Genomic DNA, 57,671 nt, shown 5'->3' on the forward strand with positions numbered 1-57,671 from the left:
ACTGCCCGGAGCAAACAGAAGACTTTCTGTCACGCTGGGGTGACAAAATTAAGGTGAGCGAAGAAATGTTCCGCCAGGCTAACGTGACCGTTCACTGGCTACCGCTGGCGGAGCTTGAAGAGTAAAGCTGTGCGCAAACACAGCCTTTGATACTACTCGGTAATGGTGCGAACACCCTTTACAGCCTTAAGCCAGCCGCTGTAAAGGCGCTCCACGGTTTCATCACTGAGCGACGGCGCAAACTCCTTTTCCTGCGTCCAGATACCACGGATTTCATCGATATCCTTATAGACACCCAGCTGCAACCCGGCAAAGAAGGCGACGCCCAAAGCCGTTGTTTCAGTGATCATCGGCCGGTCAACCGGAACCTGCAGAATATCCGCAAGGAACTGAACGGCCCACTCATTCACAACCATGCCACCATCAACCCGCAGCCCTTTCAGGTTGGTTACGCCATCTCGCTTCATCGCCTCGACAAGGTCACGGGTTTGATAGCCAATCGCCTGCAAGCCGGCGGTAACAATCTCAGCCGGGCCAGTATCACGCGTCATGCCCACAATAGCGCCGCGGGCATCTGCGTTCCAATAGGGCGCACCCAGGCCAGTAAAGGCCGGCACCATATAAACGCTTTGATCTTTGCCGGTTTTCTCTGCCAACGCGACAGAATCGGACGCTTTTTCAATAAAGCCCGCGCCATCCCGCAACCACTGAATGGTCGCTCCAGCCATGAAGATACTGCCCTCCAGTGCGAAAACCGGTTTGCCATCCAGGCGGTAGGCAACGGTTGAAAGCAGCTTGTTACGCGACTTCAGTTGCTCATCACCGGTATTTACCATCATAAAACAGCCGGTGCCGTAGGTACTTTTGATCATGCCCGGCTCGAAGCAGGCCTGACCAAACATGGCGGCATGCTGATCGCCCGCCATACCACCGATAGGCAAACTTTTGCCAAACCAGTGCTCGGCTGTTTCACCAAAATCATCTGCGCTGTTCAAAACCTCGGGCAACATAGATTCGGGGATACCGAACAAATTCAGCAGCTGGTTATCCCAGCACTGTTCCTGAATGTTGAACAACAGGGTGCGGGAGGCATTGGTCGCATCGGTCGCATGACGCTTACCATCGGTGAGCCGCCACAGCAGATAAGAATCAACAGTACCAAAGCGCAAATGGCCCTGCTCTGCCGCTTCGCGCGCGCCGTCGACGTTGTTGAGAATCCAGCGCACCTTAGTACCGGAAAAGTACGGGTCGAGCAGCAAGCCGGTTTTGTAAGAAACCATAGCTTCCAGGCCATCGTGCTGCAGCCCCCGGCAATAATCGGCTGTGCGCCGGTCCTGCCAGACAATGGCGTTGTAGACCGTCTTACCGGTGCGGGCATCCCATACCAGTGTGGTTTCACGCTGGTTGGTAACACCCAGGCCAATAACCTCGTTCACATCGATGTCTTTCAGCGCCTGCTGACAGACTTCTAACGTTGAAGACCAGAGATCTTCGGGGTCATGCTCTACCCAGCCGTTCTGCGGATAGATCTGGGGGAATTCCTGCTGTGCGCTTTGTACGATATTGCCTTTCGTATCAAAAAGTATGGCGCGCGAGCTGGTCGTACCCTGGTCAATGGCCAGTAAATACTTAGACATGAGTGTCTCCTGTTATTTTTTATTCTTGTCAGCTGCCGGCAATGCCAGCGATAACATTTGCCGTTCATTTTAGACTTTTTACTCTATCAGACCAGGTTTGTTCTGCGAGAATACTTAAGGATGATTGATTGGATAAAGAAATTTAATTTATTCTTGAAAACGTTACCAAGCAGTTCCATAATGCTTACAGCCTAAACACAAATCAAACAAAAAAGGGCGGAAAAGTGGACGCAAAATACTCCAAATCCTGGTCTGAAAGGCTTACGCCATGGCTCTTCATGGCTCCGGCAATATTTTTCTTTCTGGTCTATGTGATCTATCCGATATTCCAGTCTATCTCGATGAGTTTTTATCAGTGGGACGGCATTGGTGATAAGGTTTTCATAGGTTTTCAAAACTATATCGATCTCGGTTACGACCCGCAATTCTGGACAAGCCTGTGGAACAACGTGCTCTGGCTGGTCTTCTTTATGCTGGCTGTGCCATTCGGGCTCGGTATTGCACTGTTTCTGAATCAGCAGGTACTGGGCATTCGCGCAGTAAAATCGCTGTTCTTCTTCCCGTTCGTTATTTCTCAGGTGATTATCGGTATCGTCTTCGCCTGGTTTTACGATCCGTCTTACGGCCTGTTGCAGGACATATTGGGGATATTCGGCATTGACCCGATTCCGATTCTGGCCAATGAACATCTGGTTACCTACGGCATCATTGCAGCCGGTTTATGGCCACAAATTGCATACACCATGATTCTGTACCTGACAGGCCTGAACAACATCAGCCCTGATCAGATCGAAGCGGCCCGCATGGACGGAGCCAAAGGCTGGTCAATGCTGATACACATCATCATTCCACAGCTGCGGCCTGCCACCTTCATTGCGGTCGTGGTCACGGTCATTGGCGCACTGCGCTCATTCGACCTGGTAGCATCCATGACGGCGGGCGGCCCTTACGGCTCCTCCTCTGTATTAGCCTTCTTTATGTATGAGCAATCGATATTCAACTATCGAATGGGCTATGGCGCTGCTATTGCCACCGTATTGTTCCTGATCATGTTGATTTACATCGCCTTCTTCCTGTGGCGAATGCTGAAAGACGAAAGAGGGTAAGCCGTTATGTTTCCAGTACCTATTGAAAAAACACGTCCATTTACTCAAATAAGCTACAAGATTGCCTTGCCTATTTCGGTAATCCTTTGGTTGCTGCCATTAGCGGCCATCATGCTGACTTCTGTTCGCTCTATGGGCGATATCAACGCCGGTAACTACTGGGGCTTGCCTACAGAGTGGAACATCGTTGAAAACTACACCGCTGTGTTCCAGAACACGGCTATGGGCCAGTATCTGTTTAACAGCATTATCATCACCGTACCGGTGGCGTTCTTCTCTGTTTTGCTGGCGACACTGGCTGGTTTTGCTCTGGCGAAATTCAAGTTCAAAGGCAATCTGGCTGTTCTGGCGATGTTCATCGGCGGTAACTTTGTACCCTTCCAGATTCTGATGATCCCGGTTCGCGATCTAACCATTCAACTGGGCATGTACGATACCATCTGGGCGCTGATCATTTTCCATGTCGCCTTCCAGACCGGCTTCTGCACCCTGTTCATGCGTAACTTTATTGTCGGCATTCCGGATGAACTGCTGGAAAGCTGTCGCCTCGATGGTGCCAGTGAATGGAAGATTTTCCGCTCCATTATCATTCCTCTGGTACGCCCTGCGCTTGCCGCACTTGCGGTACTGATCTTCACCTTCGTCTGGAACGACTACTTCTGGGCACTGGTGTTGGTGCAATCCGATGAGGTTCGCCCGATTACCGCCGGTATCAGCGCATTGCGCGGCCAGTGGCTGGCTTCATGGAACCTGCTGTCTGCCGGTTCAATTGTGGCGGCACTGCCTCCGGTGATCATGTTCTTTGTGATGCAGAAGCACTTCATTGCCGGCCTGACGCTCGGCGCGACCAAGGGGTAACCGCTTATGCCGATACTGCACAGCAAAAACTGCTCTATCGCCATCATAGATCGCTCAGGCACACCTTCTATTTGCTATATAGGAGAGCGCCTGAGTGATGCAACAACGATAGACGCGCTGGAACTCATGACCACGCCGCCGGTACCACAAGGCGGCCTGGATACCAGCCCGATACTAACCATTGCACCGACCTATGCCGACCACAGCTTTATGACCCCCGCCGTTGCCTTTCACAGCAACGGCAAACACTGGGCAACGCAGTGGAAGATTCAGGAATCTGAATCAACGGATTCATCGGTAATCTATAAGCTGCTGGATGAAAAAACCGGTGTGGTTTTATCCTGGTCGCTGGATGTGTGCGAACAAACCAACGTATTCACCATCCGCAGCGAGCTGATCAACAAAGGTGACTCTACACTGGAGCTCAGCCAATGCCTGGCAACGGTACCGCTGCCTGCGCGCATGAACGAAGTGACCTCCTTTACCGGCCGCTGGGTGCATGAGTTCCAACCGGTGGACACTAAAATCCCGTTCGGCTGTCTGGAATTTACCAACCGCAAAGGCAGAACCTCACACGATCACTTCCCCGGCCTGTTGGTAACCGATGATCGAGTTACCGAAGCCAGCGGCGAATGCTTTGCCTTTCATTTGGGTTGGAGCGGTAATCACTGCCAGCGCGTTGAGCGCAGCCAGAACGGACTGACTCAGTACCAGGCCGGCATTGAACTGGTGCCCGGTGAAGTCACCCTGCACCCGGGCGATAAGTTCGAAGCAGCGCCGCTCTACTTTACCTATTCCAGGAAAGGCCTGGCGGGCGTTGCCGAAAGCTTACAGCCATTTGTGCGCCAGAATATTCTTGATATTCCGGGTAACAAGCCGCGCCCTGTTCACATCAACACCTGGGAGGCCATCTACTTTGATCACCGCCAGCAAGAGCTCGATTCCCTGGCAGCAGCCGGAGAGCTGTGTGGTGCTGAGCGCTTTGTACTGGATGACGGCTGGTTCCCTGCGCGGCGTGATGACAGCGCCGGCCTGGGTGACTGGACCGTAGATAAAACCGTTTACCCGAAAGGCCTGCACCCACTTAAAGCGACACTGCAAAAGCATAACCTTGGCTTCGGCATCTGGTTTGAGCCGGAAATGGTCAACAAAGATTCGGAGCTTTACCGCAACCACCCTGAGTGGCTCTTGCAGGTAAACGGCCTTAAACAAACAGCCGGGCGCAACCAATGGGTTCTGGATATTACCCGCCCCGAGGTACGCGATTATCTGTACAAGGCCATTACCAACATTCTGAACGAGTACCCCATTGAATACATTAAATGGGATATGAACCGCGATTTATCTCAATCCGGCAATCCGGATGGCAAACCCGCCTATTACCGCTACGTTCGCAGCCTGTACGAGTTGATCGACAGAATTCGCAGCAGCCACCCGGCGGTGGAAATTGAGAGCTGTGCCTCCGGTGGCGGTCGAATAGACTACGGAATTCTGAAGCGCACCCACCGGTTCTGGCTGAGTGACTGCAACGATGCCAACGAACGTCAGACGATGCAGCAATGGGCAAGCCTGTTCTTCCCTGCAGAGGTATTAGGCAGCCATGTTGGACCTGTTATCAGCCATACCACATCGCGGGCACACAGTACGGCGGTCAGAGCCGGTACCGCGCTCTTTGGCCATATGGGCATTGAATGGGATGTTCGCAAGCTGAACGAAGATGAATTGAATGAACTGAGCAGTTACATTCAACTCTATAAAGACCTTCGCACACACATTCACAGTGGCATTCGCATTCCACTCGCAGCGCCGGATAAAAACCAGCTGGCGTTCATGGTGTCCGATGCAGATGTACACCTGGTCAGCCTGTACCAACGAAATATGCCAAATAGCGGTGTACCGGGTAACCTTTTATTGCCTATGCTTGAAGCTGAGAAAAAGTATCGGATAAAGGTTCTGTCGCAACCGGCAGCCACCCACCATCTGATGAAAGTTAAAACAGCATGGCAGCAGCTGGAAGATACGGTAGTTTCCGGTGAGGTGCTTGCAAAAGTGGGAATACCGTTACCGGTAATGGACCCTGAAACTGTGTTAATTTTGCAGTTCAATAGACTGTAAATGAAAGAATGTTCAGAGGAGTAGCACTACTCTTTTGACTGTATGGTTGATCTTTCAGTTTTGATCGATCGGTTTGGCTTCAGAAAATTAAATTAATTTTCTGAACTTAAAAAAGCCGGGCACTGGATAAGAATAATAACGCCAGCGCACCGGTTAAATAGTGGCTTGTTCGTCACCCAACAAGAAGAAGGACGATAAAATGACCCTTAAAAAACTGTTAACCACCGGTATTGTTAGTGCCGCTATGGTTACTCAAGCAATCGCGGGCACTCTGGTAATTAACTCCAACCAATCAGACCCGGCACCGAAGCAGGCGTGGACAGACATCGTAGACGCTTTCCAGGCAGAAAACCCGGATATCACCGTTAAGTTCAACGAGTATGACCATGAAGGTTACAAGAGCGCGATCCGTAACTGGCTGGTCACATCACCACCGGATGTCGTTTTCTGGTTTGCCGGCAACCGCATGAAGTACTTCGTAGACCGCGGTCTGTTTGAAGATGTTTCCGATGTTTGGGAAAGCGAAGGCCTTTCAGACAGCATGTCTTCAACCAAAGCGTCCTTAACCGTTGACGGCAAACAGTATGGTCTGCCATTTACTTATTACCAGTGGGGCATGTACTACAACAAAGATCTGTTCGATATGTACGGCCTTGAAGAACCAACAACCTGGGAAGAATTCCTCAAGGTTTGTGAAACCCTGAAGGCGAATGGCAAGGCTCCTATCGCCATCGGCACTAAGTTTCTGTGGACTGCAGGCGGTTGGTTTGACTACATGAACCTGCGTACCAACGGTCTGGATTACCACATCGACCTGATGGACGGTAAAATTCCTTACACCGACGACGGCGTTCGCAAAACCTTCGCAAACTGGCGTACTCTGGTCGATAACGACTACTTCCTGAAAAACCACGCTTCTTACAGCTGGCAGGAAGCTCAGGCACCACTGATTAATGGTGATGCAGCCATGTACCTGATCGGCAACTTCATTACGCCATTCTTCCCGGAAGGCTCTAACTTCGGCTTCTTCCAGTTCCCGGTAATCGACCCAAGCGTTGGCATCTATGAAGATGCACCAACCGATACCATTCATATTCCGGCTCGTGCGAAGAACAAAGAAGATGCTCGCAAGTTTATGGCCTTTATAGCCAAGCCTGAGAACATTGCCAAGATCAACACCGTGATCAATCAGCTGCCACCGAACAAGTATGCGGAAACAGCTGATAACGCCTTCCTGGTTGAAGGTGGCGCAATGCTGAGCGCTGCAGACGGTACTGCACAGTTCTACGACCGTGATACCGACCCTGCAATGGCCTCTGAAGGCATGAAGGGCTTCCAGGAGTTCATGGTGAACCCCGATCGTCTGGATAAAATCCTTGAGAACCTGGAACGTGTTCGCCAACGCGTATTCCGCTAAGTGTAAGTACAAATAATCATGTACTAAGACCAGCCAACGGCTGGTCTTTTTTTACCTTCAAAAAACGCAAAGCCTTCAGTTACACTTGTGCGATCATTCAAGGTGCTAACAATGACTCAACCACAGGCTCTGCTGCTCTCCGGCTATCACGCACTCAGTCAAAAACACTGGGCAGATTTTGTAACACAGAACACGCCCTATCACTGGCAGCAAATTGCACTGCCACCGCGGTATTTTTCCTGGCGTATGCGCGGCGCACCACTTTCTGTGGCCGCACTGAGCAACGAGAAAATGTCAGCAAACTATGAGTTATTACTGGCGACCTCCAGCATCGATTTATCAGTGGTCCAAAGCCTTTACCCCAACCTTCGTAACACGCCCAGCATTCTTTATTTCCACGAGAATCAGTTCGCTTACCCGAAGCAAAACACGCCGGGCTCTGTTGTCGACTGGCAAATGGTGAATCTTTATTCCGCGTTGCGCGCAGATAAATTATTGTTCAATACTGAATTTAATCGCAGCTCTTTTCTGGGCGGTGTTGAAGCGCTGTTAAAGAAAATGCCGGATCTGGTACCAAAACATCTTGTTGAAAGCCTGAGCAACAAATCAGCCCTTCTGCCCGTTCCGATCCCCGCGCCGGCAAGCACCAGAACGCGACGGGCAGAACAGACCAAAGCGCTGAAAATAATTTGGAATCACCGCTGGGAATGGGATAAAAACCCTGAGCTGCTGCTATGCATCTTCAAGCAGATTGAGGCACTAAAGCTGCCGGTAACGTTTATTTTAACCGGTCAAAAATTCAGAACCATCCCTGATGCACTGCTCGAAATATGCAATAGCTATGAAAGCCGAATTGAACAGGCGGACTTCATCGAAAGCGTTGAAGAATACCGGCAAGCACTGGCGCAGGCCGATATCGTGCTGTCTACGGCTGATCATGAGTTTCAGGGTATCGCGGTCATGGAGGCGGTCAGTGAAGGCTGCATTCCACTGCTGCCCAACCGGCTAAGTTACCCGAATATTTTCACCGCGGACTACCTTTATGCTGGCACTGGCTCCAATGAAAAGCAGGCGCTAGCGGCGGTTAAAAAGCTGAGTCACTGGCTGAAGCATGGCCTGCCAGATGCACCGGATTTAACCGGCTATTATGAACAAAGCCTCATAGCAACATACCGTGAGGCTTTAGAGTTTTAATCAGCAAACGACCAAACTGCAGTTACTTTTTCTTCTTACTGCTCGGTTTTGGTTTTGGCTTGGCGTGGAATTTTTTCTTCACAGGCGCCGCCCGGTTAAAGCCTTTGGCTCTGTGTTTTTGCCCGCCAGTGCTTCGCCCCTGTCCTTTTTGTTCGGCCGGTACAAGCTGATTGTCACGATCACCAATCAGATTCTGCAAGCCCATTTTTAGCAGCGCAGCACGAATATCCTTCCAGTTGTTTTTATCGTGATAACGCAACAGCGCCTTGTGCAGTTGGCGCTGTTCAATCTGCTTAACAATACTGACGCGGCCGGTCTTATAATTCACCTTCTTCAGCGGATTACGACCCGAATAATACATCGCCGTTGCCAAGCTCATGGGTGAGGGGTAAAAGGTTTGTACCTGATCCACCTTCATGCGCTGGCTCTTCAGCCACAGTGCCAGGTTCACCATATCTTCGTCTTCACAACCGGGGTGTGCGGCAATGAAATAAGGAATTAAGTACTGCTTTTTACCCGCCTGCTTAGAGAACTTTTCAAACATATCTTTGAAGCGATCGTACGTACCCATACCCGGCTTCATCATCATTTTCAGCGGGCGGTCTTCGGTATGTTCCGGTGCAATCTTCAGGTAACCGCCAACATGGTGAGTCACCAGCTCTTTCACATATTCCGGGTCTTCCACGGCCAGGTCGTAACGCAGACCCGAGGCAATGGCGACGGTATGAATACCCTTAACCTTGCGAACCTTACGGTACAACTCGGTCGTTTCAGAGTGGTCTGTTTTGAGATTCACACAGATGGTTGGGTAAACACAGCTTAACCGGCGGCAGCTGGCCTGAATTTCTTTATCTTTGCAGTTCAGGTGATACATGTTGGCCGTAGGGCCACCTAAGTCTGAAATGCTGCCACTGAACCCCGGCACCTTGGTCTTCATCTCTTCCACTTCATGCAAAACCGATTCGTGCGAGCGCGACTGAATCACCCGCCCCTCATGCTCGGTAATGGAACAGAAGGTACAGCCACCAAAACAGCCACGCATGATGTTGATCGAGGTCTTAATCATGTCGTAAGCCGGGATCTTCGCTTTGCCATAGCTGGGGTGCGGTACGCGCGCGTAGGGCAAATCGAATACACCATCCATCTCGTGTGTCAGCAACGGAATTGGCGGTGGGTTCACCCACACTTCCTGATTACCGTGCTTCTGCACCAGTACATGAGCGTTATGCGGGTTGGCCTCCATGTGCAGAATCCGGCTGGCATGGGCGTACAGAGCCGGGTCTGAGCTGACCTTTTCAAAGGATGGCAGACGAATACAGGTGTGCTCGCCATCGAGCTCTGCCTTGCGCTGCAAAGGCATAGGAATGATACGCACCGCCTGAACATCATCCTTCTCGGATTCCGGTTCAGAATCACATTCCGGTTTCATTTCAGCGTAGGGGTTCTCACGCTCAAACTCGGCGATTTCACCGATATTTGCCGGCCAGTCAATACGGGTGGAATCGATCACCGTCCATCGTTCGGGGATATCCTTGAGCATCACAACGGTACCACGCACATCGGTGATCTGCTCAATCGGCACATCATTGGCCAGCCTATGGGTCACCTCGACCAGCGCTCGTTCTGCATTGCCGTACAGCAACAAATCGGCGTTCGCATCGAACAACACCGAGTGACGCACCTTGTTGCTCCAGTAATCGTACTGGGCAATGCGCCGCAAACTGGCCTCTATACCGCCGATAATCACCGGCACATCGGCGTAGGCTTCCTTACAGCGCTGGCTGTATACCAGAACCGCTCTGTCCGGACGTTTTCCGCCTTCGTTATTCGGTGTATAGGCATCATCATTACGGACTTTCAGATCGGCCGTGTAGCGGTTAATCAGTGAGTCCATATTGCCGGCCGTTACCCCAAAATAGAGGTTTGGCTTGCCCAGTGCTTTGAATGGATCGGCGGATTTCCAGTCTGGCTGGGCAATAATACCCACGCGATAGCCCTGAGCTTCCAGCAAACGGCCAATCACCGCCATGCCGAAGCTGGGATGATCCACATAGGCATCGCCAGTGACCAGAATGATGTCGCAACTGTCCCAGCCCAGCTTATCCATCTCGGCCCGGGTCATCGGTAAAAAGGGCGCCGGATCAAAGCAGGAAGCCCAGTATTTGGGGTATTTGAACAGGTCGGGAGCAGTTTTATGCATAATCAAGGAGTATCTGAATTTGGCCGCGCATGTTAGCAGAAGCCGCAGGCAGAGTCGCCTGCACAATTGGTCGGGTAGCCGGCCAACTCAGAAGCTTCGCCGGTCGACAAACGGTCTCTGATCAGCACTTCCCTTCAGGCCATTGTGCATGGCTATTCTCTGGTTTTTTCGGCCGAGCAGCTTAAGTTGTACCCAGCGCTCCCAAAACAGCGCAGTACGCTCGCTGCGGTTCCAGGTTTTCCGGTACAGGTACTTTGCGGCGGCGATCGCATCCGGGCTGTTTTGTGCAATCTGACCGGCCATATCACAGGCCTCTTCAAGCGCATTAGCGGCCAGCCGACTGATCAGGCCATACTCTTTGGCCTCCTGCGCGCTAAATACCCTGCCGGTCATGGTGAGTTCCTGAGCGATATCCAGGCTGGTCAGCCGTGGCAGCGTGACCGTTGCGCTCATATCGGGAATGATGCCCCACTTCATCTCCATAATGGAAAATCGCGCATCCGGCTGTGCAATCCGGTAATCACACGCCAGAGCGATCTGCAGGGCACCCCCAAAACAATTACCATGCAGTGCCGCAATTACCGGAACCGGTACCTTGCGCCAGATGTTGGCAACACGCTGAAAGCCATTGTCTTTCGCCCATGGCCACTTAATAAAGAATCTGGGCACCATACCCGGGTTTTTAGATACGTAAGAAAAATCCAGGCCGGAACAGAAAGAAGGCCCATTACCCGTGAGAACCACGACCCGAACACTGCGATTGCGGGCAACAGACTTCGCCGCCTGAATCAGCCCTGTCATCATTTGCTGGTCGAGGCCATTATGTTTATCCGGCCGGTTAAGACTCACCCTGGCTATACCGCCTTCCACCGAAACCAGTACCCTATTACTCTCATCCATGCTGCAGCCCTTTATTATTTTCTTTCAAGATAGCCGCTCACCCTGAAAGCGCCTTATAACTTTTAGCTAAGGCGAAACGGACAGGCTGAATGAACAGATTAAAACGGGTGAACATGGCACTTAAATAGGAACGGCTCTGGCTTAATTCTGCATTACACTGAAAACCATGCTCACCCTTTAGAGACCAGGATATGAATAATCAGGAGTACGGCTATAACGAACCGGTCATCATGACCATGCTGATCACCCCGGATATGGCTAACTTTTCCGGCAACATGCACGGCGGCAACCTGTTAAAACTATTAGACCAGGTGGCCTATACCTGTGCAGCCCGCTATTGCGGCCAGTATGCGGTGACACTTTCAGTTGATCATGCGCACTTCAAAGAAGCGATAAAGATCGGTGAGCTGGTCACCTTTTTTGCTTCTGTCAATTACGTTGGCAACACCTCGATGGAAGTGGGCGTAAAGGTGGTGGCAGAAGATATTCAAACCCACGAAAAGCGACACACCAACAGCTGTTACTTCACCATGGTCGCCGTTGATAAAAGCGGTAAGCCGACCAAGGTTCCACTATTGAAACTGACCGACAATATCCAGAAGGGGCGTTTCATTTCAGCGAAGCTGCGCAGAGAACTGCGCATGGAGCACAATGCTCGCTTACAGGCACTGCATCAGGAATGGAAAAAAAACCTGGAAACACTCAGCGACGAAGAGATAAATCAGCAGTTTGAGAAATACTTCGAGCCCCGTTAAATCCGACGGGGCTCAATGTTAGCTTTTAGTGCTGACAGCAACGATGCTTGCCATGGGCAGGCGCCTGGCTTTCCCCCTTACCCTGACAACAATGGCCACGCGGCTCATCAGAGGCGTCATTCTGATGTTCATGATCGTGATGGTGTTCGTGCCCGCAACACCCGCCTTCAGCCATTTTCTTGGTGTGATTAACCGATTCCCTGCCCTGCTCTGCTTTAGTCAACGGCAACATACCGAATGCTTCCGGCCGGGAAAGTGCCTCGTTCACAAAGCGAGGGCCGTTGGTCTGGAAAACCAGCATGTTGCTTTGCAGCAGCTTACCCAGCATCTGTTCACCGATATGGCGCACCACCACCCGTTCAACTTTTTTTTCGGCAAGTATTTCCAGCAGTTTCTCTTTGCCGGAACAGCCGGACTCTAATGCCGGATTGGCAAATCGCTCCAGCATATGCCCGCTACCATCCAGCAGGATCATTTCGGGAGCTTTGGTAAAATGACCGGAGATTCGGTCGCTTTTCATTGGAATAGCAGTAATCATGATTTAAGCCTCGTCAGTTATCTATAAAGAGCGCTTTGCCATCCAGAAGGCATTCCACCAGCTTGTACCGGCCCGACTTCAGAATATTGGCCAGAGTCTGTCGCGAAACCACCATATGCTTGGCTGCAACCTGCTGCTGCATGCCGTGAAAATCAACCAGCCGCACAGCTTCAAATTCATCGGCCGCCAGATTCACCCTTTCCAGCTGTGCCAGCGAAATGCCGCTTGGCTTAAAGCTGCAGGAACAAGGCTTTCCGCACACCCTTCTTGGAATCTTTGGTCTTGGCATATCGCCCCCTTAATCAGGTATAAAATATATACTCTTAATTTATGGCATATGCAAATTACTATTTTTGTTTTTTGTAAGTCAGGCCAGCCTGTACAATCCCGAAGGGTCATCAACCGGGGCGCATTTTCTGCCTGCAAATACAGCCGGCACTGAGCTCTTTATAAGCAACATTCCACCCGCAATCTGCCCTGCAAAATAAATAACGTTAAGAGACAACTTATGAAACTGGAATCCATCGCACTTCATCACGGTTACACCTCTGAAGAAACCACTAAGGCAGCTGCCGTGCCTATTTACCAGACCACGTCTTACACCTTTGACAACACCCAGCACGGTGCAGACCTGTTTGATCTGAAGGTAGAAGGCAATATCTACACACGCATTATGAACCCGACAACCGCCGTACTGGAGCAGCGCGTTGCCGCAATGGAAGGTGGCATTGGCGCACTGGCCGTGGCTTCCGGTATGACCGCCATTACCTACGCGCTGCAGTGCATCTGCCGAGCCGGTGATAACATCGTTAGCACCAGCCAACTGTATGGCGGCACCTACAACCTGTTTGCCCACAGCTTTCCGACGCAGGGTATTGAGGTACGCATGGCGGCGTACGATGATTACGCCACGCTGGAATCCCACATTGATGATAAAACCAAAGCACTGTTCTGCGAATCTATCGGCAACCCGGCCGGCAACGTGGTTGACCTGCAAAAGCTTGCGGATATCGCCCATAAATACGGCGTGCCACTGATTGTCGATAACACCGTAGCAACCCCTTACCTGTGCAAACCGTTTGAGCACGGTGCTGATATCGTGGTGCACTCACTGACCAAATATATTGGTGGTCACGGCACCTCGATTGGTGGTGCGATTGTTGATTCCGGTAAATTTGACTGGGCGGCGAACAAAGACCGTTTCCCAATGCTGAACGAACCAGACCCGGCCTACCACGGCGTGGTTTACACCGAAGCGTTAGGCCCAGCCGCTTACATTGGGCGCTGCCGCGTTATTCCTCTGCGCAACACCGGTGCTGCTATCTCACCCATGAATGCCTTTATGATCATGCAGGGACTGGAAACACTCGGCCTGCGCATGGAACGCCACTGCGAAAACGCCGAGGCTCTGGCCAATTACCTGCAGAATCATGAGAAAGTGAACTGGGTGAACTACGCCGCCCTGCCCGACAGCCCATACAATACAACCTGCCAGAAAATTTGTGGCGGCAAAGCATCCGGCATTTTGAGCTTTGGCATTAAAGGTGGAAAAGAAGCTGGCGCGCAGTTCATTGATGCACTGCAAATGATCTTACGCCTGGTCAACATTGGTGATGCTAAATCACTGGCTTGCCACCCGGCTACCACAACTCACCGCCAGCTCAAGGAAGAAGAACTGGCGAAAGCCGGGGTCTCTGAAGACCTGGTGCGTATCTCGGTGGGCATTGAGCACATTGACGATATTATTGCGGATATTGAGCAGGCGCTGGCGGCTGTAAAGTAAGTCTGCTCTCTCATTAGCCGTATGATGCCTGCCTCACCGAAGGCGGGCATGCTCTAAAACTTCCAGCTTGATTCAGGTACATAAAATTTATATCTTCATACAAAATAGCAGTGAAAGATCCTATTGTGGCGAGCACATTCTCAAACATTAAATGGGATGATCTTAAGATAGTCCTATCAGTTGCAGAGCAAGGCTCGCTAACCGGTGCTGCTGCCTATCTAGACACAACTGAAAGCACTGTATCGAGAAGACTCTCCAGCATCGAAAACCAATTAGGGCTTCGTCTGTTTGAACGTATGCCAACCGGCATGAATCCAACAACTGCCTGCAGCACGATGTTAAAGCACCTTTCATTAGCTGAAAGCGAGATCGAGAGAAGCATTAATGCGGCCAGAGAATCAACGCTATCCGTTAGTGGAGTTGTTCATTTAACGTCTGTTCCGATAGTAGCCAATCACATCATTATTCCGAACCTAAACATACTCACTTCAGCTTTCCCTGATGTCAGCCTGGATTTAATATCAACACAAGATGACATTAGCGTTCTGAATCGTGAATGCGATATTGCTGTTCGGATATCTCGCCCCAACAAAGAGCTGGATGCGATGACTAAGCAGATTGGAAAGATTAAATACGCTGCTTATATCCATGAATTGCTCTTACCTAATGAGAAGCAAGTCCCTTGGCTTAGCTATGAAAGGAACAGCAGTAAACGAGTTCAGGCCAGGTGGATTATTAATCGAGTTGAGCAATTCCATGAGGCACGTACTCAGCTATCAATTAATGATAACGAAGCTGCTGTAGAGGCCATCAAAAGTAAGCTAGGAAAATCGCTACTGCCCACCTGCATTGGAAATAAAGTAGCGGGTTTAGTTCAGGTACCTTATCCCAACCTACCTGAAAGAGAAGTCTGGATTTTATTCCACCCAGATTTAAAAGATGCCAAGCGCATTCGTGCGGTCATTGATTGGCTCGTCGATACATTTTCAAAAATTTGAAACCAGTAAAATATAAACGAATAGGGCCTTTGCATTTCTGTCGGTTCAAATAGGCCGAGCACCGGTTAGTCTTCGCGTACCTTTTTCAACGAAGACTCATTATGGCCTCAGCTCCCCTTCTTTATGTTTTACTGCCGTCACTTATCATCATACTGATTGGAAAGCTCGTTAGCCTACGCTGGTTAAGAGACCCAAAGATCTGGAACTCAATCGATCAATTAAATTTCAGACTACTCATTCCTTGCTTAATCGTATCGATCTTAGCCAAGAGCAATTTAGACTCATACGAAGTTGACCAAATTGCTGCGGTGATACTTTTAACACTGGGCCTAATTGCGATTGGCCTTTTCGCGCTCTATCGATTAAATCTAATTAAAGATCTCAGCGCTGCGTCGTTCTCCAGTGTTTTCCAAACATCAACTCGCTGGAATACCACTATTGCCATCGTATTGATCAGCCAATTGTTTGGAGATAGCTACTTGGCGATCATTGCCGTCATCATGGTTATGTTTATGCCGCTGGCAAATGTTCTGAATATAACAATGCTCATCTACTTACTGAACAACGATCAAAACTCACTAGTCAGCTATATTTCAAAAATCCTAAAAAACCCGATCATAGTATCTTGTTTAGTAGGAATAGCGTTGAGTTACAGTCCTATCCAACTGTCTAATGCTCTGTTAACAGGGCTCAATCGACTTGGGCAAGCATCAGTCGCCACTGCACTTCTAAGCTTAGGTGCCGGAATTTCATTCAATATGAGTAGAACGGGGTTAATGGCCATCACGACGTCTTGCATCTTCAAGCTCGTCGTAATGCCAGTTCTGGTAATGATCTTAGCGCTACTAATTGGCATTGAGCACAAGTTGGCTTGCGTTATGGCCCTATCACTTGCCGCACCTACGGCGATGAATGGTTATGTAGTGGCCAAAGAAATGGGCGGCGATGCACCTCTATATGCAAACATCAGCTCAATTCAAACCCTGTTCTCATTCATTACGTTACCTGCCTGGGTTGCATCAATGAAATACTGGGTTACCTAAATTATCAATAAAGGACAAAGACTTACTGCTAGCCGGTACAGCCGAGAACCCCTTGTGATTAACTAGCCCCATCTTAAGCAGCCTATTGATTGTTTGGAGCCCACTTTTCAAAGTCGGCTCCCGCTAAAAAACACTAAACGCCAGAACTCTGTGGCTCAACGCAAGGTTCACCCCTTTGAGGATCATGTATCTCGCAAACCTGATTCACCTTGTAGTTAAAATAAACTGCGCCGAAGATGAACGACCAAGCGCCTTCAAACCACTCATCATCGTCTCTGTCTATTTGAAAAATGGTGTTAATCCGATTCTTAGCCTCAAATGCCCACAAAAGAGAAAAAGCCCATCTCAGTTGATCTGCGATCTTCAATAGATTCTCTACCGGTGAACTGATTTCTAAAAAGTGCCTACCAATCATTATTGCAATAGAGAGGTAAGAAAACAGGATTATCATTGATATAAGCAGATCGGGTATTTTCTGATTTTTATCAAGATAAAGGTTAAGCCTCTTCGATTGGCGCTTTATGTAAAAGGCGTTATAAACCCCTAGAGTTATCAGGTTTAAAACTACCAGACGAAATGTGGCTTGATCTTTAAATTCCTTCATCCAGGTTTGGTTTTGCATGTGTTCTCCTTGTTTTTATTCTGCGCAAAATTAGGTTTTCTGCTGCTTAATAAAGCAGCTGCATCCATCGTTCATCGTTCTGATACACCTTCAGCCTGCTCGAATACCTGACTCCGCCCGCTTCACCGCAACCTATGAGCAGACCACGGACAGTTTTGTCTAAACAGACCAAAAGTGCATTAAAAACACCTTTTTAGGCGGGAGCATTAATCGCGTAAAAATCAAACAGATGCAAGAAAATTATTCAGCCCAAATGAAAAGTGCTATTTATTTGCTACGTGAGTTGCTGCAGTTCATTGACTCAAGCGTTACAGCTTCTGACTTAAATAGCAGGCAATGAAACCGGGCGACTTTGGAAATTAAACCAAACCCAAGCATCTGCAGCACTCAATAGAACCCGTTGGCGCCTATAGGATTCGCGTTACCTAGCTCAGCGGTTTTTCACGTTTATAAACGAAAAAAGCAGCCATAAGGCTGCTTCTTAAAATTCGGAACGGGAAAGAAGGATGAACTGATCCGCATCCGGCGGCTGGCGCTCCAGTTCGGACCCCTTAGGGTCGCAGGCATAAAAAATCCGAGTACTAAGACTCGGCTTCTTTGGAATTTGGAGCGGGAAAGGAGGCTCGAACTCCCGACCCCAACCTTGGCAAGGTTGTGCTCTACCACTGAGCTATTCCCGCATATGAACCAACGCTTTCACTCATTGATTCTGTTCTTTCAGTAAACTCAACCCGAAGGTTGAAGTGGCATCCCGTAGGGGACTCGAACCCCTGTTACCGCCGTGAAAGGGCGGTGTCCTAGGCCACTAGACGAACGGGACACTGTGTACCTCAAGAACGAGCGCTATAATACCGAAATATTTCTGCGATGCAACTTTTTTTCTTATATAAATCAATGAATTATGAGTCTTTTTTTATACTGCGAGATAATTCCAGCTCATAGCTGGAATATATCGTTTCCCACGCTTCACACTGCGGGCAGTGCCAAAGCATTTTGTCGGACTCATAGCCGCAGTGGGTACATATTTGAATATCGTGAGCATCGAGATTGTTATTGCTCAACACGGACTTTATTACCGTAGTCACCTGAGCAGGCAACTCTGGAAACTGCTCCAGCCAATAGTCAACAACTATGACTGATTCACCCAGGCGCACCTTTTCTTCAATTGCAGATGTCCAGTGCGCTTCAAGTGGTTCGCCCGAAAGCTGGTGCAGTTCGATGACGACTTCCAGAATTCTCACCGATGGATGGCGCAAATAAAGCTGCTTGAGAAAATCAAGCATCCCATCGGCACTGTTGCCAGCCACCGCCAACAATTTGAGCGGCTTGATGGCGAGGTTTGTTCTGAGCGGGTCTTTTTCCAGTACATCGCGATAGTAGTAAGTGGCCTCCCCTACCCTTTGCTTTTCTACCGCCAGTACAGCAGACATATAGGCCGCGCGAGTTCCGACGTTCAGCTTTCTGGCTTTCTTCAATACCCTGGCAACATCAGCGATATCATTACTTTCTTGCAGGTCTTCAGCGTATTCGCAATAAAGATTGGCAAGCCGCAGACCACCGGAACCAGGAATGCCATATTTTTCAATAAGCTCTACAGCCTGCTTCCAGCCTTTTTCTTTTTCCAGTATGGAAAGCCACAGACGAAAAGCATTCTTGGAAGTTTCGTCATCCGCCTCTTCCAGCGCCCTTAACAACACGCTTTCAGCATGGCTCAACACACCCGCGGAGTAATAATCGCGTGCAATCTCAATTTCCAGCTTGAAGGGCTCATGACCTTGCAAGCTGGCGGAAGAAATTGCTTCATGAATGGAAATAGCCTTATCAAACTCCCCCCTGCGTCGGAACAATTCGGCCAGCGCATAGTAAATTTCGACGTTTTCAAGGTTAATGGGGTAACGATTAAGCCAACGGGTTACATCACTTTCCATGATCTTCAGGTCGTAGTGGTATTCGCCCATAGGAAAGCGGCGCGACCGAAAGCGCTCAGGAAGGAGCTTTTCAAAATAAAGAAGCAGATTTTTCATACGTAATATTCAGGATGATCGTACGAATCGCCCAAGAATGATGCCCAATAACAGACCAAGGGCAAGGAAGGTGAGGTAAACAATGTAAGCAGGTATATCCGGAGAGGTCCAGGACAGGAACTGAAAGTTAACAATCGTGCTGTTAGACCAGCCAACCAGCCAGCCGACCACGAGCAAAACGACAATAAAAATCCATTTCAGTATGCGCAAGTTAAATCTCCACTAAAGAATGCGGGGAGCTGATTATATCAGTCGTCGATGCTGTCGTTCACTGATTCACGCAGTTCTTTTCCCGGCTTGAAATGCGGAACGTATTTACCCTCCAGCTCAACTGATTCGCCGGTTTTAGGGTTACGGCCCACCCGTGGCGAGCGATAGTGCAGTGAAAAGCTGCCAAAGCCACGAATTTCAATACGCTCACCCTCAGCAAGCGCTTGTGCCATATGGTCTAACATGGTTTTAATTGCCAACTCTACGTCGCGAACTGACAACTGTCCTTGCCGGTCAACTATTCGTTCTATGAGTTCGGACTTAGTCACAGTGAAATCCTCCGGTCGGTTTCAACTAAGTGCTTAATAATTAGACTAATTCAGCTTCAGAAATAACACAAGTATTTATTTTTAAACGACTTTTTTGACATTTTGAAGTCATTCGCCCAGCCGGGATTTACACAGATACAGTTTGATCAAAAGATTGTGACCAACCACCAATAATTAACAGGCATAAAAAAAGCCAGCATTCAGCTGGCTTTTTCATCAGAAAACAACGCTTAGCTGTTGCCTTCTTCCAGTTTAGCTTTGATCAGGTCACCAATAGTGGTTGGGCCTGCAGCTTCAACAGCTTTGTCTTTCAGCTCTTTAACCGCTGCTTTCTCGTCGTCTACGTCTTTCGCCTTGATAGACAGGCTGATTACGCGGTTCTTACGATCAATGCTAACGATCTTAGCTTCAACTTCATCGCCTTCGTTCAGTACGTTGCGAGCATCTTCAACACGGTCACGTGAGATTTCAGAAGCCTTCAGAGTACCTTCGATGTCGTCTTCCAGAGTGATGATCGCTGCTTTAGCGTCAACTTCTTTCACAGTACCTTTAACGATGGTGCCTTTGTCGTTTTCAGCAGCGTATGCAGCGAATGGATCCATATCCAGTTGCTTGATACCCAGAGAAATACGCTCACGCTCAGGATCGATAGACAGAATAGTGGTTTCCAGCTCTTCACCTTTCTTGTACTTACGTACAGCTTCTTCACCAGACTCATTCCAGCTGATGTCAGACAGGTGAACCAGGCCGTCAATGCCGCCTTCCAGACCAATGAAGATACCGAAGTCAGTGATAGACTTGATCTTACCAGATACTTTGTCGCCCTTGTTGAAGCGGTTACCGAAGTCTTCCCATGGGTTAACAACAGTTTGCTTGATACCCAGAGAAATACGACGACGCTCTTCGTCGATGTCCAGAACCATTACGTCGATGTCATCACCAACCTGAACAACCTTGGATGGGTGGATGTTCTTGTTAGTCCAGTCCATTTCAGAAACGTGTACCAGACCTTCAACGCCTTCTTCCAGCTCAGCAAAACAGCCGTAGTCAGTCAGGTTAGTAACTTTAGCAGTCACTTTAGCGTCTTCTGGGTAACGCGCTTTGATATCTACCCATGGATCTTCACCCAGCTGTTTCAGGCCAAGAGATACACGGTTACGCTCACGATCAAACTTCAATACTTTAACGTCGATCTCATCACCAACCTGTACGATTTCGCTTGGGTGCTTGATACGCTTCCAAGCCATGTCAGTGATGTGCAACAGGCCGTCAACACCGCCCAGATCTACGAACGCACCGTAGTCTGTCAGGTTCTTAACGATACCCTTAACTTCTTGACCTTCTTGCAGGTTAGCCAGCAACTCTTCACGCTCAGCGCTGTTAGAAGCTTCTAGAACCGCACGGCGAGATACAACAACGTTGTTACGCTTTTGGTCAAGCTTGATAACTTTAAACTCTAACTCTTTGCCTTCAAGGTGCAGAGTGTCACGTACTGGACGAATATCTACCAAAGAACCCGGCAAGAACGCTCGTACGGAGCTAACGTCAACGGTGAAACCACCCTTAACTTTGCCATTGATAACACCAATAACAACTTCTTTCGCTTCGTAAGCTTTTTCAAGTTCTGCCCATGCTTCAGCACGTTTAGCTTTTTCACGAGAAAGACGAGTTTCACCAAAGCCATCTTCAACAGCTTCCAGAGCAACTTTAACTTCGTCGCCAACAGCAACTTCAATTTCGCCTGCGTCGTTCAGGAATTGAACGCGAGGAATAACACCTTCAGACTTAAGGCCTGCGTGCACAGTTACCCAGTCAGAATCGATGTCAACAACAAGGCCAGTTACGATGGAGCCTGGCGCCATTTCAATTGTTTTTAAGCTTTCTTCAAATAAATCAGCGAAAGATTCAGTCATTTAATTTAAGTTCCTAAGAGATAAACGTCGCAAATTATTCAATTCACGACACGGCCGTAATCCAGCTGTTACGGGTCTGTCATTATTCCCTAAATGATCGACGCTGCTGGTCAAGTGATCATTCAAGGCCCAGTTCGAATAGCGTTTAACACGTTAATTCGTCTGAAATCAGGGTGGCGTATTATACGGATGGCAGACAAAAACCCAAGTGTTTTAACGGTTTTTCGCATACAAAAAGAACAAAACCCCAACACTCTTGCCAAGTACCGGGGTTAAGCAGGGGTCTCACCAGCGATTCTGCAATCAAATAATCTGTCGGCTGGCAGCCTCATCTAAGATGGCATTCATGACTTCATCAATGGAAAGACAGGTCGTATCCAGCAGAACTGCATCATCTGCAGGCTTTAATGGCGCGGTTGCGCGGTTCTGATCGCGCTCATCGCGGGCGACAATATCTGCCAGAACGGTGTCGTAATCCGCAGTTGCGCCCTTTTCCTGTAACTGCCTAACCCGCCGGGTTGCACGCTCTTCAGCAGAGGCATTCATAAAGATCTTTAACGGCGCATCGGTGAAAACAACCGTACCCATGTCCCGGCCGTCGGCTATAAGCCCCGGTTCAACGGCAAAAGCCCGCTGACGCTTCAGCAGCGCATCGCGAACACGGCTGTATGCTGCAACGATTGAGGCATTGGTACCGACCTCTTCGGTACGGATCGCCTCGGTTACCTTTTCATTTTCCAGGATTATCTGGCTGCCAGAGGCATCGTTGGCAAACTGTACATCCAGATGCTCCGCCACCAGAGCAACGGCCTGCTCATCTTTGAGGGATATGCCATGATTGCTTGCTGCAAGCGCCGTTAAACGATACAACGCACCCGAATCAAGAAAGTGCCAACCCAGCTTCTCAGCCAACAGAGTGCTGATTGTGCCTTTACCAACACCGCCTGGGCCATCCAATGTAATAACGGGTGCATGCTTGTTCATTTAGATTCCTGTCTTCCTGCTATGCTTTTCGGCGGGCATTTTCACTACTTCAGCGCGAATATCAACCTAACTTTGTAAAAATATTCCAGCTAAGCACAAAAAACTGACCCGTGCCGGCTTATTGCCAGTTATTCCAGGCAGATACAAAATGTCACCTTTCAGATGATTCTCATTTCTTATTCTTTCTGGCTTCCAGAATGTCTGAGAAATGATCCCTAGATGCCTTGGCACGCTCGAAGACCACCTTCAGGTAATCACCATCACCACGCTCAATGGCCCCTTCCAGCTGCGACAGATCAGCCTGAAAGCGCCGTAATACGGCCAGCAAGGCATCCTGATTAGTCAGGAAAATATCGTGCCACATGGTTGGGTCTGAAGCGGCAATCCGGGAAAAATCCCTGAAGCCACCGGCCGCATACTTAAAAATTTCCCGGTTTTCTGATTCGCGAGACAGGGTATCGACCAGCGAAAACGCCAGCAAATGCGGTAAATGGCTTGTTGCGGCCAATACTTCATCGTGGCGGGCAACCGGCATGGAAACCACTTCTGCCCCACAAGCACTCCAAAGGCGGCTGACAAGCGTGGTTGCCTCAGCAGAGGTTTCTTCCAGCGGCGTCACAATGAGCATGTGATTTTCAAACAACTGATCATTAGCCGCCATCAGGCCACTCTTCTCAGCTCCGGCAATTGGGTGTCCGGGCACAAAACTCGCTGGCACGTAACCCAGCTGCTGACGCACGATATTGACAACCTCGCCCTTAACGCTGCCAACATCGGTGATTGCCTTTACCTTATCCAGAGCAGGCTTAATGGCTTCGATCACAGCGGCAATCGCCAGAACCGGCACACCAATGACGATGCAATCCACGTCGGGAAGCTCGCTCAGGTTATCGACAACCTCATCAATAACACCCAGCTCTTTTGCCTGAGCAGCCACACCCTCGCGCCGGTTGTAACCATAAACATAGGCCTCGCCGCGGGTTTTAAGCGCCTTGGCGAAAGAAGCCCCAATAAGACCAAGGCCTATAACAAGCACCTTCGGCTGATCATTCATAACTGCTGTTGCTCCAACCTAAATTTATACACTGAGACAGACCGGTTACTTATGACTGCCAGCAAAGTTTCCAAACACATAAAGCTTAAAGTACACCCTTCGGATAGGAGCCCAGCACCTTCACTTCCACCGCAGTTTCTTTAATCGCGGCCAGTGCATCCTGAACATTTTTCTCATCGATGTGGCCGACAAAATCAATGAAGAAGACGTACGTCCAGTTACCGGAAGGTGAAGGCCGGGATTCCAAACGGGTCATATCGACACCGAAATCCTTAAACGGCTTCAGCAGGTTATACAATGCACCCGGCTCGTTGCGCATAGAAACGACCAGCGAGGTTTTATCGCCACCGGAAGCACCCACCTCTTCACGACCAATAATCAGGAAGCGAGTGGAGTTATCCGGGTTGTCTTCGATCTTGGTTTCAACGATTTCCAGCCCGTAAAGCTCACTGGCCAGCTCACCGGCAATGGCGGCAGAGTTCCATTCACCCTGCACACGGCGGGCGGCCTCAGCATTGCTGTTCACCGCGATTCGCTCAGCCTGAGGCATATGCGCATCAAGCCATTTACGACATTGAGCCAAAGACTGCTGATGGCTGTATATACGGGTAATTTTATCTCGGCGGGTATTTGGCCCGGTCATCAGATGCTGATGAATGCGCAGCTCCACCTCACCACAAATATGAATATTGGAACTGATAAAGGTATCCAGCGTGTGGTTTACAACACCTTCGGTCGAGTTTTCGATTGGCACCACACCATATTGCACCGCACCGGCCTCAACCTCGCGGAAAACTTCATCAATAGCAGGCATCGGCTTGCTCTTCACCCACTGGCCGAAGTGCTTCTTGGCAGCCTGCTGGGTAAAGGTGCCTTCCGGCCCCAAATAGGCGACTTCCAGAGGCTTTTCCAGCGCCAGGCAGGCCGACATAATCTCGCGGAACAGTCGCGCCATATCTTCGTTACCCAGTGGCCCCGGGTTACGTTCCATAATACGGTTGAGAACCTGTGCTTCACGCTCCGGGCGATAAAACACAGCATTCTCCGGGTCGGCAGCCAATTTCACTTCGGCAACGCGCATCGCGCATTGAGCACGCTGAGAAATCAGATTCAGGATTTCAGTATCCAGACGATCAATCTCGTTGCGAAGCCCTTTCAGCTCTTCTTCATCTTTGAAGTTTTGTTCCTGGTTTTGATCAGACATATTGGCTCTCAAATTTCTGCATAAAGTTGACCAATGCCTCGACACCTGAATAAGGCATGGCGTTATAGATACTGGCCCGCATACCACCCCGACTGCGATGCCCTTTCAAATTCATTAATCCAGCCTGTTCAGCCTGCCTTACAAACCGCTCATTCAGCTCCGCGCTGGCACAGGAGAACGGCACATTCATAGCGGAACGAGATCCTTGCTCGACAGCATTGGTAAACAAACTGCTGGAGTCTATCGCATTGTAAAGCAACTCAGCCTTGCGTTGGTTCTGCTTTTCTATTTGCGGTATGCCGCCGTTTTCCAACAACCACTCAAACACCAGATTAGCCATGTAAATCGCAAAGGTTGGCGGTGTATTCGCCATCGAGTTTTGGCTGGCCAGAGTCGCATAGTTCATTAACCGGGGCACACGATCACCGCAGCGCTCCAGCAAATCATCGCGGATAATAACCAGCGTTAAGCCTGCCGGGCCGATGTTCTTTTGCGCGCCGGCATAGATCACACCAAAATCAGCCACATTAAGTGGCGCCGACAAAATGCAGGACGACATATCGGCAACCAGTGGCACCTGACCACTTTGAGGAACATCTGGAAATGCGACACCATCGATGGTTTCGTTCGGCGTGTAGTGAAGGTAAGAAAGCTTAGCACCGACCGAATACTCACCGTTCAGCAATGCCCGGGAATAGTTGCTTTCAGCAGCGGAGGCCACAACCTTCACCGGTCCATAACGCTCTGCTTCTGCTATGGCCTTTTGCGCCCAATAGCCGGAGTCGAGATAGCCGCCAGGCTTTCCCGGCTGCATTAGATTCAGAGGAATGGACGCAAACTGAGCACTGGCACCGCCCTGCGTAAACAGCACGTGATAGTGATCAGGAATATTCAGTAATGAACGAAGCCGGTTTTCAGCCTGCGAAAGAATAGAGAGAAACGCATCTGAACGATGCGATAAAGACATTACCGACATGCCACAACCCTGATAGCTTAATAGCTCAGATTGGGCTTTTAATAGAACCTCTTCCGGCAGCATGGCCGGGCCAGAGCAAAAATTATAAGTTCTGTTTGCACCGGCCATCAGCCTTCAGTGTTCCTTATTCTTCGGTATCTTGATTTTCTTGTGCGTCAGCCTCATCAGAAGCTTCCGCATCGCCTTCATCCGCGAGCAGGCCTTCAACTTCTTCCGGCTCTTCAATGCGGGCAATACTGACCAGCGTCTCGTCTTCAGCAACACGGATCAGCGTAACACCCTGGGTATTCCGGCCGAGGGTCGAAATCTCTTCAACACGGGTACGGACCAGCGTGCCCTGATCGGAGATCAGCATCACCTCGTCGCCATCGAACACCTGCACTGCGCCAACCAGCTTGCCGTTACGCTCGCTGCACACCATAGCAATAACACCCTTGGTTCCGCGCCCTTTGGTCGGGAACTCGGTAACCTCTGTGCGCTTACCAAAGCCTCGTTCAGAGGCCGTCAGAATGGTGGAGTCATTCTCAGGCACAATCAGTGAAATGACCGACTGACCATCGTCCAGCTGAATACCACGAACACCGCGCGCCGTTCGACCCATGGCACGAACGTGCTCTTCTTTAAAGCGCACTACCTTGCCGGCATCGGAAAGCAACATCACTTCGCGCTCACCGTCTGTCAGCGCAACACCAACCAGGTGGTCACCCTCATCCAGAGACAAAGCAATCAGGCCATTGCTGCGCGGGCGAGAGAAGGCATCCAGAGATGTTTTCTTCACTGTACCGTTCGAGGTAGCCATGAAAATAAAGTGATCGGCATCGTATTCACGAATCGGCAGAATTGCGGTAACCCGCTCATTCGCATCCAGATTCAACAGATTCACCATCGGGCGGCCCTTCGCCGCACGGCTGGCCTGCGGTATTTCAAAGACACGCAGCCAGTAAACCTTGCCAAAATTCGAGAAGCACAGGATTGTATCGTGGGTATTCGCCACCAGCATGTGCTCAATAAAGTCTTCATCTTTCAGCGAGGACGCAGAACGACCCTTACCGCCACGCTTCTGCGCCTCGTAATCGGTCAGCGGCTGCGTTTTAGCATAACCGGCGTGAGAAATGGTCACTACCATGTCTTCTTCGGTGATCAGGTCTTCCATGGAAAGATCCTGACGGCTGGCGATAATTTCAGTTTTACGCTCATCACCGAATTCATCTTTCACCTGCTCCAGCTCTTCACGAATGACTTCCATCAGGCGTTCATAGCTGTTCAGAATGCGCAGCAACTCACCAATATCGTTGATGATCTGCTTGTATTCGCCAATGAGTTTTTCGTGCTCCAGGCCAGTCAGCTTCTGTAAGCGCATATCCAGAATCTGCTGAGCCTGATCGGCTGACAGGTAGTAGCGCTCATCACGCACACCAAATTCATCGCCCAGATCTTCCGGCCGGCATACATCGGCACCGGCACGTTCCAGCATGGCAGAAACATCACCCAGCGCCCAACTGCGGGCCAGAATGCGTTCTTTGGCTTCCGCTCCGGTTGACGAGGAGCGAATCAACTCAATCATTTCATCGATATTTGCCAGCGCTATCGCCAGACCTTCAAGGATATGACCACGCTGACGCGCTTTGCGTAATTCGAAAACAGTACGGCGGGTTACCACTTCACGGCGGTGACGAATAAAGGCTTCCAGCAGCTCTTTCAGGTTAAGAACCTTTGGCTGACCGTCGACAAGAGCCACGGTATTGATACCGAATACGGTTTCCAGCTGGGTTTGTGCATACAGGTTATTCAGCAGTACATCGCCGGATTCACCCCGTTTCAGATCGATCGCAATACGCAGACCGTCTTTATCAGACTCATCACGCAGCTCAGAAATACCTTCAATCTTCTTCTCTTTAACCAGCTCTGCGATCTTTTCAATCAGGCGGGCTTTGTTCACCTGATACGGGATCTCATGAACAATAATGCTTTCACGACCGGTCTTTTCATTGACCAGCACTTCGGCCTTACCGCGAACATAAATGCGGCCGCGACCCGTACGGTACGCTTCCAGAATGCCTTTGCGGCCATTGATGTAGGCTCCGGTCGGGAAATCCGGCCCGGGAATGTATTGCATTAGGCCATCAACATCTAAATCCGGGTTTTCAATCAGCGCAAGAACGCCATTAATCACCTCATTCAGGTTGTGCGGCGGAATGTTGGTCGCCATACCAACGGCAATGCCGGACGATCCATTAACCAGCAGGTTAGGTATGCGAGTAGGCAGCACTTCCGGAATTAATTCAGAGCCGTCGTAGTTTTCGACGTAATCAACGGTCTCTTTTTCCAGATCAGCCAGCATGGAGTGCGACAGCTTCTCCATACGGATTTCGGTGTATCGCATTGCAGCAGCTGAGTCACCGTCGATAGAACCGAAGTTACCCTGACCGTCGACCAGCGTGTAACGCATGGCAAAGGGCTGAGCCATACGGACGATGGTGTCGTATACCGCTGAGTCACCGTGCGGGTGGTACTTACCGATTACATCACCAACAACACGTGCAGATTTCTTATATGCTTTGTTCCAATCGTTGCCCAAAACATTCATGGCAAAAAGGACACGTCGATGCACCGGTTTCAGGCCGTCGCGCACGTCTGGCAGTGCACGACCGACAATAACGCTCATCGCATAATCTAAATAGGATTGTTTCAGCTCTTCTTCGATATTGACCTGAAAAATCTCTTTGGCTAATTCACCCATGAGGTATCACTATCCTTTTTTATTTGGCCGGCCCGTATTACTGACCTGCCTTGTTACCGGGCAACGTTATTCGCGCCCAACAAAGAGCGAAATAATACCACAAATCAATAAGATAGACAGGTAAAGGAAAGTCATTTTCACTTCGAGTCTGGCTATGCTGCAGGCTTTTTACTAGCATACGCCTTTTACACAAATAGAAAGGACCGCGCTATGCAACCGATCGACACCCTGATTAACGCCCGTTGGGTTATTCCGGTTAACAAAGAACGCGACATATTAGAAAATCACAGCGTTGCCATAGCTGACGGCAAAATTGTCGACATTCTGGCAACCAATGAAGCTGCCGATAAGTATACCGCTAAAGAAACCATTTCCCTGCAAGACCAGGCATTGATCCCCGGCTTTGTAAACACGCACGGCCATGCCGCTATGGCCCTGTTCCGTGGTATGGCTGACGACCTGGAGCTGATGACCTGGCTGAACGACCACGTCTGGCCGGCCGAAGGTAAATGGGTCAGCGCTGAATTCGTTAAAGACGGCACCCTGTTTGCCGCGGCCGAAATGATCCGCTCCGGCACCACCACCTTCTCTGACAACTATTTCTTCGCCGGCGAAGCGGCCAAGAGCGTGATTGAAAGTGGCATGCGCGCTCAGCTTTGCCCACCTGTTCTCGACTTTCCGACGAACTGGGCTCAAACCCCGGATGAACACATCGACCTGATTACCGAAGTTATGGGTGAGTACAAGAACCACAGCCATGTTCGTGTTGTGTTTGGTCCTCACGCGCCTTACACCTGCTCTGACGAGCCGCTGATCCGCATTAAAGAGCTGGCCGATGAACTGAACGTGCCGGTACAAATGCACGTACACGAAACTCAGGTTGAGGTAGACGGCCAGATTGAGCAGCGGGGCAACCGCCCTATCCGCCGTCTGAAAGAGCTGGGTCTTCTGAACAGCAAGTTTCAGGCAGTGCACATGACCGCACTGAGCGATGAAGACATCGACGATATCGCCGAAGCCGGCGCGCATGTTCTGCACTGCCCGGAATCCAACCTGAAGCTGGCCAGTGGCTTTTGCCCGGTCGATAAACTGCAGAAGCGCGGCATCAATGTCGCCCTGGGTACCGATGGCGCTGCCAGCAATAACGATCTGGACATGCTCGGCGAGATGCGTACAGCTGCGATGCTGGCCAAGGCCGTAGGCCAGAACGCGGTAGCCCTGCCAGCCTATGAGGCACTGGCAATGGCAACCATCAACGGCGCTAAAGCACTGGGTTGGGATGCTGAAATCGGCAGCCTGGAAGTGGGTAAGTGCGCGGATATCACCGCCATTGCTCTGGATGACCTGGAATCACAGCCTTTGTACGACCCGGTATCACACATTGTGTATGCCAGCACCCGTGATCAGGTGAAGCACGTTTGGGTTAACGGTAAGCACCTTCTGGACGACCGCAACCTGACAACTCTGGATAAAAACGCCATCGTTGAAAACGCAAAACAGTGGCAAGCCAAAATCAAAGGCTGATACTGACCACAGCCCGGCACTCCCAATGCCGGGCTGAAACCCCACGCAAATCCATAATCCAAACCTGGCCGTATAACAGGTTAAATAACAATTCCGGAATCGCCCATGCAGAGCAACGTAGACCCCGCTGAAATCGCCAAATTTGAAGCACTCGCCAGCCGATGGTGGGACCCAGAATCAGACTTCAAACCTCTACACGATCTTAACCCTGTTCGCATGGGGTATATCGACAGCTATATTAACGTTGCCGGTTTGAAGGTACTGGATATTGGCTGTGGCGGCGGCATTCTCAGCGAAACACTGGCCAGACGAGGCGCCAATGTCACCGGTATTGATATGACCGATGCCCCGCTGCAGGTCGCCAAGCTGCATGCGCTCGACGCCGGTGTTGAAAACATTGAATACCGCCAGATGACAGCGGAAGACTTGGCCGCAGAAGCACCTGCCAGCTTTGATGTCATCACCTGCATGGAAATGCTCGAACATGTCCCCAAGCCGGGTGACATCCTCAAGGCCTGCCACACCCTGTTGAAGCCGGGCGGTAAAGCCTTCTTCTCGACCATCAACCGAAATCCAAAATCATGGTTGTTTGCGATAGCCGGTGCAGAATACGTGCTGCAATTGCTGCCGAAAGGCACACACAGCTACGAAAAATTCATTAAACCTTCAGAGCTGACCCGCTACGCACGTCGCGCAGAACTTAGCATCACCAACCTGCGTGGCATCAACTACAACCCGATTACCAAGGGCTTCAAGCTTACCGACGATGTATCTGTAAACTACCTGATGGCGACCGAGAAGGATAAGCAACAATGAGCACACCCGCGAAGGAAATCATCGAGCAATTCAACCCGGATAACTGCCTGCAAGATCGCGTTATTCTGATTACCGGTGCCAGCGCCGGTATCGGCAAAGAAGCCGCTCTGGAATTCGCCCGCAGGGGTGCGCATGTTGTGCTGATTGCCCGCAATCAGGAAAACCTCGAAGCGGTTTACGACGAAATTGAATCCACCACACAAACCCGACCGATAATCTTTCCGTACGACCTGAACACACTGAACCCCGATATTGCCCGGGAAATGGCTTACGCCATCGAACAGGAATACGGCCGCCTGGATGGCGTTTTATTTAACGCGTCAGCACTGGGCAGCAAGATGTCGATAGCTCAGTACCCGGAACAGCAATGGCTGGATGTCATCAACACCAACGTCAACAGTGCGTTTTACCTGACCAAAGCCATGCTTCCTCTGCTGGAAGCTGCACCCGCCGGGCGCATGCTGTTTACCACCTCCAGCGTTGGCCGCAAAGGCCGTGCTTACTGGGGTGCCTATGCCGTGTCAAAATTTGCGACCGAAGGCCTGATGGAAACACTGGCAGACGAGCTTAAAGCCACCAGCAACGTCAGAGTCTTTGCAGTCAACCCGGGCGGTACACGCACCGCCATGCGCGCCAGCGCCTACCCGGGCGAGAACCCGGAAACCGTGCCGGCACCGTCGGAACACATGCCGCTTTACTGCTACTTAATGTCCGATGCATCCGGCGATTACCACGGCGCATCTATCGACGCCTACGACTACCTTTAGATTGCCTGCGTTAACGCCCGCACCACCGGCGTGGAGAGTTTGACACTTCAAACTCCCCACCATCAACACCGCCATTGAACGACAAAAAACCGGCAGTTTTTTGCCGCTTTTTTGTCAGACATTCCGATAAAAACCCCTAAACACCTGTAACAGACTGATTTAAAAGGAATTTTTAGCTAATGGCACAGTTATCGCTTAGTCAGACTAAGTCTGAAAATGCGGTATATAAAAAATGGCGAATAGCTTCACTCAAATCAGTTTTGGTACCAACAAAGCACTTCCACAAACTCTCGTCGACGCAACACCGGTCTCGGTTGAATCGTTGACGCCAGAGAAAGTGGTCGATTTCAGACTTCAGCTATCCAGCCAGTTACAAACCACCCTGGAAATTGAACAGCTTATTACTATTCTTTACCGGCAACTAAAGAAGATCATGCCGGTTTCCGGCATCGAATATATGTGTGAAAAGCCACACGCCAAGGCAATAGCCGGCCGGCTGCATAAGCACCGCTGCTGCTATCAGCTCTCCATGGATAAAATGAACTTCGGGGAAATCATCTTCACGCGCAATAAAAGGTTCAGTGAAAAAGAGCTGGCTACCATTGAATCGATGATGGACCTGGTTATCTTTCCGATCCGCAACGCCCTGAAACACCTCGAAGCGCTGGCATGCGCGATGATCGACCCACTGACCGGGCTCTATAATCGTACCGCCATGTCGATCTCGCTTACGCGGGAAATTGAGCGAGCCCGCCGCCATGAAGACCAGTCCATCAGCATCCTGGCTGTCGACATTGATCATTTTAAGTCGATTAACGATCGTTACGGTCACCTCACCGGCGATAACGTATTGCGCCAGGTGGCTCAAATCGTCCAGTCATCCATTCGCGGCTGCGATGCCAGCTTCCGCTGGGGTGGCGAAGAATTTTTGATCTGCCTGTCGAATTCCAACGCTTCTCTGGCTCATATGGTGGCTGAACGTATTCGCGAAGCCATTGCTGACAGCACCCTGCTGCCCGATAAAGAACGCCAGGTTACAGCCAGCTTCGGCATTGCCAACTACAGCAATGAATCAGACTGGCCAGCACTGGTGGATCGTGCCGACAAAGCCCTTTATAGCGCCAAAGCACAGGGCCGCAACCGCACTGTCACATCGCTGAGCCCGCAGGTGAACTCCCAGTTTGCCTGAACCGGGCAAACCTGGCTGCCTGCAATTGTGACTTACGCCCATATCCTGCCCGGCCACTCATCCTAATTAATCATCAATAGCGCTGTTTTTTCGGGTATGGTAACCGGGACTAACTTGCTGTTATCACAGACATGAACCCAATGAACATTCTTGTAATCGACCAAATTGCTAAACGCGCCGAAACCCTGGAGCAGGCGCTGGTTAAACTTGGCCACAATGTAATGGTTCGCCCTCCGGGTAAATACGCCATTTACCAGATGGTTGAGTCGTTTCAGCCAGACGTCGTTATTGTTGATGCGGACTCACCCGACCGGGACACACTCGAAGACGTTTCAGTCACCTCTGACCGCTGCCCCCGGCCCATTATCTTTTTCGCCAACGATGAAGATGACGAGGTTATACGCCAATCCATTCAGGCAGGCGTCAGCGCTTATATCGTCGATGGCTTGCAGCCAAACCGGGTTAAGAGCCTGCTCAATGTCGCCATCAGCCGCTTTGAGCAGCATCAGCAGCTGAAAGGCGAGCTGAAGAAAACCCGCGATGAACTGGCCGACAGAAAAGTCATCGATAAAGCCAAAGGCCTGCTCATGAAGCACAAAGTGTGTGACGAGGAAGCCGCCTTTGCAGCCATGCGTAAAATGGCGATGAACAAGAACGTCCGCCTTGCCGAGATTGCGCAAGACGTTATTGATTTATTTGGTTAACGCCCATACGGATTATTTATGCAAAAGACTTCAGCCCCTACTCAGCAAACTGTTCGTATCGGCTATGTACCTTTGGTTGACGCAGCACCGCTCATTATCGCCAAAGAAGCCGGCTTCTTTCTGGAAGAAAATTTAGACATCGTATTGCACCGTGAATCCAATTGGGCAAGCATTCGGGATAAGCTGTCACTCGGCCTGATAGATGCTGCCCATATGCTGGCACCTATGGTATTTGCCAGCCATATTACTCCGCCCAACAGCCATCATGACAAATCCTTCATGACTGCGATGGCGCTGGGTTATAACGGAAATGCAATCACCCTATCCAACCCGCTGTTTGATGAATTAAACGCCGAAGGAAAGAGCCTCGATGAAATCCTTGCAGCGCTGAAAGCCTATGTTGACGCCAGCGAAAGCAAACTGACGTTTGGCAGTGTGCATCCGTTTTCAATGCATACAAACCTACTGCTACTGCTTTTAAAGCGAGCAGGTATCGATAAAGACAAGATTGAGATTAAGGTTATCCCACCGGTGCGCATGGTCGATGCCATACGTGACGGACTGGTTGATCTGTTCTGCGTGGGCGAACCCTGGAACACCGCCGCCCAATTTGAAAAGGCCGGTAAGATCATCTGCTATGGCAGCGATCTCTGGAGTCACGCACCAGAAAAAGTATTAGGGCTGAACAGCAAGTTTGCCCGCCAGAACCGAGAAACACACATTAAGGTGTTAAGAGCGATTGTTCGTGCCTGCCAATGGCTGGAAGAGCCAGACCACATGGCACAGGCCGCACTGTGGCTGGCCAGTAAAAGGTACCTGGACTGCTCATCAGACCTGCTTCTGCATGCCATGGTTAATCAGTGGCAAAACCAGGCCAATGGCTCAGCCCAGCGGAAAATATTTTTCTCGCAGAATGCCAATGCACCCTGGCCACAACATGCAAAATGGATCAGTGATGCCATATTCAACCCGCGCAATACCTTTGCAACGGATGGCCAATGGCTGACCCCACCGGATCAGATTTACGACTGGGAAATATTCTCGCAAGTGATGACCAGCCTGGGCTTGCCGGTACCCAATACAGATGACTGCCCGGGTACCTTGCCTAAACTGTAATTAAAACGGGTCAGGCAACCTTACTGGTTGCTTAACCAAACTGTCTGATACGGGTTCAGCGCAATCTCGCTGGAGATATCGCTAACCGGGCTTTCACTGAGCAGGTCTACCCAACTGTTCATGCTGATCAGGTTGAGCTCGCTCAAGCGCAGAGTTGCCGGCTCACAGGAAATATTACTGACGCAGAAGATGCTCTGCTTCCTATCAATACTCTGCCGCCATATTCCGAACAGCCCATCACCCAATTGCAGCGTAAACTGAGTCGCATTCGGGTGAAAGGCTTTCTGGCCCTTACGGATAGTCAACAGCTCGTTCAACCGCTTATAAACCCGGGAGTGATGCGAGCTATCATTGGTCAGCTCTTTCTGCAGCTCTGCCAGATCCCAACGGTGCCGGTTAATGTGACGATTGTGCTTGGTATTTTCCAGTCGCGCGTAATCGTTTTGCGTTCCCAGCATACTGTGAATATAAACACCCGGAATGCCCTCCAGAGAGAACATAATCTCGTGGGCACAAATGAAACGGTCAAAATTCCATTTATCAGGCCCGTCGTGCGTCCCCTGTAAGGCATCGTACAGCGCAATATTAATTTCATAGGGCTTTGATGAACCGTCATCCATGGTGCGCATCGATACCCGCCCACCGAAGTTCATCATGGTATTGACCAGTGAGTTGATCTCTTTTTCACTCAACAACCCTTCGGCCGGGCGCAAGCCAATGCCATCATGCGATGCGATGAAATTAAAGTAAGCCGTACCGTCCTGACAAGGAGGCATACTCATCAACCACTGTTTCAGATAAGTACAGTCACCACTGATCAGGGTATTGACCAGCAAAGGTGGCAACGAAAAGTTATACACGCAGTGTGCTTCGTTAGCGTTACCGAAGTAAGTCAGGTTTTCCTGGTTAGGAATATTGGTTTCCGTAATGATGACGCAATCCGGGCAGCTGTGCTCAATCAGCGTTCTCAGCAGACGAATAACCTCATGCGTTTGAGGAAGGTTGATGCAGGAAGTGCCGTCTTCCTTCCATAAAAAAGCAACGGCATCGAGACGGAAAATACGAACACCCTCGTCCAGATAAAGGCGGATAATTTTCACAAACTCCAGAAGCACGTCGGTATTTGAAAAGTCAAAGTCGACCTGATCATGGCTGAAGGTACACCAGACATGCTTAAGGCCATCCTGCGTTTCGGTTTCCCGCAGCAGTGGCGATGTACGGGGGCGAACACACTGGCTGTGATCGATGGAGGGATCCGATGTTTTAAAATATTTATTACCCGGCGCTTCATTTTTCACAAACTGATCAAACCAAATACTTCGGCTCGAGCAGTGGTTAATCACCAGATCAGACATTAACCTAAAGTCATAAGCAATGGCGTTTATATCGCGCCAGTCACCCAGCGCTTCATTCACCTCGGAATAGTTTATAACGGCAAAACCATCGTCTGAACTGTAGGGATAAAACGGCAGAATATGAACGGAGTTGAAAGACTCCTTTAACGGGCCGGAAAGGAACTTATGCAGCGTTTTAAGCGGCGGCTCAGTAACCTTTTGACCCTCTTTCAATTCAATACTGTCACCATAGGTAATTAATACTGAGTCCTGTTCGCTCCAGTGGTTGGTGAAGGGGATGGGATCGTTAGCAAACTCATTCAGGCGCATTTCTGCCAACAAATCATTCGCAATATCTTCAATGCTTTTTCCAAGATCAATGTCTTTATAAATCACATCAAGGTGGCGATGAACCGTCGCCTTCAGTTTTTCAACCACTTCACTCATAGCAACACCTTCGGCTTATTTACTTTCCAAAAATTCTTTTCGATCTTCTTCCACGGCCGTTATTAACCGATCGTAAACATCCGGCATTGCACTGACAACCCGGTTCCAGCTCGGTATAAACGGGCGCTCCATTGGCGCTTCAAGAAAGCGCTGACCTGCCGTCATAATATTCTGGGCAAACATTTCAATGGCTTTTTCTTCCTGGTGAATATCCAGTGTCAGGCCATTCATCTTGGCATCGTTGTTATAGGTTTCAACGAAATCCAGTGCAATACGGTAGTAGGTCGCCTTCAGCGAACGGAAGGTTTCAGTCGTAAAGGTCTGACCATAGGTGGCCAGTTTACGGAACATCGCCTTGGTGATATCGATCGACATTTTCGACAGACCACCCTCGGTATTGTCGAAGCTTAGGTCCTGATGCTTATGATCGTACGTTTCTGCAATGTCTGCCTGACACAAGCGGTTGTTCGCGTAATTACGGTACATCTCAGAAAGCACACCGATCTCCAGGCCCCAGTCACTCGGGATACGAATATCAGTCAACACATCTTTGCGGAAAGAAAATTCCCCGGCCAATGGATAGCGGAAGCTGTCCATAAACTCCAGGTACTCGTTTTCGCCAACTGTACGCTTAAGCGCACGTATCAAAGGCGTCACCAGCAAGCGGGAAACCCGGCCGTTCATCTTGCCATTGGCTACCCGGGCGTAATAGCCCTTACAGAATTCATAATTAAACTGCGGGTGCGCCACCGGGTACAGCAGCCGCGCCAGCAAACCTCGGTCGTACGTTACGATATCGCAATCGTGCAGACCAATGGATTCAGATTTGCCGCTGGCAAGTATATAGCCCATGCAATACCAGACATTGCGCCCCTTACCCAGCTCTCTCGGCGAAACGCCCAGCTCACTCAGTTCTTTATCGAGCGCCTGCAAACGCGGGCCTTCATTCCAGAGAATTCTGTGGTGCTGTGGCAACTCGGAGAAAAACTCACAGGCATGGAAGTACTGATCCCGATCGGCGCGGTCCAGGCCGATAACAATCTCTGAAAGATAGGGTACTTCTTTAAGCTGCTTCACGATTGCCGGCAGCGCTTCGCCCTGAAGTTCGGAATAGAGGGACGGAAGAATCAGGCCCAGCGGGCGAAAGCGGGAAAAGTGTTCAAGATCGTACTCAAGCTCTTCAACGCTGCGATTAGAAAGATTGTGAAGTGTCGTAACGATACCGTTTTGATGAAAATCAGCCATGTCGGTCCTCGATTATTATTTAGATTCTTTAGGAGATGAATTCAATATTTTAGTTATAGCTTCAGCCCAGCCCTCCGGGCCGTATTTTTCTGTGCGATACAATGATGTTTTTTCAAGTTCAGGGAATTCGTGGGCAGGTGATCTTATTTGCACCGCTATATCTGCCTTTAACTGCATAGCGATGTCATTTTCGCCATCACCCAGGGCGATACTTTCAAGATCAGAAACCTCCAGAAACTCGGAAAGATAGTTGTTCAGCCAAACCAGCGCAGCGCCCTTATCTGAATTTTTTAACAGATGGACAAACCGACCGCCTTTAACAACCTGCACACCTTTTTGTGCGCAAATATCGCTGAGTGTCTGCAGTTGCTCATCACTGCCCAACCATTGCAGCGGGTTACTGTATTCGCGCTTCAGCGCCCGCTCCGCTGCAGGCAATGACAAAGAGGTCATGTCAGCCAGTTGTTGGGCACTCATCTGGTTCATGGCAACGAAGGCACCGGAAAGCGCTTTTTCAAGCTCCACAACCAACGCGTTCCAGAAATCAATAGCCGGTGCAAAAGACTTCACCCGATAACCATCCACCTGCGGCAATTCACTGCAGGCTTCTTCGGTACAAAAGACTTTTGGGATAAAGATGGCCGCTCCATTTTCCACGATAAAGGGTGCATTAAGCTTTAACTCATGACATAGCGGCTCTATTTCTGCCCGGGTTTTACTGGTCACCGGAACGACCGGAATACCGCTTTCATTAAGGCGTTCCAGCGCCGGCAAAGCGGCCTGATAAGAGTAGTTGTCGTGATCAAGAAGCGTGCCGTCGAGATCGGTGTAAACCACATAACTCATCGTGCTACCTCGTTGGTAATGACCTGTTGAACCTGCCGCTGATCATTCAACAGGAAGAGATCATCTGTTTTTTCCGGCAGCACTGAAAAGCAACTCACCGTAATGCGCTCGTAGTGCTGAATAAAACGCTCCACTTCTGCATCCGTCATAACGCCCTCCATACTGCCGCCCTGCGCCATAACGCGGGTACGCAACTTTTGCTCCTGCTCACTGCGCCAGCCCTTGACCGTATGAAAGCCGGGTGCTTTAAGCATCACTATTCTATCCAACAATGAAAAAACGGCCTGATAATCCTCAGCCAATACTTTGTTTGAATAGCTGCGCCAGGCGGCATCGGCATCTTCTGTTTTTTCAAGATCGTTTACCGGTGTGACAAGCTCGCTTTCAGACTGCGGACCCGCTCCCACACACCAGCCCTCAAATAGCACAACCTGAACCCGCTGCTCCTCAACCGGCCACTGGCTTTCCGGCAGCGGATCATCAATGGCTTTGTTAAAAGACGGAATCGGCGTAGGAAGCAAGCCATTCTTAAGGCGTTGCAGGGTATCCAGCATCAAGCCGACATTGTGGGTTCCCGGAACACCACGCGTTTTAAACAGCGGGTGGACCTTTTGCGATAAGTTTAGACGTTCCTGTTTCGATAGGTAGAAATCATCAATGGAAAGACCAATCGCAGGGCATTGAAATTGCTGGGATAGCACATCAACCAGCAGGTCAGTCAGGGTCGATTTACCGGATCCCTGACAACCATTGATCCCGACGACGATGGGTTGAGTCGATGCAAGGGCCTGATCATATATACGTTGCGCTAATGGGAAAAAATACTTATCAGCAACCTGCTGATAACTTTCGGGAAGAGCGTGTTTTTGTAAAAACGCCTGAAGTAAGGGCTTTTCTATTTTCACATGAGCTACCTGAAAAGATTCACAGTGTATTTTGCATAATGCATACCAGTCTAATGGTAGCTCAAACACCCAAAACGGGTCATAAAGGCGAAATTAACGCCCTACAATTACACTCTCGAATCTTTTCCGCCCTAAAACTGCACACTTACTCAGTTCAGGCTGGCTCCAGCTCGCTTTTTTCAAGGTAAGCGCCAATCGCGTCTATATCCATACCCGTTTCAGGAAATGGCAGACAAACCCGATCAACCGGCAAATTTACGCTTTGACTATAAGCCCTTATAGGTTCGCGATTTTCGAACTGTTCATTTGGCGATGCATGGTCCACTCCGACAGTCATAATCTGCTCCACTATTCTTATTCAGATCGTATTCGCGTCAGAATATTGCCAATTACATACCAATCGCCTGAAAGCCCTATTATACGGGCGCCTTGGCTTTTTTGGACTGTTTTTCAGCCCGCATAGAAATGCGATTCAAGTCTCAATATGACATTTTTTGTCACAATAGCTGGCATTCCGGGGGCACGCTCCAAATGCAAGATTGTCAAATTAACATCGATCTTTCGCAGCGTGTTTCTTTATGTAATCAACCATCCGCAGGATGAGCGATGAGAGCGGATGGGTCTGCAACAGAACGCCCTACACCAAAGAGATGAAGTTTCAATCGGGTTCGATATTCAACAGGCATTAAAAAAGGGCGACAGGCGCCCTTTTTGAGTTCTTAGTGGGCTATGCGTAAAGTTCGGTCACTAAGGAGCACAGTAGTTCAGTGAAGATCAAGGCGAAAAAACGCAGGAATAGTGGCGCTATTTCAAGTTTTTTCAACGAAGATATTCGCTGAAATGCGAAGCGAACAGTTACCTAACTTTGCGCATGGCCCATTAGCTACAGCTTATTGACGAAGCCAAAGCAAATAATCACCGGCCTGCTCTGACGGCGTAGCAGAAAGATCCACGTCCCATTGCGACAGCAGGTAATCTTTCAGTGCCACACGGGAGGTCATCTTAAGGATGCCATTGTGCATACCAAACTCCTGCTCAATGGCTTCTTTATATGGCAGCGCCGGGTGCGGAACCAAAGACAGCTCAACAATTTGGTTCCAGCCAGAATCTGCTTCTTTCAATTCTGTATGGATTGGCAGCGTCGAAACGCCCTGCACAGCCTTAATACGATTGATGACAAAGTTACTGAAAACGGAATTCGTTCTGTCATACGCCCTGACTGCCCAGCGTGTGCCGGTGTTTATCAACGCATGAGGAACCAGAGTCACGGTTCTCTCACCTTCGATCTCCGATACATAAGTCACTGTGACTGATTGCTGCTTATGGATTGCCCGGGTAATCGCGGCCAGCGTTGGAATGTACGGCAGCGGTGTTTGGCAGGGTGCTTCTGTCACTATTTCCGGGAACTTGGGCCCGGAATAGTCATCACCAAAGCCATGAGACAGTGCCGTTAAGACCTGAGTGGCGGTGTAAGAAAATAATGGCTTGAAGGAATCCTGAGGGATATAGGATTTAATCCCATAATCATAAACCACATTGTCTGGCACCAGCTTTTTATAGAGGGCAATATCACGCGAAGCGGAAGATTCTTTCAAACCAAAACGCTTTTGCAGGTCGCTGCGGTTAGCATGCCCCAAAAAATACAGTCGAAATTCCAGGTAAAACAATCTCTCCTGCTGCGGCTGAGATTGATCCTGCAATTGTGGTTGAGCTTTATCAGTCATAGCTTCTATTTATTAACTCTAATTTTAATGTTGTGGAGTCACTGTAGAGTTGTAGGTAGTTGCTGTCAATTACCGTACAGATTCAGCATAGCACTTCATTTTGGAGAGCCTAAATAAAAACCATTCATAGAGTGAATTACTTTTAATTATTTTATTTCGGGCAATTAAAATACCTCTTTTAAAGTCCGAAAAATAACCGGCAGCCGATGCGATTACATGGCCTGTTTTTACCGCCAACCCTATCCGCCGCAGTTAACCGACAGGGAAATAGGCAGAATCATCATCTACAGATACAGACAACTAAAGGATTACTAAGGGTTCGGGATAACGGCAAGGTTGCGTGTGCAAGCGGCGGTGGCGATGCAATATCACCAGTACAGCTCATTCGAGTAAATTCAGACTGCACGGACCGCAAAACAGGCCCGGCAGATTCGGTTTTCCGGCTAACTTGATGCCAGCAGATTAAAATTCAACAACCTGATACACCGCGCGCTGGCAGTAGCAATCTCTGACATCCTGCAGAACATTTCGCTGCGACTTATAACTTTCAGGCTCGAATGTTTTCGCTTCGCAACCACAGGGCTGCTCGCAAGGCTTCTTCGGTGGTTCCATAAAAGCTGGATGCACCTGACTGGAAAACATAAATGTTTTTCGGGTGTGTTGATCTTCAACAAACTGGAGGATTCGCTTAAATAAAATCATACAATAATACCAATTTATCCAATTTCGACGGCAATAATACTTATTCTCATCGATACTAAAAGTCATTTAAGCAAAAGTTGCCGCTGTCCATTAGTCGTAGGTTTTATCACTTACTTTATAAATCAACAGCTTAAGGGCAAAAAAAACTTCGGACTTTGGCAGTGTTTTTTTAATCGCAGAGCGGGTGCGATACCCGAAATGGCCTGGAACGATGGCCGGTCGACCGAAAGGAGATCGCACAAGAGGCGCGCTTTTCACTTCATAGAATTTGATAGCGGCTATAAACGAAAAAAGCAGCCATAAGGCTGCTTCTTAAAATTTGGAGCGGGAAAGGAGGATGAACTGATCCGCATCCGGCGGCTGGCGTTCCAGTCCCGACCTCTTGGGGTCGCAGGCATAAAAAAACCGAGTACTAAGGCTCGGCTTCTTTGGAATTTGGAGCGGGAAAGGAGGCTCAACCGGCTGGCGCTCCAGTCCCGACCTCTTGGGGTCGCAGACATAAAAAAACCGAGCATTAAGGCTCGGCTTTTTTGGAATTTGGAGCGGGAAAGGAGGCTCGAACTCCCGACCCCAACCTTGGCAAGGTTGTGCTCTACCACTGAGCTATTCCCGCATATGAACCAACGCTTTCACTCATTGATTCTGTTCTTTCAGTAAACTCAACCCGAAGGTTAAAGTGGCATCCCGTAGGGGACTCGAACCCCTGTTACCGCCGTGAAAGGGCGGTGTCCTAGGCCACTAGACGAACGGGACACTGTGTACCTCAAGAACGAGCGCTATAGTAATGAAATTTTTTCAGGATGCAAACTTTTTTTATTAAAAATCAATAAGTTAACCAAGAAAATACGAAATGGTGGCGCTCACGGGGTGGCTCAGGCTTATCAGCCACTCCAACGCAGCCGCTACTGCTTGCGAAAATAGCCGATTGAGCTCTGCAAATCGGAACTCAGGTCCGATAGCTGATCGGTCAATTCCAGCGATTGCTCTGCCCTTTTCGAGTTTGACTGAGCTAGCTGGCGGACCTTAGCGACGTTTTCAGTAATTTCAGACAGGGAGCCATCCTGCAATTCCAGCTTGTGAACTGTCTGCGTCGTGTTATCGCGGATGGTGTCCAGGGAATGGCGAATAGTCTTGATCACCTCGCCGGTACGGTTAATCCACTCGACACTCTCGGCGGTGTTGCTCTGGCTCTGGTTAATCGTTGCCACGACACGCTGGGTGCCGGTCGTCAGGCCTTCAATGGTCGCTTGTATTTCATTGGTGGAATCCTGTGTTCGTTTTGCCAGTTGCCGCACTTCATCGGCCACTACCGCAAAACCTCGCCCCTGATCCCCCGCCCTGGCCGCTTCAATTGCCGCATTCAGCGCCAACAGATTGGTCTGCTCGGCAATACCCTGAATTACATTCAGTACCGAGGAGATCTCGACGGTACTTTCCTGCAGAGAATGCAATTCATTGACTGCGTTGTTGACCTCTGACGATAACGCTTCAATGGCCGCGACCGTTTTGCTGACCGTTACACTGGTTTCATCGGATGCACTGAGGGCGTCGTCGGCATTCTGAATCGCGTTACCGGCTAACTGGCTAACCTCACCGGAATAACCCTGCAGCTGCATAACCACATCTGCCAATTGCTCCAGCTCCGCCACCTGAGCCGTCACTTCATTCATGCGGCTCTGATTGTCATCCACCAGCTGCTGCGTAGACCGGTTCAGGTCATCGGTCAGATTAAATACTGAATCAAAAATACCCTTAAGTTTATCGATCAATAGCTTCAGTGAGCGCTTAACATGACTCATTTCATCCTGACGGTTGCCAACGTGAAATTCAGTTTGGATATCACCATCAGAGATCCGCTCTGCCACCTCAACGGTCACCTTAAATTCACGCGAAAGCCTGAGCATCATCGTGACCGACAACAGTACACCCGCCAGAATAATACCGGCTGCAATGACCAGTGTTCTGATTGTCCTGGCTTTCTCCTGCTCGATGTACCTGGCGGATTCAGTCTGAACAAAAAACTGATACTGGTCCTGAATTCTGTTTATCTCATCGGTGTATTCATCCATCACCAGCAGGACGTTCTTCTCGGCAGCCTTACGCTGCGCGAAGCCCGCCATATCTCGCCACGCGGTGGCAATGTCATTAAAGGCAGAAACAAAATCAGCCTGCCTGGCAATGATCGACTCAATAATGTCACTGGCCGCGGGGTGACCATGGTCAGTCAGTACGGCATCCCACTTCTGCAGCATGGGTTGTGAAAGATCAGACAGACCAGCTTCTAAACGGGATGTGGTTTGAATAACCCGCTGCAAAGCCGCCTCCAGCTCTTCTTCTGTGGCATTGCGCGAGGTGAAATGCGCACCCACGCTGTAGGCTGCCTCGTAATGTTCCTGCAACTCATCCCAGGTGCTTTTCAGGTTGGCATTAAAGAACAAATATTCTTTGTCAGATTCCATGCGCACAACATTATTGCGGGCGGAAAGAATCTGCATTGCGGCCAGATAGATAACTGAACACATAAGAACAGTCACAAGGAAAAATAGCTGGTTGCTAAACCTCTGATAATTAAGTTTCACAATTACTCCGATTACTTACTGGATTAATTTTTCGCTGTGACTGCGTTTTATTCAGGCAAACCCACCAATATTAAAATATATGACCGAGCTGTTTTATGGTGAGAACCGTTCAATAGCCTTTGGCATTCATTATCGTGACTAAACTGCGCCGGTAATAGTCACCAAATTGAGTACGTTTTAGCGGCGGCTTACGCCCCGATAACGGCACTCAAGATAGATAACGGCTGCATCAGGCAACACCTGAGTGTTTTTTCTTTCAGGAAACTAGCAGAGAAAGGAATCAATACCAGCGCGTACTGGTATTGATTATTTTGACAGGCAGGAACAAACAGCGTTTATTTAACCTTCCAGCTGACTGGCTGACCCGCATGGAAAGGAACAATCGGCCGGCCATTAGGCAGAATAATTTCTTCCGGTACCGTCCACTCTTCTTTTTTCAGGGTGATGGTTTCGGTATTCCTTGGTAGGCCATAGAAGTCCGGTCCGTAAAACGACGCAAACGCCTCGAGCTTATCCAGTACGCCCAGGTCTTCAAAGATTTGGGCATACAGTTCAATAGCGCTCCAGGCACTGTAACAGCCGGCACAACCGCAGGCATTTTCTTTATTGGCTTTTTCGTGCGGTGCAGAATCGGTACCCAGGAAGATTTTAGGTGTGCCCTGAGCAACGGCATCACGCAGTGCTTGCTGGTGCGTATTTCGCTTCAGTACCGGCAAACAGAAATTATGCGGCCGCACGCCGCCTACCAGCAGATCATTACGGTTCAGCAATAGATGCTGCGGAGTAATGGTGGCCGCAATATTATCACTGGCCGCTAGCACAAATTCGGCAGCGTCTGCCGTGGTGATATGTTCCAGCACCACCTTCAAATCCGGGTTGCTCGCCACTATCTTGCTCAGGTGAGTATCGATAAACACCTTCTCGCGATCAAAAATATCAATGTGGCTATCGGTAACTTCGCCATGAATCAGCAGCAACATACCTTGTGCGGCCATTTCTTCAAACACCGGCTGCATCCCTTCAATTGAGGTCACCGCCAATGCCGAGTTAGTCGTCGCACCGGCCGGGTAAAGTTTTGCAGCAACAACACCGGCGGCCTTGGCTTTCTGAATGGTTTCTTTGCTGGTGTTGTCGGTTAAATAGAGCGTCATCAACGGCGTAAAAGAGCTCCCTTCTGGGCGAGCCGCCAAAATACGCTCTTTGTATTCCATCGCCATTTGCTCAGTAGTGACCGGTGGCACCAGGTTAGGCATAACAATGGCGCGCTGAAAACACCGGGCCGTTGCCGGTACCGTTTCGCCCAACATTTCACCATCACGAAAATGCAAATGCCAGTCATCCGGTTTGGTAATAATCAGTTCAGTTGTCATTTTATTTCCTTCATTTGCATCAACGGTTTTTCAGTAATTCTTTCAATTCAAGCAGCTGATCGCGCATAGCCGCAGCCTCTTCAAACTTAAGATCGCGAGCGGCCTTATGCATCGCATCCTCGACTTTCACAATCTCTTTGCCCAGTTCGGCCGCATTCATGTGCATCAGGCCTTTGGCCTCTTCGGCTGAGATATGCTCTACCCGCTTCTTGTTGCGGGCCATTTTACCTTTGCGACCCGGCGCTTGCGGCGCACCATCAATAATATCGGTGATCGATTTATTCAGCGCTTGCGGGGTAATGCCGTGCTCTTCGTTATGGGCCTGTTGCTTAGCTCGCCGGCGTTCGGTTTCGCCAATCGCCCGCTCCATAGAACCGGTGATGCGGTCTGCATACAGAATCGCTTTACCGTTCAGGTTACGGGCGGCCCGACCGATGGTTTGAATAAGTGAGCGGTCACTGCGCAGGAAGCCTTCTTTATCGGCATCCAGAATAGCCACCAGCGATACCTCTGGCATATCCAGGCCTTCACGCAGCAGGTTAATACCCACCAACACATCAAACTCACCGAGGCGCAGATCACGGATAATCTCTACCCTCTCCACGGTATCGATATCGGAATGCAGGTAGCGCACCCGAACGCCGTTGTCGTGCAGGTAGTCGGTTAAATCTTCAGCCATGCGCTTGGTTAATGTGGTGATCAGCACCCGCTCTTCGACGGCAACCCGCAACCGGATTTCTTCCAGCACATCGTCGACCTGAGAGGTCGCCGGACGCACTTCAATGATCGGGTCAAGCAAGCCGGTAGGCCGTACAACCTGCTCTGCCGTTTGCTGGGAGTGCTCTTCTTCGTATTTACCCGGTGTTGCTGAAACATAAATTGCCTGCGGTGACGCCCGCTCCCATTCCTCAAAGCGCAAAGGCCGGTTATCCAATGCCGATGGCAAGCGGAAGCCATATTCAACCAGCGTTTCTTTGCGCGAGCGGTCGCCCTTATACATGGCACCAATCTGCGGAATGGACACATGGGATTCATCGATAAACATCAGTGCATCCGGCGGCAGATACTCATAAAGCGTGGGTGGCGCTTCACCGGAACCGCGCCCGGCCAGATAACGGGAGTAGTTTTCGATGCCGGTACAAAAGCCAAGCTCACGCATCATTTCCAGGTCGTACTTGGTTCGCTGCTCCAGGCGCTGGGCTTCAACCAGGCGGTTATCCGATTCAAAAACTTTCAGGCGATCTTTCAATTCCTGCTCAATGCTTTCGGCCGCATCCAGAATTGTCTGGCGCGGTGTTACATAGTGGGTTTTCGGGTAAATGGTATAGCGATGCAGCTTTTGCAGAACCTCGCCGGTGAGCGGATCAAACAGACTGAGGTTTTCAATTTCCTCATCGAACAGCTCAACCCGAACCGCTTCCAGCTCTGATTCCGCCGGGAAGATATCAATCACATCTCCGCGCACCCGATAGTTACCACGTCCAAACTCGACATCGTTACGGGCGTATTGCAGCTCGGCCAGGCGACGCAACATCTCACGCTGATTGACGGTATCGCCCTTACGCAGGTGCAGCACCATCTTCAGGTAACTTTCCGGCGAGCCCAGACCATAAATTGCCGAGACGGTGGCGACGATAATGGTGTCTTTGCGCTCCAGCAGTGCCTTGGTGGCGGAAAGCCGCATCTGTTCAATGTGCTCGTTTACACTGGAGTCTTTATCGATAAAGGTGTCAGACGAGGGCACATAGGCTTCCGGCTGATAATAGTCGTAGTAGGAAACGAAATACTCCACCGCATTGCCGGGGAAAAACTCGCGGAACTCCGAATAGAGCTGAGCAGCCAGCGTTTTGTTGTGCACCATAACAATGGTCGGCCGCTGAACTGTCTCTATAACCTTGGCCATGGTGTAGGTTTTACCGGAGCCTGTTACCCCGAGCAGTGTTTGAGCGGCCAGACCATTGTTAAGCCCGTCCACCAGCCGCGCAATAGCGGCAGGCTGATCGCCGGAAGGCTGATATTTGGATTCGACCTTAAAAGGCTTCATAACCGCTCCAATAAAAAAAAGGGCTGGCTATTATAGCCAAACCCTTTTAGGTGTTTGCATGTTTCATTCAAATTTCCGGCCTCATTCAAAGGTAGCGCAACCCTAAAACGCTTCGGCAACCGGCGCCATTCACTGAACCCGGCTATTCGTGGATCAGTGAGAACGTCCTGGCTTCGCCGCTGACCGGGCAGCTGTATGCCAGTTCAACCAGGCGCAAGCGCAAGCCTTCAACGCTGTCATCCTCTTGGCGATAGCGTTCATCACCCACAACGGGGTTACCGGCAGCCGCAAATTGACGGACTATCTGGTGTTCTCGGCCGGTCTCCGGCCATAAATCGACAACACTGCGGTTTGGGCGCGCATCGTAACGGGCTTTTTTCACTCGGGTGATTGCTGTCGCGCCATCAATCGGCTGGTCCAGCCGGTCAACGGCGCCCAGATCACCCTGAACATCAGCGCGATAATGCAGGCTCGCGCCTTCAAAGCCATCAACCGCTAACTGATTCGAAAATGCCAGCGCTGCCTTACGCGTGTGCGCCAGTATTAACAAACCAGAGGCTTCGTAGTCGAGCGCAGCCAGCCAGAAAATCTCTCTGGCCGGATTGAACGCCAGCTCAACGGCGCGGGCGAAGCTTTGAAAATCCCCCCAGTCGGAGCCATGCAGCGGCATACCGGCAGGCTTATTCCAAACTGAATATTGCCCGGCATCTTCAAGCAGTTCCGCCTTCAGCGGTTTTAACGCCAGTAAATCGTCATCGTAAAAGATCTCGATCTGTTCTCCGACCAGTATATCGGTCATCGCTCTACGCAGCCGCTGGCGGTCGCCGTTCTTATCGACCCGCCAGACACCGCCTTTATTCATCAGGTCTTTTAAACGCGATTTAGAAAGATTGATATTGGCAACCAGAAAATCAATTGCTATTTGCGGGTCACCTGCTTCAACTTCCAATACTGCATCTATTTCCATGCGTTACTGCTTTCTCACCTTTTAGTCATTTAAAATTTGATTTTATCAATCAGCTTGCCGGCTTCTTCTTTCGCTTTATCTTCTGCCGCTTTCTTGGCTTTGTTCTCCAGCTCTTTCTGCTTAGCCGAGATCTTGTCTTCCAGTGCCTGAATACGGTCTTCAACCTGCTGCTCAAAGCTGTCGATACGGAAATTAGCCAGCGACTCTTCACCGGTAAATTCTTCAGCCGGGCCATCCAGCGATGCCGTTAAATCTGCCACATTGTCGTTAAAGCCGCTCTCTACATCCGCCAACCAGGCCTGATACTCTTCTTTGGCAACATTCTTTAATGCAGCGCTGAGTTTATTATCGATATCCGAACTCACAGAAATACGCGGGCTGGTCACTTCACCGGAAAGCTGAACATCAATATTAAAGGCATTCACCGACTGGAAAGCAGACTGCAGGTAGCCAACCACATCGCCACTGCCCAAAACAGTAAACTGGTTTGCCGGGAAGGAAACGGTAATGTCACCCTCCAACTCGCCATCGGTGGAGACGATTTCACCGGTCACATCGGCATCTTCAGGCACCCAGTTCAGTTTGGCACCCGCAACGTTTATATCCCTTGATGAGAACGCCACTCCGCGCCCGGTTAGGGTAAAGGTATCAACACTGCTGCCACCACTGCGCTCCAGTACACCATTGATCAGCAGAGCCTCATTGCTTTCTTCACCACGGCGCAACTTCAGGTACACCGGCTGCACGGCACCATCGGTTGTTGAGCGAATGTTTTCGACCATCAACTGCCATGGCCAGCCATCTGAAACAAAGGAAACCAGGCCGGTATCAAGCTGAAACTTCGCGGTTGGGTCCGGGTGCGCAAAATGGACGAACTGACCCACACCGCGGGCCGGCTTCTCGTCTTCATCGTTATTCAGGCGAACCTTTGCCAGCCAGGGTTTGGCTTTGTTATACCAATAGATTGCTTTTTCAGCCTTTTGCCAGACACCCTCGCCCAGCAGTAAATCTGCCACCTTCAGCAAACCCTGCTCATTTAGCGGATAGGTTTCGACAATGGTTTGCCAATCCTCTCCCGGCGCATTGGCCACATCTTTAAGCGCTTCGGCATTGGCTTTAACAGCATCGCTGACGACCGTTTTCAATTCTGCAACGGCGGCCTTATCACTGCTAACCGCTGATTGCAGCGCCTGCAGTTTTTCACGGAAATCCGCCAGATCATCGAGCGATGAAATCTCGGTGTTCTCCAGTGCGTCTATCTGCTCTTTATAATCAGCCAGTGCAGACTCATTGGGCACCTTGCTGATCGCAGTCGTCACCTCATCTTTGGAGCTCGCCAATACTGTTCCGGCATCGGTTACCGCCTGCCGGGTATTGGCGCTGGCACCATCGAGCACCGAAGAAGCAAACGGTAACTGCTGCGCAATACCATCGGTGTAGGAATCAACCTTCGCTTTACCGGCCGAGGCGATACTCTCTCCGGCACTTTTCTCTTCTGAAGCTTCGGGTAAACGTGCAACCTGCTTTCGTTCAACATCGGCTTCAACATCAGAAATAATCAAGTTATGAATGCGCAAATTACCCAAAAACAGTTGCGCCAGGCTGAGTTCCACCTGAACGTTTGGCAGCACTGCGGCGTTATGGGTTGGCTTGCCGGAATCCGCGACTTCAACGCCGTTTATTTTAAAACCCAGCGGGCTCAAAGAAAGCTGCACGCTGGCAACATCCACCTCGGCACCGTTGGCTTTAGTGCCGCTGGCTTCCAGGCCCTGCTTTGCCCAACCGTTGACAAAGAAAAAACCAATAACCAATAGAATGGCAGTAAACACTGCCAAGCCGACCAAACCGGTCCATCTTATAAATTTCATGCGCCGCCCTCAGCCTTCTATGCTCTGGTAAAGTTGAAACAAGCGTGATCCTTTTAACATCTGCACCACCTTCATTTTATTTACCCAGGGCAGCAGGCTCGCACGGTAACGAACAATGCTTAAACGCATAGCAACAGCGAAGGGTACAAAGGCAATGATGGCAACGAGGAAGCTACCCAGCGTAATGGTGTGGTTAAAATGCAAAACCTGCCAGAAATCCTGCTGGTAAAGGCTTGTCCACAGCGATTCCAGCGAGTCGTTATTCAGCAGCGAAAGCCCTAACTGGTGGAACCAGGGGTCAAGCAGATAGGCAATCGCTGAAAACAGCAGCCAGAAGACAAAAAACGTCGCCAGATGCACACGCAACAAAAACGCCAGCAACAACACGATAGCGTTGTGCACAGACCAGAGCGGTGTCAGGCCGATTATCATGCCCATTGCAGCGGCAAAGGCGATCTGCCACGGGCCGACATCAGAATTAAGAGCTTTGAATATTTTTAAAATGGATTGGATCATAAACCGTTTCCTTGTGGCCTATTAACAGTCATTTGATTGCCGATTTTAAAACTTTGTTAACTAAGTGAGCGGTTGCCGTTAAACCAAAACTGGCGGTTACCATCATCGAGGCACCAAAACCACTGGCGCAGTCGAGCCGCGTACTCTGGCCCTGTTCCGGCTTGGTTGCGCAAACGCTGCCATCGCTTTGAGGGTAGACCAGTTGCTCAGTGGAATATACACAATCAACCGAAAACTTACCTTTGCCCGCTGCCGGAAAACCATACTGCCGGCGCAGCATATTGCGCACCTTCGCAGCCAGCGGGTCGTGTACCGTACGGCTTAGGTCATCGACCTGAATTTTACCCGGATCGATCTGACCACCGGCCCCGCCGGTTGTCACCAGCGGTATTTTATTGCGTTTGCAGTAGTTAATCAGTGCAGCTTTAGGCTTAAGGCTATCGATAGCATCGATCACACCGGTGACCGATGCGGGAATCAACTCGCTCAGGTTATCGGCGGTAATGAAATCCATCACCGCGTTAACGTTGCACTGCGGGTTAATCTGCCGAATCCGCTCGGCCATCGCCTCTACCTTTAACTGACCCACCGTCGACTGCAGGGCATGAATCTGACGGTTGGTATTGCTGACGCAGATATCGTCCAGATCAATCAGTGTAATCTCACCAACGGCAGTACGCGCCAGCGCCTCGGCCGCCCAGCTGCCAACCCCGCCGATACCGATCACAACAAAGTGCGAACCGGCCAGAAATTCCGTTTGCTTTACACCATATAAACGTTGCGTACCGCCAAAACGTTCAGACAGATTCATACTCAATAAAACTCCAGCTATGGAAACTCAAAAAAAGGGTGGCATAGTATACCAACCGGTCCGCCTAAGCGCGGGCTATTTGTATTTGAAATCAATGCAGTACTGCTTGTTAGCTCCGGCCACCGACGGGAAACAAACCGCACCCACTCAGATAGGAGAAGCCAATGTTCGACACTGTCAATCGCGACAATACACACGCCATTAAATGGGAACGCTATCGTGATAAAAACCTGTTACCCATGTGGGTGGCAGATATGGACATTGCCTCACCGGAAGCCATTCAGCGTGCTTTTATTGAACGCATGCAACACCCTATTTACGGCTATACCCACCCATGGCCATCGCTCAACCAGTCGGTTGTTGACTGGTGCCAAAGCCAGTATGGATGGTCGATTGATGCCAGCTGGATTGTCTGGATGCCTGGCGTCGTACCCAGCTTCAACCTCGCCTGCATGACCTACGGCAAAGGTGGTCGGGTGCTGATTCAAACCCCGAACTACCCGCCGCTGCTGGCTGCTCCGACCAATCAGGGCTGCACACCGGTTAAAATTCCTACCACGTGGACGGACAATCAATGGCAGATTGACTGGCAAGCGCTGGAGCAGGAAATGGCGCACCCGGAATGCCATCTGTTTATTCTGTGCAACCCGATGAATCCAAACGGTGCCGTGCTGCGTGCCGATGAGCTGGCGAAGATTTCCGCACTGTGCAGTGAACACAATGTTCTGCTGTGCAGCGATGAGATTCACTGCGACCTGATACTGGACGGCACGCCTCATACGCCGGCGGGTTCCGTTGCCGGCCTGGAAGAGAGCTCCATCACCCTGATGGCTGCCAGCAAAACCTTCAACATCGCCGGGCTGGGCTGCTCCTTTGCGATTATCCCCGGTGAAGACCTGCGCAAACAGTGGCAAAAACGCATGCTCGACCTTATCCCCTACCCTAACTTCCTGGGTTACATTGGCGCCGAGGTTGCTTTTACTGAGTGCCATCAGTGGCACCAGAAGCTGCTGGCGCACCTGAAGACAAACCAACAGATCATGGCCGATGCACTGGCGCCCTTGGAAGGCATTATTTACCGCCCGCAGTCTGCGACCTTTCTGGCCTGGATTGAAAGCGGCCGTGAAGACCTGTCACTGGATACGCACCTGATAAACGCCGGCATTATGCCAAGCGAAGGCAAGTTCTTCGGCAATGCTAAGAATATCCGCCTGAACTTCGGCACCGGCACAGAAACCGTCATTCAGGCCATGGAAATGCTCACCGATTACTGGAAAAAAACTTTCTAGTAAAACACCCCGAAGCGGTCGGCGATTATTTCATCGGCCTTATTCCAGCGCGCCGGGCTTACATCCCGGTAGCCGCTGAAAACTCAAATCTCTATCCGGGCAGGCAGACTGCAAACGCAAGGTGGCTCTCTCAACCTGTTTTCTGACAAAATGTGGCAATTCTGATGTTGAAGACAAGTTATCACCCATGAATTTAGATTCTGAAATGCTCATCGAGCTAGCGCATACCACCATGCCGTTTGGAAAATATGCCGGCCGTTCACTCATTAAGCTGCCGGAGCCCTACCTGTTGTGGTTCGCCAACAAGGGATTTCCGCAAAACCGGCTTGGGCAGTTGCTGGCATTGGCATTGCTGATTCGCACTGAGGGACTGGAGCACCTGCTCGACCCAATCACCAAGCCGGTTGCACCTTCAACAAACCGGCTTCAATGAATTGCAGCACCATGAACCCTAAACTGTTCTGGCGGGATCAGGCGGTTGCCATGACCCTGAGCCGCCGTAAAACCATGGCACTGCATGTGCGCGAAAACAGCATTGAGGTGCGCGCGCCCTACCGGACGCCAATCAAACTGGCACAGACCTTTGTTGATGATCACGACCAGTGGATCGAAAGAAAGCTGAGCGATATCCGCAAACGAAAAGCGGAAAAACCAGACCTAATGGCGGCAAGCCATATCCCCTTTATGGGCCTGAACGTGGCCCTGAATATTGAGCAGGGCGCTATAAACCGCTGGCAACTGGCACCGGAGGGCCTGAACTGCACGCTGACCGACAAACAGGAACAGCTACTGCCATTGCTCGGTGACTTCTACAAAAAACAGGCACAGTTCTGGCTAAATAAAAAAACCCTCGCCGTCGCCGAAGGCCTCGGTTTCCAGAACAGAATCAGCGGTATTCGTTTAAGAAAGACTAAAACCAAATGGGGACACTGCTCCGCAAGCGGTCAACTACAATACAACTGGCTGATTATGATGGCCCCGGAGGCGGTGATCGATTATCTGGTGGCCCACGAAGTGGCTCACCTGGAACATTTGAATCATTCAGCCAGCTTCTGGCAACTGGTGGCACAAATACAGCCCGGGTTTGACCGCAACCGACGCTGGCTGAGCGACCATGGCCACCGGTTAACGCTGACCTGACCGTACAAAATTTAAGGAAGCTACGTGATTGAACGCCGCACACAAAAACCAGACCTGTTAACGCGCCTGCTGCAAGCAGCTGCCGCGCTTGGTTGGATAGCGATTTTTCTGGTGCAGATACTCGCCTGGATTGGCGCACCAGAGCTGGATACCGGCATTGCCCGCTATCATGAACTGGATATCCGGCAGACCTGGCAAAAGCAATGGGTACAGTGGATGCCGTTTCTGCTCGGTGCCTGTACCCTGCTCAGCCTGTTTGCGCTGGGTGTCCGACCGCTGCGCTCGCGCCGAAAGACAGACCCCAAGCGCCTGCACCTGCTGGCGCTGCTGGCGCTCACGGCCCTTGGCTATGGTCTTTACTGGTTCCAGATTCTGGGGAATGTGGCTTAGGCCAGCGGCAGCGTAACGCTGAACCTGGCACCCCCAAACGGACTGCTGCTGATGGCCAGATCAATCTGATAACTGGCAAGAATATCGTTCACCATGGCCAGACCAATGCCCTGGCCCGGCTGAATGGTATCGAGCCGCTTGCCGCGGGTAAGTACTTGCTCGCGCTCGGCCTCACCAATGCCATTGCCGTCGTCATCCACATGCACGCTGATGCTGTGTTCAGATAACTCATAGCCGACACAGACCACACTGCGACCATACTTCAGCGCGTTTTCCACCAGGTTGCCGAATACCTCAAAGACATCGTTGGAATCCATCGCAACAAAAACAGGGTTCGCAAGCTCTTCTATATCAAGCACCTTGTCTTCGTTCATGTAGGCTTTTTCCAGTGCATTACCAATGCGCGAAATGGTTTCGTTAAGCTGGCAGCGCTGGCCGATAACCGGGCCGCTGCGTGCATCGGTTACGGCCCGTTGCAGCTGATAACGTACAATCTGATCCATACGGCCAATCTGCTCATTGAGCAATTCAGAGCCTTCAGCCGACTCCGTGCGCATAATCGCCAATGGCGTTTTCAGGCTGTGTGCCAGATCGCCCATGGCTTTGCGGTAACGCTCACGCTGGCCTTTTTCTGCCTGCAGCAGCTGATTCAGACTGGTGGTTAACGGAGTCAGCTCTTTTGGGTAGTTCCCGCTCAGGCTTTCGGTTTCACCGGAGCGTATTCGGTGCAGATGAACGGCCAGCTGGCGCAGTGGCGACAAGCCCCACACCGTCACCGCCAGCATGGCGAGCAGCAACGCAACAGCGACGGCGACAAAGCTGCCCCAGAGCTGATTACGAAAGGTTTGCAGGGACGATTTAAACGGCTCGGCAGACTCCAGTACCCAGAACTCGAAATACTGGTCTTCGCCCCGAACATCTTCCCAGACAAAGCCATTGCGCTGATAAACGTAGCCACCGTGCAGGCCAAATTCTTTTTCACCCGGTGCCAGCGAAGGCCGACCGCGCAGCCATTCACCGTCGGTATACCATTCACTGGACAGACTCTCCCAAACCGACTGCCGCTCGTTATTCAGCACCAGGCCGATCAACCCGGACTCGGGTGAGTTGAATCGCTGCTCGTTTAAGATTCTCGGCAGCGAAAGCGTGTGGTCGTCCATACTGGCCACAGACAGCAAATTGAAGATGCGCAGGAACAGCCGCTCACCCTGCGCAGCCAGTTGGCTTTGTTCATAAGCCCGGTCGAGCGCATAGCCGGTAATGCCCAGAAACAGGATAAGCACGGCAGCCACGGCGAGCAGCAGCCGGCGGGTCAACGAACCACGGTACTCAGCCTGCTGCTTCATTCACGGTCAATTGAGCTTGTATTGAAGCGATAGCCCAGCCCGCGCTGGGTAATGATCGGATTGCGAGCGCCCTCCGGGTCGAGCTTTTTACGCAGGCGGCGGATAAATACCTCAATTACGTTGCTGTCGCGGTCGTAATCCTGCTCGTAAAGGTGCTCGGTCAGTTCCGTTTTGGAAACCACCTTGGTTCGGTGGGTCATCAGGTATTCCAGCGTGTTGTACTCGTAGCTGGTCAACTCCACAGACTCACCGGCAACCGATACGGTTTTGGTGGAGGTATTCAGGCTGTAATCGCCTAGCTCGAGCAGCGAGCTGGACATACCCACGCTGCGGCGCAACAGCGCCTTCACGCGGGCCAATAATTCATCGAAGACAAAGGGTTTGGCCAGGTAGTCATCGGCACCACTTTCCAGGCCATCAACTTTGTCTTTCCAGTGGCCCCGGGCTGTCAGCAGTATCACTGGGTAATCCTGCCCGGACTTCCGCAGTTGCCGAACAACCTCCAGGCCATCGAGTTTTGGCAGCCCAATATCGACGATGGCGGCATCGTACTGTGTTTCGCAGCCCAGATATAAACCTTCTTCCCCGTTGGTACTGGTATCAACGGCAAAGCCTTCCTTCTTGAAGCCTGCCTGCAGATGATCGAGCAGGCTCTGCTCATCTTCTATAATCAGTAGTCTCATGCATCACTTCCCGTTGTTTTATTTCAGCGGCATTCCGGATTCCGGGTCGATATCAACCGTTTTGATGCGCCCACCGGGTATCAGCACCCGTAACCGGTAATACCAGCTTTTACCCTGAGTCACCCGTTCGACTTTGGCCACCTGACCGTCGTACAGGCACTCAACGGCCCGTACAACAGACTTTTCAGAGGTTAAGGGTAACGCCTCGCCTGTACAGGGGTGCACCTGATCGGCACCAAACAGGGGGGTCATCGCCTGCACCATTAATGCGAACAGCAAACCACTTATCATTCGTGTCATTCAAGCCTCCGGCGAAACTTAGCGCACGGCAGGCTGCACCTCGACACGTAATTGAATGTAGCGGCCCGGATGATCGTGCGTTTGAATAGTAAATTCGCGGCCATTGTATCGGTAGCGAACGTCATAGCCAATCAACTCACGATGTTCACGGCGATAACGGGTGTCACAATCGCGCTCAACACGATAGTGCACCGTATCCGGTTCACGAACGCCCTGACCAATCACACTGCCGATCACACCTCCGGCAATAGCACCGGCCACGGCCGATTCAGAGGAGTTTCCTGCGTGAGCACCCACTTGAGCACCGATAACGCCGCCAATGATGGCTCCTGCAGGCGCGTTGTTTCTTCCGGAGCGGTGTACTTCCACCTCGCGAACCCGACAGCGTTCATCAAACCGGTTGCGTTCACGCTCACGCGAGTCGTAATACCAGGTGGTTTCATAGACCG

53 protein-coding genes and 4 tRNA genes (2 of these 57 cut by a window edge) are annotated in these 57,671 nt (G+C 50.5%); 20 read left to right on the plus strand and 37 right to left on the minus strand.

The genetic code is table 11. The features are described from left to right. Positions 1–125, plus strand: the 3' end of a protein-coding gene (locus tag BCF53_RS13030; RefSeq protein ID WP_132702179.1) for a dCMP deaminase family protein. Its footprint begins 322 nt before the window's first position; 125 of the gene's 447 nt are visible here — the last part of the coding sequence; the start codon falls outside the window, past its left edge; it ends in the stop codon at positions 123–125. Positions 126–152: 27 nt separating this feature from the next. Here BCF53_RS13030 and glpK read toward each other — a convergent pair whose 3' ends face one another. After that, positions 153–1,637 carry a glycerol kinase GlpK gene (gene glpK / locus BCF53_RS13035; protein WP_132702180.1) on the minus strand — a complete coding sequence of 495 codons (1,485 nt, stop codon included), beginning with the start codon at positions 1,635–1,637 and terminating at the stop codon, positions 153–155. A 224-nt stretch (positions 1,638–1,861) separates the two neighbouring features. Here glpK and BCF53_RS13040 point away from each other — a divergent pair, with 224 nt between their 5' ends. The 5 genes from BCF53_RS13040 to BCF53_RS13060 all read left to right on the plus strand — a co-directional run bounded on the left by BCF53_RS13040 (position 1,862) and on the right by BCF53_RS13060 (position 8,327). Next, positions 1,862–2,743 carry a carbohydrate ABC transporter permease gene (locus BCF53_RS13040; RefSeq protein ID WP_243645834.1) on the plus strand — a complete coding sequence of 294 codons (882 nt, stop codon included), beginning with the start codon at positions 1,862–1,864 and terminating at the stop codon, positions 2,741–2,743. Between the two features lie 6 nt (positions 2,744–2,749). Beyond that, positions 2,750–3,601 carry a carbohydrate ABC transporter permease gene (locus BCF53_RS13045; protein WP_132702181.1) on the plus strand — a complete coding sequence of 284 codons (852 nt, stop codon included), beginning with the start codon at positions 2,750–2,752 and terminating at the stop codon, positions 3,599–3,601. Between the two features lie 6 nt (positions 3,602–3,607). Further along, positions 3,608–5,716 carry an alpha-galactosidase gene (locus BCF53_RS13050; protein ID WP_132702182.1) on the plus strand — a complete coding sequence of 703 codons (2,109 nt, stop codon included), beginning with the start codon at positions 3,608–3,610 and terminating at the stop codon, positions 5,714–5,716. 199 nt (positions 5,717–5,915) lie between these two features. Next, complete coding sequence (locus BCF53_RS13055; RefSeq protein WP_132702183.1) at positions 5,916–7,133, plus strand: ABC transporter substrate-binding protein; 1,218 nt, start codon at positions 5,916–5,918, stop codon at positions 7,131–7,133. Between the two features lie 111 nt (positions 7,134–7,244). Further along, complete coding sequence (locus BCF53_RS13060; RefSeq protein ID WP_132702184.1) at positions 7,245–8,327, plus strand: tRNA-queuosine alpha-mannosyltransferase domain-containing protein; 1,083 nt, start codon at positions 7,245–7,247, stop codon at positions 8,325–8,327. A gap of 22 nt (positions 8,328–8,349) precedes the next feature. On the opposite strand, the gene BCF53_RS13065 is transcribed toward BCF53_RS13060, so the two are convergent. Continuing rightward, positions 8,350–10,527 carry a YgiQ family radical SAM protein gene (locus BCF53_RS13065; RefSeq protein ID WP_132702185.1) on the minus strand — a complete coding sequence of 726 codons (2,178 nt, stop codon included), beginning with the start codon at positions 10,525–10,527 and terminating at the stop codon, positions 8,350–8,352. An 87-nt stretch (positions 10,528–10,614) separates the two neighbouring features. After that, positions 10,615–11,427, minus strand: a complete 813-nt coding sequence (locus tag BCF53_RS13070) for a crotonase/enoyl-CoA hydratase family protein (protein WP_132702186.1) — start codon at positions 11,425–11,427, stop codon at positions 10,615–10,617. 191 nt (positions 11,428–11,618) lie between these two features. On the opposite strand from BCF53_RS13070, the gene BCF53_RS13075 reads away from it, so the two are divergent. Next, on the plus strand, positions 11,619–12,182 hold the full coding sequence (locus BCF53_RS13075; RefSeq protein ID WP_132702187.1) for an acyl-CoA thioesterase: 564 nt from the start codon (positions 11,619–11,621) through the stop codon (positions 12,180–12,182). A gap of 25 nt (positions 12,183–12,207) precedes the next feature. Here the strand turns inward: BCF53_RS13075 and BCF53_RS13080 are convergent, their stop codons facing one another. Further along, complete coding sequence (locus BCF53_RS13080) at positions 12,208–12,720, minus strand: NifB/NifX family molybdenum-iron cluster-binding protein (RefSeq protein ID WP_132702188.1); 513 nt, start codon at positions 12,718–12,720, stop codon at positions 12,208–12,210. 13 nt (positions 12,721–12,733) lie between these two features. Then, a complete protein-coding gene (locus BCF53_RS13085; protein ID WP_132702189.1) occupies positions 12,734–13,009 on the minus strand; it encodes a DUF134 domain-containing protein in 276 nt (91 codons plus the stop codon). A gap of 219 nt (positions 13,010–13,228) precedes the next feature. Here BCF53_RS13085 and BCF53_RS13090 point away from each other — a divergent pair, with 219 nt between their 5' ends. From BCF53_RS13090 to BCF53_RS13100, 3 genes are all read left to right on the plus strand, one after another. Continuing rightward, the gene (locus tag BCF53_RS13090) at positions 13,229–14,503 is read left to right on the plus strand and encodes an O-acetylhomoserine aminocarboxypropyltransferase/cysteine synthase family protein (RefSeq protein ID WP_132702190.1); all 1,275 of its coding nucleotides are present in this window, start codon (positions 13,229–13,231) and stop codon (positions 14,501–14,503) included. Between the two features lie 110 nt (positions 14,504–14,613). After that, a complete protein-coding gene (locus tag BCF53_RS13095) occupies positions 14,614–15,501 on the plus strand; it encodes a LysR family transcriptional regulator (RefSeq protein WP_132702191.1) in 888 nt (295 codons plus the stop codon). Between the two features lie 101 nt (positions 15,502–15,602). Next, positions 15,603–16,544, plus strand: a complete 942-nt coding sequence (locus tag BCF53_RS13100; protein WP_132702192.1) for an AEC family transporter — start codon at positions 15,603–15,605, stop codon at positions 16,542–16,544. A 133-nt stretch (positions 16,545–16,677) separates the two neighbouring features. Here the strand turns inward: BCF53_RS13100 and BCF53_RS13105 are convergent, their stop codons facing one another. From BCF53_RS13105 to gyrA, 12 genes are all read right to left on the minus strand, one after another. Then, positions 16,678–17,166, minus strand: a complete 489-nt coding sequence (locus tag BCF53_RS13105) for a DUF4234 domain-containing protein (protein ID WP_132702193.1) — start codon at positions 17,164–17,166, stop codon at positions 16,678–16,680. Positions 17,167–17,771: 605 nt separating this feature from the next. After that, positions 17,772–17,846: transfer RNA gene (locus tag BCF53_RS13110), tRNA-Gly, on the minus strand. Positions 17,847–17,910: 64 nt separating this feature from the next. After that, positions 17,911–17,986, minus strand: a tRNA-Glu gene (locus BCF53_RS13115). Between the two features lie 79 nt (positions 17,987–18,065). Continuing rightward, a complete protein-coding gene (locus BCF53_RS13120) occupies positions 18,066–19,190 on the minus strand; it encodes a hypothetical protein (RefSeq protein WP_132702194.1) in 1,125 nt (374 codons plus the stop codon). A 9-nt stretch (positions 19,191–19,199) separates the two neighbouring features. Continuing rightward, complete coding sequence (locus BCF53_RS13125; protein WP_132702195.1) at positions 19,200–19,400, minus strand: DUF1049 domain-containing protein; 201 nt, start codon at positions 19,398–19,400, stop codon at positions 19,200–19,202. A gap of 38 nt (positions 19,401–19,438) precedes the next feature. After that, positions 19,439–19,729: an integration host factor subunit beta gene (ihfB, locus tag BCF53_RS13130; RefSeq protein WP_132702196.1), complete on the minus strand. Its 291-nt coding sequence runs from the start codon at positions 19,727–19,729 to the stop codon at positions 19,439–19,441. 230 nt (positions 19,730–19,959) lie between these two features. Continuing rightward, positions 19,960–21,642, minus strand: coding sequence for a 30S ribosomal protein S1 (gene rpsA, locus BCF53_RS13135; RefSeq protein ID WP_132702197.1), 1,683 nt, complete (start codon positions 21,640–21,642; stop codon positions 19,960–19,962). A 303-nt stretch (positions 21,643–21,945) separates the two neighbouring features. Further along, on the minus strand, positions 21,946–22,626 hold the full coding sequence (gene cmk, locus BCF53_RS13140) for a (d)CMP kinase (protein ID WP_132702198.1): 681 nt from the start codon (positions 22,624–22,626) through the stop codon (positions 21,946–21,948). Between the two features lie 169 nt (positions 22,627–22,795). Further along, positions 22,796–23,680, minus strand: coding sequence for a prephenate dehydrogenase/arogenate dehydrogenase family protein (locus BCF53_RS13145; protein ID WP_132702199.1), 885 nt, complete (start codon positions 23,678–23,680; stop codon positions 22,796–22,798). A gap of 85 nt (positions 23,681–23,765) precedes the next feature. After that, complete coding sequence (gene pheA / locus BCF53_RS13150; protein WP_132702200.1) at positions 23,766–24,884, minus strand: prephenate dehydratase; 1,119 nt, start codon at positions 24,882–24,884, stop codon at positions 23,766–23,768. After that, positions 24,877–25,968, minus strand: a complete 1,092-nt coding sequence (gene serC / locus BCF53_RS13155) for a 3-phosphoserine/phosphohydroxythreonine transaminase (RefSeq protein ID WP_132702201.1) — start codon at positions 25,966–25,968, stop codon at positions 24,877–24,879. The genes pheA and serC overlap by 8 nt, the downstream gene beginning before the upstream one ends. 16 nt (positions 25,969–25,984) lie before the next feature. Then, entirely contained in the window at positions 25,985–28,600 is a 2,616-nt protein-coding gene (gyrA, locus tag BCF53_RS13160) for a DNA gyrase subunit A (RefSeq protein ID WP_132702202.1), read from the minus strand. A gap of 210 nt (positions 28,601–28,810) precedes the next feature. On the opposite strand from gyrA, the gene BCF53_RS13165 reads away from it, so the two are divergent. The 6 genes from BCF53_RS13165 (at position 28,811) to BCF53_RS13190 (ending at position 34,716) form a co-directional block, all read left to right on the plus strand. Next, entirely contained in the window at positions 28,811–30,124 is a 1,314-nt protein-coding gene (locus tag BCF53_RS13165; protein WP_132702203.1) for a TRZ/ATZ family hydrolase, read from the plus strand. A gap of 105 nt (positions 30,125–30,229) precedes the next feature. Next, positions 30,230–30,940 (plus strand): bifunctional 2-polyprenyl-6-hydroxyphenol methylase/3-demethylubiquinol 3-O-methyltransferase UbiG, encoded by a 711-nt coding sequence (gene ubiG, locus BCF53_RS13170; protein ID WP_132702204.1) that lies wholly within the window; start codon positions 30,230–30,232, stop codon positions 30,938–30,940. After that, positions 30,937–31,707, plus strand: a complete 771-nt coding sequence (locus BCF53_RS13175) for a YciK family oxidoreductase (protein WP_132702205.1) — start codon at positions 30,937–30,939, stop codon at positions 31,705–31,707. The genes ubiG and BCF53_RS13175 overlap by 4 nt, the downstream gene beginning before the upstream one ends. A 232-nt stretch (positions 31,708–31,939) precedes the next feature. Continuing rightward, positions 31,940–32,896 carry a GGDEF domain-containing protein gene (locus BCF53_RS13180; protein ID WP_132702206.1) on the plus strand — a complete coding sequence of 319 codons (957 nt, stop codon included), beginning with the start codon at positions 31,940–31,942 and terminating at the stop codon, positions 32,894–32,896. 140 nt (positions 32,897–33,036) lie between these two features. Then, entirely contained in the window at positions 33,037–33,600 is a 564-nt protein-coding gene (locus tag BCF53_RS13185) for an ANTAR domain-containing response regulator (RefSeq protein WP_132702207.1), read from the plus strand. Positions 33,601–33,618: 18 nt separating this feature from the next. After that, on the plus strand, positions 33,619–34,716 hold the full coding sequence (locus tag BCF53_RS13190; protein ID WP_132702208.1) for an ABC transporter substrate-binding protein: 1,098 nt from the start codon (positions 33,619–33,621) through the stop codon (positions 34,714–34,716). Between the two features lie 20 nt (positions 34,717–34,736). Here BCF53_RS13190 and BCF53_RS13195 read toward each other — a convergent pair whose 3' ends face one another. The 16 genes from BCF53_RS13195 to tcdA all read right to left on the minus strand — a co-directional run bounded on the left by BCF53_RS13195 (position 34,737) and on the right by tcdA (position 52,074). Then, the gene (locus BCF53_RS13195) at positions 34,737–36,497 is read right to left on the minus strand and encodes a sugar phosphorylase (RefSeq protein ID WP_132702209.1); all 1,761 of its coding nucleotides are present in this window, start codon (positions 36,495–36,497) and stop codon (positions 34,737–34,739) included. 15 nt (positions 36,498–36,512) lie between these two features. Continuing rightward, positions 36,513–37,742: a glycosyltransferase family protein gene (locus tag BCF53_RS13200; RefSeq protein ID WP_132702210.1), complete on the minus strand. Its 1,230-nt coding sequence runs from the start codon at positions 37,740–37,742 to the stop codon at positions 36,513–36,515. Between the two features lie 15 nt (positions 37,743–37,757). Continuing rightward, complete coding sequence (locus BCF53_RS13205; RefSeq protein WP_132702211.1) at positions 37,758–38,588, minus strand: HAD-IIB family hydrolase; 831 nt, start codon at positions 38,586–38,588, stop codon at positions 37,758–37,760. Next, positions 38,585–39,493 carry a kinase gene (locus BCF53_RS13210; protein ID WP_132702212.1) on the minus strand — a complete coding sequence of 303 codons (909 nt, stop codon included), beginning with the start codon at positions 39,491–39,493 and terminating at the stop codon, positions 38,585–38,587. The genes BCF53_RS13205 and BCF53_RS13210 overlap by 4 nt, the downstream gene beginning before the upstream one ends. Before the next feature lie 154 nt (positions 39,494–39,647). Continuing rightward, positions 39,648–39,830, minus strand: a complete 183-nt coding sequence (locus BCF53_RS13215; RefSeq protein WP_132702213.1) for a hypothetical protein — start codon at positions 39,828–39,830, stop codon at positions 39,648–39,650. A gap of 553 nt (positions 39,831–40,383) precedes the next feature. Beyond that, entirely contained in the window at positions 40,384–41,217 is an 834-nt protein-coding gene (locus BCF53_RS13220; RefSeq protein WP_132702214.1) for a WYL domain-containing protein, read from the minus strand. A gap of 462 nt (positions 41,218–41,679) precedes the next feature. Then, positions 41,680–41,919: a hypothetical protein gene (locus BCF53_RS13225; protein ID WP_132702215.1), complete on the minus strand. Its 240-nt coding sequence runs from the start codon at positions 41,917–41,919 to the stop codon at positions 41,680–41,682. Between the two features lie 538 nt (positions 41,920–42,457). Then, a tRNA-Gly gene (locus BCF53_RS13230) sits at positions 42,458–42,532 on the minus strand. A gap of 64 nt (positions 42,533–42,596) precedes the next feature. After that, a tRNA-Glu gene (locus BCF53_RS13235) sits at positions 42,597–42,672 on the minus strand. 149 nt (positions 42,673–42,821) lie between these two features. Beyond that, the gene (locus BCF53_RS13240) at positions 42,822–44,441 is read right to left on the minus strand and encodes a methyl-accepting chemotaxis protein (protein ID WP_132702216.1); all 1,620 of its coding nucleotides are present in this window, start codon (positions 44,439–44,441) and stop codon (positions 42,822–42,824) included. Positions 44,442–44,833: 392 nt separating this feature from the next. Beyond that, positions 44,834–45,868, minus strand: coding sequence for a dihydroorotase (gene pyrC / locus BCF53_RS13245; protein WP_132702217.1), 1,035 nt, complete (start codon positions 45,866–45,868; stop codon positions 44,834–44,836). A gap of 19 nt (positions 45,869–45,887) precedes the next feature. After that, positions 45,888–47,912, minus strand: coding sequence for an excinuclease ABC subunit UvrB (uvrB, locus tag BCF53_RS13250; RefSeq protein ID WP_132702218.1), 2,025 nt, complete (start codon positions 47,910–47,912; stop codon positions 45,888–45,890). Between the two features lie 142 nt (positions 47,913–48,054). Further along, positions 48,055–48,879, minus strand: a complete 825-nt coding sequence (locus BCF53_RS13255) for a pseudouridine synthase family protein (RefSeq protein ID WP_132702219.1) — start codon at positions 48,877–48,879, stop codon at positions 48,055–48,057. Between the two features lie 29 nt (positions 48,880–48,908). Beyond that, positions 48,909–50,747 (minus strand): TIGR03545 family protein, encoded by a 1,839-nt coding sequence (locus BCF53_RS13260; protein ID WP_132702220.1) that lies wholly within the window; start codon positions 50,745–50,747, stop codon positions 48,909–48,911. Between the two features lie 9 nt (positions 50,748–50,756). Continuing rightward, entirely contained in the window at positions 50,757–51,263 is a 507-nt protein-coding gene (locus tag BCF53_RS13265; RefSeq protein WP_132702221.1) for a TIGR03546 family protein, read from the minus strand. A 28-nt stretch (positions 51,264–51,291) separates the two neighbouring features. Further along, a complete protein-coding gene (gene tcdA / locus BCF53_RS13270; RefSeq protein ID WP_132702222.1) occupies positions 51,292–52,074 on the minus strand; it encodes a tRNA cyclic N6-threonylcarbamoyladenosine(37) synthase TcdA in 783 nt (260 codons plus the stop codon). Positions 52,075–52,238: 164 nt separating this feature from the next. On the opposite strand from tcdA, the gene BCF53_RS13275 reads away from it, so the two are divergent. From BCF53_RS13275 to BCF53_RS13290, 4 genes are all read left to right on the plus strand, one after another. Beyond that, on the plus strand, positions 52,239–53,363 hold the full coding sequence (locus BCF53_RS13275) for a MalY/PatB family protein (RefSeq protein ID WP_132702223.1): 1,125 nt from the start codon (positions 52,239–52,241) through the stop codon (positions 53,361–53,363). A 187-nt stretch (positions 53,364–53,550) separates the two neighbouring features. Continuing rightward, positions 53,551–53,796 carry a DUF3820 family protein gene (locus tag BCF53_RS13280; protein WP_132702224.1) on the plus strand — a complete coding sequence of 82 codons (246 nt, stop codon included), beginning with the start codon at positions 53,551–53,553 and terminating at the stop codon, positions 53,794–53,796. Positions 53,797–53,807: 11 nt separating this feature from the next. Next, entirely contained in the window at positions 53,808–54,503 is a 696-nt protein-coding gene (locus BCF53_RS13285; protein WP_165901918.1) for a M48 family metallopeptidase, read from the plus strand. A gap of 24 nt (positions 54,504–54,527) precedes the next feature. Then, positions 54,528–54,893, plus strand: coding sequence for a hypothetical protein (locus tag BCF53_RS13290; RefSeq protein WP_132702226.1), 366 nt, complete (start codon positions 54,528–54,530; stop codon positions 54,891–54,893). Here BCF53_RS13290 and BCF53_RS13295 read toward each other — a convergent pair. The 4 genes in view from BCF53_RS13295 to BCF53_RS13310 are tightly spaced (at most 18 nt apart) and all read right to left on the minus strand, a layout consistent with a single transcriptional unit that may run on beyond the window. Continuing rightward, the gene (locus BCF53_RS13295) at positions 54,890–56,239 is read right to left on the minus strand and encodes an ATP-binding protein (protein ID WP_132702227.1); all 1,350 of its coding nucleotides are present in this window, start codon (positions 56,237–56,239) and stop codon (positions 54,890–54,892) included. The two genes, BCF53_RS13290 and BCF53_RS13295, sit on opposite strands and share 4 nt — an antisense overlap. Beyond that, on the minus strand, positions 56,236–56,922 hold the full coding sequence (locus tag BCF53_RS13300; protein WP_132702228.1) for a response regulator transcription factor: 687 nt from the start codon (positions 56,920–56,922) through the stop codon (positions 56,236–56,238). The genes BCF53_RS13295 and BCF53_RS13300 overlap by 4 nt, the downstream gene beginning before the upstream one ends. A gap of 18 nt (positions 56,923–56,940) precedes the next feature. Further along, entirely contained in the window at positions 56,941–57,222 is a 282-nt protein-coding gene (locus BCF53_RS13305; protein WP_132702229.1) for a PepSY domain-containing protein, read from the minus strand. Positions 57,223–57,240: 18 nt separating this feature from the next. Next, on the minus strand, positions 57,241–57,671 hold the 3' portion of the coding sequence (locus BCF53_RS13310; RefSeq protein WP_132702230.1) for a glycine zipper 2TM domain-containing protein. It continues 118 nt past the right edge of the window; the window shows 431 of its 549 coding nt (coding positions 119–549); the start codon falls outside the window, past its right edge; it ends in the stop codon at positions 57,241–57,243.

It is taken from the genome of Reinekea marinisedimentorum (assembly GCF_004341165.1).
Lineage (GTDB): Bacteria > Pseudomonadota > Gammaproteobacteria > Pseudomonadales > Natronospirillaceae > Reinekea > Reinekea marinisedimentorum.

Bases quoted from the DNA above. Each gene is read 5' to 3' on its own strand.
- BCF53_RS13185 (WP_132702207.1), top strand. From the start codon at position 33,037: ATGAACATTCTTGTAATCGACCAAATTGCTAAACGCGCCGAAACCCTG.
- BCF53_RS13145 (WP_132702199.1), bottom strand. From the start codon at position 23,680: ATGAATGATCAGCCGAAGGTGCTTGTTATAGGCCTTGGTCTTATTGGG.
- BCF53_RS13060 (WP_132702184.1), top strand. From the start codon at position 7,245: ATGACTCAACCACAGGCTCTGCTGCTCTCCGGCTATCACGCACTCAGT.
- BCF53_RS13085 (WP_132702189.1), bottom strand. From the start codon at position 13,009: ATGCCAAGACCAAAGATTCCAAGAAGGGTGTGCGGAAAGCCTTGTTCC.
- BCF53_RS13280 (WP_132702224.1), top strand. From the start codon at position 53,551: ATGAATTTAGATTCTGAAATGCTCATCGAGCTAGCGCATACCACCATG.
- BCF53_RS13205 (WP_132702211.1), bottom strand. From the start codon at position 38,588: ATGAGTTATGTGGTTTACACCGATCTCGACGGCACGCTTCTTGATCAC.
- serC (WP_132702201.1), bottom strand. From the start codon at position 25,968: ATGGCCGGTGCAAACAGAACTTATAATTTTTGCTCTGGCCCGGCCATG.
- cmk (WP_132702198.1), bottom strand. From the start codon at position 22,626: ATGAACAAGCATGCACCCGTTATTACATTGGATGGCCCAGGCGGTGTT.
- tcdA (WP_132702222.1), bottom strand. From the start codon at position 52,074: ATGAATCTGTCTGAACGTTTTGGCGGTACGCAACGTTTATATGGTGTA.
- BCF53_RS13100 (WP_132702192.1), top strand. From the start codon at position 15,603: ATGGCCTCAGCTCCCCTTCTTTATGTTTTACTGCCGTCACTTATCATC.
- BCF53_RS13285 (WP_165901918.1), top strand. From the start codon at position 53,808: ATGAACCCTAAACTGTTCTGGCGGGATCAGGCGGTTGCCATGACCCTG.
- BCF53_RS13080 (WP_132702188.1), bottom strand. From the start codon at position 12,720: ATGATTACTGCTATTCCAATGAAAAGCGACCGAATCTCCGGTCATTTT.
- BCF53_RS13180 (WP_132702206.1), top strand. From the start codon at position 31,940: ATGGCGAATAGCTTCACTCAAATCAGTTTTGGTACCAACAAAGCACTT.
- BCF53_RS13260 (WP_132702220.1), bottom strand. From the start codon at position 50,747: ATGAAATTTATAAGATGGACCGGTTTGGTCGGCTTGGCAGTGTTTACT.
- BCF53_RS13045 (WP_132702181.1), top strand. From the start codon at position 2,750: ATGTTTCCAGTACCTATTGAAAAAACACGTCCATTTACTCAAATAAGC.
- BCF53_RS13305 (WP_132702229.1), bottom strand. From the start codon at position 57,222: ATGACACGAATGATAAGTGGTTTGCTGTTCGCATTAATGGTGCAGGCG.
- BCF53_RS13165 (WP_132702203.1), top strand. From the start codon at position 28,811: ATGCAACCGATCGACACCCTGATTAACGCCCGTTGGGTTATTCCGGTT.
- BCF53_RS13090 (WP_132702190.1), top strand. From the start codon at position 13,229: ATGAAACTGGAATCCATCGCACTTCATCACGGTTACACCTCTGAAGAA.
- pyrC (WP_132702217.1), bottom strand. From the start codon at position 45,868: ATGACAACTGAACTGATTATTACCAAACCGGATGACTGGCATTTGCAT.
- BCF53_RS13105 (WP_132702193.1), bottom strand. From the start codon at position 17,166: ATGCAAAACCAAACCTGGATGAAGGAATTTAAAGATCAAGCCACATTT.
- ubiG (WP_132702204.1), top strand. From the start codon at position 30,230: ATGCAGAGCAACGTAGACCCCGCTGAAATCGCCAAATTTGAAGCACTC.
- glpK (WP_132702180.1), bottom strand. From the start codon at position 1,637: ATGTCTAAGTATTTACTGGCCATTGACCAGGGTACGACCAGCTCGCGC.
- gyrA (WP_132702202.1), bottom strand. From the start codon at position 28,600: ATGGGTGAATTAGCCAAAGAGATTTTTCAGGTCAATATCGAAGAAGAG.
- rpsA (WP_132702197.1), bottom strand. From the start codon at position 21,642: ATGACTGAATCTTTCGCTGATTTATTTGAAGAAAGCTTAAAAACAATT.
- BCF53_RS13065 (WP_132702185.1), bottom strand. From the start codon at position 10,527: ATGCATAAAACTGCTCCCGACCTGTTCAAATACCCCAAATACTGGGCT.
- BCF53_RS13295 (WP_132702227.1), bottom strand. From the start codon at position 56,239: ATGAAGCAGCAGGCTGAGTACCGTGGTTCGTTGACCCGCCGGCTGCTG.
- BCF53_RS13055 (WP_132702183.1), top strand. From the start codon at position 5,916: ATGACCCTTAAAAAACTGTTAACCACCGGTATTGTTAGTGCCGCTATG.
- BCF53_RS13225 (WP_132702215.1), bottom strand. From the start codon at position 41,919: ATGATTTTATTTAAGCGAATCCTCCAGTTTGTTGAAGATCAACACACC.
- BCF53_RS13220 (WP_132702214.1), bottom strand. From the start codon at position 41,217: ATGACTGATAAAGCTCAACCACAATTGCAGGATCAATCTCAGCCGCAG.
- pheA (WP_132702200.1), bottom strand. From the start codon at position 24,884: ATGTCTGATCAAAACCAGGAACAAAACTTCAAAGATGAAGAAGAGCTG.
- BCF53_RS13075 (WP_132702187.1), top strand. From the start codon at position 11,619: ATGAATAATCAGGAGTACGGCTATAACGAACCGGTCATCATGACCATG.
- BCF53_RS13050 (WP_132702182.1), top strand. From the start codon at position 3,608: ATGCCGATACTGCACAGCAAAAACTGCTCTATCGCCATCATAGATCGC.
- BCF53_RS13300 (WP_132702228.1), bottom strand. From the start codon at position 56,922: ATGAGACTACTGATTATAGAAGATGAGCAGAGCCTGCTCGATCATCTG.
- BCF53_RS13175 (WP_132702205.1), top strand. From the start codon at position 30,937: ATGAGCACACCCGCGAAGGAAATCATCGAGCAATTCAACCCGGATAAC.
- uvrB (WP_132702218.1), bottom strand. From the start codon at position 47,912: ATGAAGCCTTTTAAGGTCGAATCCAAATATCAGCCTTCCGGCGATCAG.
- BCF53_RS13265 (WP_132702221.1), bottom strand. From the start codon at position 51,263: ATGATCCAATCCATTTTAAAAATATTCAAAGCTCTTAATTCTGATGTC.
- BCF53_RS13240 (WP_132702216.1), bottom strand. From the start codon at position 44,441: ATGTGTTCAGTTATCTATCTGGCCGCAATGCAGATTCTTTCCGCCCGC.
- BCF53_RS13120 (WP_132702194.1), bottom strand. From the start codon at position 19,190: ATGAAAAATCTGCTTCTTTATTTTGAAAAGCTCCTTCCTGAGCGCTTT.
- BCF53_RS13190 (WP_132702208.1), top strand. From the start codon at position 33,619: ATGCAAAAGACTTCAGCCCCTACTCAGCAAACTGTTCGTATCGGCTAT.
- BCF53_RS13255 (WP_132702219.1), bottom strand. From the start codon at position 48,879: ATGGAAATAGATGCAGTATTGGAAGTTGAAGCAGGTGACCCGCAAATA.
- BCF53_RS13200 (WP_132702210.1), bottom strand. From the start codon at position 37,742: ATGGCTGATTTTCATCAAAACGGTATCGTTACGACACTTCACAATCTT.
- BCF53_RS13070 (WP_132702186.1), bottom strand. From the start codon at position 11,427: ATGGATGAGAGTAATAGGGTACTGGTTTCGGTGGAAGGCGGTATAGCC.
- BCF53_RS13215 (WP_132702213.1), bottom strand. From the start codon at position 39,830: ATGACTGTCGGAGTGGACCATGCATCGCCAAATGAACAGTTCGAAAAT.
- BCF53_RS13195 (WP_132702209.1), bottom strand. From the start codon at position 36,497: ATGAGTGAAGTGGTTGAAAAACTGAAGGCGACGGTTCATCGCCACCTT.
- BCF53_RS13275 (WP_132702223.1), top strand. From the start codon at position 52,239: ATGTTCGACACTGTCAATCGCGACAATACACACGCCATTAAATGGGAA.